At 39.4% G+C, this 57,671-nt stretch carries 41 protein-coding genes, 1 tRNA gene and 3 pseudogenes; 25 read left to right on the top strand and 20 right to left on the bottom strand.

All coding sequences use genetic code 11. From position 1 onward, the window contains the following. Positions 1–658: 658 nt before the first annotated feature. The 3 genes from hisS to HMPREF0666_RS04515 form a co-directional block, all read right to left on the bottom strand. Positions 659–2,017 (bottom strand): histidine--tRNA ligase, encoded by a 1,359-nt coding sequence (gene hisS, locus HMPREF0666_RS04525; RefSeq protein ID WP_009011155.1) that lies wholly within the window; start codon positions 2,015–2,017, stop codon positions 659–661. A gap of 101 nt (positions 2,018–2,118) precedes the next feature. After that, a complete protein-coding gene (locus tag HMPREF0666_RS04520) occupies positions 2,119–3,393 on the bottom strand; it encodes an adenylosuccinate synthase (RefSeq protein WP_009011154.1) in 1,275 nt (424 codons plus the stop codon). Further along, on the bottom strand, positions 3,390–3,896 hold the full coding sequence (locus HMPREF0666_RS04515) for a Fur family transcriptional regulator (protein ID WP_009011153.1): 507 nt from the start codon (positions 3,894–3,896) through the stop codon (positions 3,390–3,392). Before HMPREF0666_RS04515 ends, HMPREF0666_RS04520 begins: the two co-directional genes overlap by 4 nt. 322 nt (positions 3,897–4,218) lie before the next feature. Here HMPREF0666_RS04515 and nrfH point away from each other — a divergent pair, with 322 nt between their 5' ends. From nrfH to pncB, 5 genes are all read left to right on the top strand, one after another. Next, positions 4,219–4,851, top strand: a complete 633-nt coding sequence (nrfH, locus tag HMPREF0666_RS04510) for a cytochrome c nitrite reductase small subunit (protein ID WP_042856007.1) — start codon at positions 4,219–4,221, stop codon at positions 4,849–4,851. Between the two features lie 19 nt (positions 4,852–4,870). Then, a complete protein-coding gene (nrfA, locus tag HMPREF0666_RS04505; RefSeq protein WP_009011151.1) occupies positions 4,871–6,367 on the top strand; it encodes an ammonia-forming cytochrome c nitrite reductase in 1,497 nt (498 codons plus the stop codon). Between the two features lie 195 nt (positions 6,368–6,562). Next, positions 6,563–7,900 (top strand): cytochrome c biogenesis protein ResB, encoded by a 1,338-nt coding sequence (locus tag HMPREF0666_RS04500; protein ID WP_009011149.1) that lies wholly within the window; start codon positions 6,563–6,565, stop codon positions 7,898–7,900. Then, positions 7,897–8,685 carry a cytochrome c biogenesis protein CcsA gene (gene ccsA / locus HMPREF0666_RS04495; protein WP_009011148.1) on the top strand — a complete coding sequence of 263 codons (789 nt, stop codon included), beginning with the start codon at positions 7,897–7,899 and terminating at the stop codon, positions 8,683–8,685. Before HMPREF0666_RS04500 ends, ccsA begins: the two co-directional genes overlap by 4 nt. A gap of 677 nt (positions 8,686–9,362) precedes the next feature. Then, the gene (pncB, locus tag HMPREF0666_RS04490; protein ID WP_009011145.1) at positions 9,363–10,568 is read left to right on the top strand and encodes a nicotinate phosphoribosyltransferase; all 1,206 of its coding nucleotides are present in this window, start codon (positions 9,363–9,365) and stop codon (positions 10,566–10,568) included. A 526-nt stretch (positions 10,569–11,094) separates the two neighbouring features. Here the strand turns inward: pncB and HMPREF0666_RS04485 are convergent. From HMPREF0666_RS04485 to HMPREF0666_RS04475, 3 genes and pseudogenes are all read right to left on the bottom strand, one after another. Then, entirely contained in the window at positions 11,095–12,450 is a 1,356-nt protein-coding gene (locus tag HMPREF0666_RS04485) for an MATE family efflux transporter (RefSeq protein WP_009011144.1), read from the bottom strand. Between the two features lie 410 nt (positions 12,451–12,860). Further along, positions 12,861–13,435, bottom strand: a pseudogene (locus HMPREF0666_RS04480) (porin family protein). 299 nt (positions 13,436–13,734) lie between these two features. Next, positions 13,735–14,730, bottom strand: coding sequence for a 2-hydroxyacid dehydrogenase (locus HMPREF0666_RS04475; protein ID WP_009011141.1), 996 nt, complete (start codon positions 14,728–14,730; stop codon positions 13,735–13,737). Between the two features lie 633 nt (positions 14,731–15,363). On the opposite strand from HMPREF0666_RS04475, the gene HMPREF0666_RS04470 reads away from it, so the two are divergent. From HMPREF0666_RS04470 to HMPREF0666_RS04455, 4 genes are all read left to right on the top strand, one after another. Beyond that, positions 15,364–16,020 carry a hypothetical protein gene (locus HMPREF0666_RS04470; protein ID WP_009011140.1) on the top strand — a complete coding sequence of 219 codons (657 nt, stop codon included), beginning with the start codon at positions 15,364–15,366 and terminating at the stop codon, positions 16,018–16,020. Positions 16,021–16,338: 318 nt separating this feature from the next. After that, complete coding sequence (locus HMPREF0666_RS04465; protein WP_009011139.1) at positions 16,339–17,262, top strand: DMT family transporter; 924 nt, start codon at positions 16,339–16,341, stop codon at positions 17,260–17,262. Next, positions 17,243–18,124, top strand: a complete 882-nt coding sequence (locus tag HMPREF0666_RS04460) for a DMT family transporter (protein WP_042856006.1) — start codon at positions 17,243–17,245, stop codon at positions 18,122–18,124. The genes HMPREF0666_RS04465 and HMPREF0666_RS04460 overlap by 20 nt, the downstream gene beginning before the upstream one ends. Positions 18,125–18,239: 115 nt before the next feature. Further along, a complete protein-coding gene (locus tag HMPREF0666_RS04455; protein WP_009011137.1) occupies positions 18,240–19,004 on the top strand; it encodes an SDR family oxidoreductase in 765 nt (254 codons plus the stop codon). A 746-nt stretch (positions 19,005–19,750) separates the two neighbouring features. On the opposite strand, the gene HMPREF0666_RS04450 is transcribed toward HMPREF0666_RS04455, so the two are convergent. The 4 genes from HMPREF0666_RS04450 to HMPREF0666_RS04435 form a co-directional block, all read right to left on the bottom strand. After that, entirely contained in the window at positions 19,751–21,049 is a 1,299-nt protein-coding gene (locus tag HMPREF0666_RS04450) for an ABC transporter permease (RefSeq protein ID WP_009011136.1), read from the bottom strand. 155 nt (positions 21,050–21,204) lie between these two features. Continuing rightward, positions 21,205–22,386 (bottom strand): ABC transporter permease, encoded by a 1,182-nt coding sequence (locus HMPREF0666_RS04445; RefSeq protein WP_009011135.1) that lies wholly within the window; start codon positions 22,384–22,386, stop codon positions 21,205–21,207. Positions 22,387–22,730: 344 nt separating this feature from the next. After that, positions 22,731–23,717, bottom strand: coding sequence for an HlyD family secretion protein (locus tag HMPREF0666_RS04440; RefSeq protein WP_009011134.1), 987 nt, complete (start codon positions 23,715–23,717; stop codon positions 22,731–22,733). Between the two features lie 118 nt (positions 23,718–23,835). After that, complete coding sequence (locus HMPREF0666_RS04435) at positions 23,836–25,341, bottom strand: TolC family protein (RefSeq protein ID WP_042856005.1); 1,506 nt, start codon at positions 25,339–25,341, stop codon at positions 23,836–23,838. A gap of 193 nt (positions 25,342–25,534) precedes the next feature. On the opposite strand from HMPREF0666_RS04435, the gene HMPREF0666_RS04430 reads away from it, so the two are divergent. The 4 genes from HMPREF0666_RS04430 (at position 25,535) to HMPREF0666_RS04410 (ending at position 29,742) form a co-directional block, all read left to right on the top strand. After that, entirely contained in the window at positions 25,535–25,750 is a 216-nt protein-coding gene (locus tag HMPREF0666_RS04430; protein WP_009011132.1) for a DUF4492 domain-containing protein, read from the top strand. Positions 25,751–25,826: 76 nt separating this feature from the next. Continuing rightward, a complete protein-coding gene (locus HMPREF0666_RS04425) occupies positions 25,827–27,362 on the top strand; it encodes a cytochrome ubiquinol oxidase subunit I (protein WP_009011131.1) in 1,536 nt (511 codons plus the stop codon). After that, positions 27,359–28,501, top strand: a complete 1,143-nt coding sequence (locus HMPREF0666_RS04420) for a cytochrome d ubiquinol oxidase subunit II (RefSeq protein ID WP_009011130.1) — start codon at positions 27,359–27,361, stop codon at positions 28,499–28,501. The genes HMPREF0666_RS04425 and HMPREF0666_RS04420 overlap by 4 nt, the downstream gene beginning before the upstream one ends. Positions 28,502–29,286: 785 nt before the next feature. Continuing rightward, positions 29,287–29,742, top strand: coding sequence for a hypothetical protein (locus tag HMPREF0666_RS04410; RefSeq protein WP_157600240.1), 456 nt, complete (start codon positions 29,287–29,289; stop codon positions 29,740–29,742). Between the two features lie 457 nt (positions 29,743–30,199). On the opposite strand, the gene HMPREF0666_RS04405 is transcribed toward HMPREF0666_RS04410, so the two are convergent. Beyond that, positions 30,200–32,068 carry a DNA topoisomerase 3 gene (locus HMPREF0666_RS04405; RefSeq protein ID WP_009011127.1) on the bottom strand — a complete coding sequence of 623 codons (1,869 nt, stop codon included), beginning with the start codon at positions 32,066–32,068 and terminating at the stop codon, positions 30,200–30,202. A gap of 189 nt (positions 32,069–32,257) precedes the next feature. Between HMPREF0666_RS04405 and HMPREF0666_RS04400 the strand changes: the two genes are divergently transcribed. The 4 genes from HMPREF0666_RS04400 to eno all read left to right on the top strand — a co-directional run bounded on the left by HMPREF0666_RS04400 (position 32,258) and on the right by eno (position 36,408). Further along, positions 32,258–32,989, top strand: coding sequence for a (Fe-S)-binding protein (locus HMPREF0666_RS04400; RefSeq protein WP_009011126.1), 732 nt, complete (start codon positions 32,258–32,260; stop codon positions 32,987–32,989). A 35-nt stretch (positions 32,990–33,024) separates the two neighbouring features. Further along, a complete protein-coding gene (locus tag HMPREF0666_RS04395) occupies positions 33,025–34,407 on the top strand; it encodes a lactate utilization protein B (RefSeq protein ID WP_009011125.1) in 1,383 nt (460 codons plus the stop codon). Next, positions 34,400–34,972, top strand: a complete 573-nt coding sequence (locus HMPREF0666_RS04390) for an LUD domain-containing protein (RefSeq protein WP_042856002.1) — start codon at positions 34,400–34,402, stop codon at positions 34,970–34,972. Before HMPREF0666_RS04395 ends, HMPREF0666_RS04390 begins: the two co-directional genes overlap by 8 nt. A gap of 128 nt (positions 34,973–35,100) precedes the next feature. After that, positions 35,101–36,408: a phosphopyruvate hydratase gene (gene eno / locus HMPREF0666_RS04385; RefSeq protein WP_009011123.1), complete on the top strand. Its 1,308-nt coding sequence runs from the start codon at positions 35,101–35,103 to the stop codon at positions 36,406–36,408. Between the two features lie 1,179 nt (positions 36,409–37,587). Here the strand turns inward: eno and HMPREF0666_RS04375 are convergent. Next, complete coding sequence (locus HMPREF0666_RS04375) at positions 37,588–39,006, bottom strand: threonine/serine exporter ThrE family protein (protein WP_009011122.1); 1,419 nt, start codon at positions 39,004–39,006, stop codon at positions 37,588–37,590. A gap of 300 nt (positions 39,007–39,306) precedes the next feature. Further along, the gene (locus HMPREF0666_RS04370; RefSeq protein WP_009011120.1) at positions 39,307–40,218 is read right to left on the bottom strand and encodes a glycerate kinase; all 912 of its coding nucleotides are present in this window, start codon (positions 40,216–40,218) and stop codon (positions 39,307–39,309) included. Between the two features lie 95 nt (positions 40,219–40,313). On the opposite strand from HMPREF0666_RS04370, the gene sppA reads away from it, so the two are divergent. The 5 genes from sppA to HMPREF0666_RS04345 all read left to right on the top strand — a co-directional run bounded on the left by sppA (position 40,314) and on the right by HMPREF0666_RS04345 (position 45,385). Continuing rightward, positions 40,314–42,092: a signal peptide peptidase SppA gene (gene sppA / locus HMPREF0666_RS04365; RefSeq protein ID WP_009011119.1), complete on the top strand. Its 1,779-nt coding sequence runs from the start codon at positions 40,314–40,316 to the stop codon at positions 42,090–42,092. 6 nt (positions 42,093–42,098) lie between these two features. Next, complete coding sequence (gene lpxK / locus HMPREF0666_RS04360; RefSeq protein ID WP_009011118.1) at positions 42,099–43,277, top strand: tetraacyldisaccharide 4'-kinase; 1,179 nt, start codon at positions 42,099–42,101, stop codon at positions 43,275–43,277. Further along, positions 43,207–43,971, top strand: coding sequence for a purine-nucleoside phosphorylase (locus HMPREF0666_RS04355; protein ID WP_042856000.1), 765 nt, complete (start codon positions 43,207–43,209; stop codon positions 43,969–43,971). Before lpxK ends, HMPREF0666_RS04355 begins: the two co-directional genes overlap by 71 nt. Positions 43,972–44,070: 99 nt before the next feature. After that, positions 44,071–45,180 (top strand): thiamine-monophosphate kinase, encoded by a 1,110-nt coding sequence (locus HMPREF0666_RS04350; RefSeq protein ID WP_009011116.1) that lies wholly within the window; start codon positions 44,071–44,073, stop codon positions 45,178–45,180. Between the two features lie 132 nt (positions 45,181–45,312). Continuing rightward, positions 45,313–45,385, top strand: a tRNA-Phe gene (locus HMPREF0666_RS04345). A gap of 1,500 nt (positions 45,386–46,885) precedes the next feature. On the opposite strand, the gene HMPREF0666_RS04340 is transcribed toward HMPREF0666_RS04345, so the two are convergent. Together HMPREF0666_RS04340 and HMPREF0666_RS04335 are read right to left on the bottom strand one after the other, a co-directional pair. Beyond that, entirely contained in the window at positions 46,886–47,086 is a 201-nt protein-coding gene (locus HMPREF0666_RS04340; protein ID WP_009011115.1) for a hypothetical protein, read from the bottom strand. Positions 47,087–47,206: 120 nt separating this feature from the next. Further along, positions 47,207–47,899 carry an HAD family hydrolase gene (locus HMPREF0666_RS04335; protein WP_009011114.1) on the bottom strand — a complete coding sequence of 231 codons (693 nt, stop codon included), beginning with the start codon at positions 47,897–47,899 and terminating at the stop codon, positions 47,207–47,209. A gap of 501 nt (positions 47,900–48,400) precedes the next feature. Here HMPREF0666_RS04335 and nrdD point away from each other — a divergent pair. Further along, positions 48,401–50,560, top strand: a complete 2,160-nt coding sequence (nrdD, locus tag HMPREF0666_RS04330; RefSeq protein WP_009011113.1) for an anaerobic ribonucleoside-triphosphate reductase — start codon at positions 48,401–48,403, stop codon at positions 50,558–50,560. Positions 50,561–50,824: 264 nt separating this feature from the next. On the opposite strand, the gene HMPREF0666_RS04325 is transcribed toward nrdD, so the two are convergent. The 5 genes from HMPREF0666_RS04325 to HMPREF0666_RS04305 form a co-directional block, all read right to left on the bottom strand. Continuing rightward, a complete protein-coding gene (locus HMPREF0666_RS04325) occupies positions 50,825–51,247 on the bottom strand; it encodes a hypothetical protein (RefSeq protein ID WP_042855999.1) in 423 nt (140 codons plus the stop codon). A gap of 164 nt (positions 51,248–51,411) precedes the next feature. Further along, positions 51,412–51,669, bottom strand: a complete 258-nt coding sequence (locus HMPREF0666_RS18630; RefSeq protein WP_009011111.1) for a cysteine peptidase family C39 domain-containing protein — start codon at positions 51,667–51,669, stop codon at positions 51,412–51,414. Further along, positions 51,669–54,233 carry a hypothetical protein gene (locus tag HMPREF0666_RS04315; RefSeq protein WP_232214059.1) on the bottom strand — a complete coding sequence of 855 codons (2,565 nt, stop codon included), beginning with the start codon at positions 54,231–54,233 and terminating at the stop codon, positions 51,669–51,671. The genes HMPREF0666_RS18630 and HMPREF0666_RS04315 overlap by 1 nt, the downstream gene beginning before the upstream one ends. A gap of 85 nt (positions 54,234–54,318) precedes the next feature. After that, positions 54,319–55,113: a GLPGLI family protein gene (locus HMPREF0666_RS04310; protein ID WP_009011109.1), complete on the bottom strand. Its 795-nt coding sequence runs from the start codon at positions 55,111–55,113 to the stop codon at positions 54,319–54,321. 72 nt (positions 55,114–55,185) lie between these two features. Further along, positions 55,186–55,401, bottom strand: a complete 216-nt coding sequence (locus tag HMPREF0666_RS04305) for a hypothetical protein (RefSeq protein ID WP_009011108.1) — start codon at positions 55,399–55,401, stop codon at positions 55,186–55,188. A 204-nt stretch (positions 55,402–55,605) separates the two neighbouring features. Between HMPREF0666_RS04305 and HMPREF0666_RS16410 the strand changes: the two are divergent. Continuing rightward, a pseudogene (locus HMPREF0666_RS16410) lies at positions 55,606–56,198 on the top strand (hypothetical protein). Between the two features lie 1,176 nt (positions 56,199–57,374). Next, positions 57,375–57,671, top strand: a pseudogene (locus tag HMPREF0666_RS04290) (IS1380 family transposase); the annotation flags it as partial.

The raw sequence follows: 57,671 nt of genomic DNA, 5'->3' as shown, positions 1-57,671 counted from the left end.
TCTCAGCCCTTCTCCAAATGAGGAGAGAATGATTAATGAAATATCCCAACAATTTCATCTTGCGCATTTATCGTTCCGTCTTCGTTTTACAGCTCTTTTACAAGGTTAAACCCACTAACCACGATTCTCTCTGCGAGGAAGGGAAGGGGAGAGGTACCACCTGTGGAAGTAGATAGTAATTACTGATTTATAAAAGTGTATAACCACTTAGCCTGTAAATCTCAAAGCATGTAAAAAAAGAGTAAAAGTAAAGTAGGTCACTTGATTGGGAATGTTGTGCACCCTATCGATGCTATAAGCTTTTTTACAATACCATTTTTACGTTGTTTACCCCCTGTATTTTCGTATGTCAAAGACAATGAGGTTTATTCAAAAATAAATTTGCTGTCATTTCTGTCAGCCGTCATTACCACCTAACTATTTAATTAACAGTAGGGTTACACGAAATGTTAAAAATGACAGCAAACTGATTTTAAACTTTTATCGTAGTTATGTGTATTAATCTACCTTGCGTTTAGTGGTTTTGATAATGTTTTGTTTTGAGAGATACAAAAAGTGTTTGTCTCAACCTATATATTATTCAGCGAACAAAACATGGTGCATTATAAAGCAAAGCCAAATCCCCCTCACCTTGAATGATAAGGGGAGAGGGATATGCTTAAAATCTATTAATCAATTCTTCCGGCGTTACAAGTTCTTGTTCACCAGAGGTCATGTTCTTTAGTGTTATCTTACCTTCTTGAATCTCAGACTCACCTGCAAGGGCAACAAAACCGATGTTCTTAGCATTTGCATAGCTCATCTGCTTTTTCATCTTGGCCTTGTCAGGGAACATCTCGGTACGTATGCCCGCCTTGCGTGCAGCTGCAACAATAGGCAGACAGTAGGCTGTCTCTTTCTCTCCAAAGTTGATAAAGAGAAGCTGCGTACCCTGTACACTTTCCTTAGGATAGAGGTCGAGCGTGTTAAGGACATCATAGATGCGGTCGGCACCGAAGCTTATACCAACTCCAGAGAGTCCTGGCATACCAAAGATACCTGTCAGGTTATCATAACGACCACCACCAGTAATAGAGCCAATCTGTACGTCAAGCGCCTTTACCTCAAATATAGCACCTGTGTAATAGTTCAGTCCACGAGCCAAGGTGAGGTCGAGTTGTATCTCATTATTAAGTCCTGAACTCTTTAATGTGTCAAGTATAAAACGAGACTCCTCAACACCTTTCATTCCAGTCTCACTCTCTTTCAGAACTTCTGCGATAACATTAAGTTTCTCTTCATTAGTCCCTTCTAACTTAATGATAGGCTGTAACTTCTCTATTGCTTCCTCTGATATACCATTACTGCGCAACTCTTCGTTTACATTGTCAAGTCCTATCTTGTCAAGCTTATCAATAGCAACAGTGATGTCAACAATCTTATCCTTCTCACCTATTACTTCTGCAATACCTGTGAGAATCTTTCTATTGTTAATCTTTATCTGTACACGGATGCCAAACTCTGTAAATACAGTGTCAATAATCTGCATTAACTCCACCTCATTCAGCAATGAATCAGAACCAACAACATCAGCATCACACTGATAGAACTCGCGATAACGTCCCTTTTGTGGGCGGTCTGCACGCCAAACAGGCTGAATTTGATAACGTTTAAAAGGTAACTGCAATTCGTCACGATGCATTACCACATAACGTGCGAAAGGGACGGTAAGATCATAACGTAACCCTTTCTCACAGAGTTTTGTCTGCATCTTAAGTGTGTTGCGTTCCTTGAGTTCGTCGTCACTAACTGCTTTCAAATAATCACCAGAGTTGAGAATCTTAAAGAGAAGTTTGTCGCCTTCTTCACCATACTTACCCATCAGGGTGTGTAAAGTCTCCATAGAAGGAGTCTCAATCTGCTGAAAGCCATAGAGCGCATAGACACGTTTGATAGTATCGAATATGTAATTTCTTTTAGCCATCTCATCAGGACCAAAGTCACGAGTACCCTTTGGGATGGAAGGTTTGTTTGCCATTTGCTTTAATGATTATATTTTGAAATAAAATATTAGGCTGTAAGTTACGAATATAAGTATCTTTGATTACCTATAAACGCAAGTTACAGCCTAAGAAAGGATTATAATACTATTGTTTGTTCACGATCAGGACCAACAGAGATAATGCCGATACGTGTCTCAAGATAGTCCTCAAGGAATGCCACATAATCTCGGAAAGCTTGTGGGAATTCGTCTTGTGACTTACACTTCGTCATGTCTTTCCCCCATCCAGGGAATTCCTTATAGATAGGTTTGACATTATCTATCTCGTATGGGAAATCCTTTGTCTCAGAACCATCAGGTAACTCGTAAGCAACACATGCCTTAATAGTATCAAAACTATCAAGAACATCGCTCTTCATCATAATAAGTTCGGTTACGCCATTTACCATTACGGAATAACGTAGTTGGACAAGATCAATCCAGCCACAACGACGCTCACGCCCTGTCACAGCTCCGTATTCATGTCCAAGGTCGCGAATTGTCTTTCCTGTCTCGTCAAAGAGCTCTGTTGGGAATGGTCCAGAGCCCACACGGGTACAGTAGGCTTTCATAATACCATAGACATTGCCCACCTTGTTCGGACCTATTCCAAGACCCGTACAAGCACCAGCGCAGATGGTATTTGAAGAGGTTACGAAAGGATAAGAGCCAAAGTCAACATCAAGCATTGTTCCTTGTGCGCCTTCGCAAAGGATGTGCTTATTCTCACGAAGGAGATGGTTGACCTCTATCTCAGAGTCAACAAACTTGAACTCCTTCATGTAGTCTATTCCTTCCATCCACAACTTCTCTGTCTCTTCGAAGCCTTCAAAGTCGGTCCAACCCAATGCTGCAAGCATCTTCATGTGACGTTCCTTATGTGCAGCATACTTGTTTTCAAAGTCGCAGAGGATGTCACCAACACGTAAACCATTACGACTAACCTTGTCAGTATAGGTAGGACCAATGCCTTTACCTGTTGTTCCTACTTTATCCTTACCTTTCGCTGCCTCGTAAGCACGGTCAAGAATACGATGCGTAGGCATAATAAGATGAGCTTTCTTTGAGATATGGAGACGCTCCTTCAAAGGATGTCCACTCTTCTCAAGGTCTTTAGCTTCTCCCATAAAGAGGTCTGGAGCCAAAACAACCCCATTACCAATGATATTAACTTTCCCACCTTGGAATATTCCTGATGGAATAGAACGCAGAACATATTTCTGCCCTTCGAACTCAAGAGTGTGCCCTGCATTTGGACCTCCTTGGAAACGAGCCACTACATCGTAACGTGGTGTGAGCACGTCTACGACCTTACCTTTTCCTTCATCACCCCATTGGAGACCCAACAGGACGTCTACTTTACCTGTGTTCATTTACTTTTATGTGAGTTTTTAACTTGTTTCTGTGTTAGAAACTTGCTTCTCTGACGCGATAAGGTTGCTTGACAGCGTGAACATATACCATATATATATAATGAGAAGCCATCTCTGCGGAAACGATGAAACTTCGTATTCTTTATTGCATCTACTATCTCTGGAGAATCAACTTCGGTCACTGTACCGCATAGAGTACAAATTTGATGAATATGATCTTCATTGTTGTAGCAACCTTCATACTTGGTTTGTCCTATGAAACGATGTCTGACAACAAGGCGCAACTCTATGAAAAGACGCATTGCATTATAAAGTGTGGCACGCGAAACTCGAAAGTTCTTCTCTTCAAGTGCTACACCTAACTCGTCTAAGGAGAAATGCCCCTTCATATCATACACCGCATCGAGAATGGCATAACGTTCCGATGTCTTGCGATGATTGTTAGCTTCGAGATATTCATCCAGAATATCGCGAACTCTTTTTTTGACTATATCTCGAGTCACAACTTACTGATTAAATTCGCACAAAGTTACCATTTTTAAATGATATACCTATTATATTACAATGAAAAAAAGTTAAAATAAGGGCGTTCTAAGAATGAGTGAAATACCTTCTTGTAGGTTTTATCTGAAGCTTATCAGGTCATTTTATTTACCTTTAAACTATGACTTTGTATTATCATCTTCATGAAGAAAACGGGTCTCGACACGATTAAAATATATTAGATTTCGTCTAAATCATAATTAATAATGATTTTTTCTTATTTCTTTACATGTTGATTAAAAAATATACCTATATTTGTGGACGAAACAAGATATAACTCTTATGACACTAAAAACCATATCTACCAAATTGAAACGTGTGATAAATAACTTTTTATCACGCATATCATATCGGCAAAAGATTACTTTATCCATTTTGTGCGGTGTGATAGTAGGCTTTACGGGGTTATTCTTTTATCTTCTACGTATGCATACCTATATAATAGGTGATGACCCAGCGGCATGTATTAATTGCCATATCATGTCACCTTATTATGCTACGTGGTCACACTCTGCACATGCTCGTAACACCACATGTAACGATTGTCACGTTCCTAATGATAACGTTGCTGCACACTATGCTTTTAAAGGTATGGATGGAATGAAGCATGTAGCTTATTTTGTTACATTTAATGAATCGCAAACTATTCAGGCAGAATCAGCATCCGCAGAAGTGATAATGGATAACTGCATCCGCTGTCATAAACAATTAAATCAAGAGTTTGTTAATACAGGTAGAATAGATTACATGGAGGCTCAGCGTGGTGAGGGTAAAGCCTGCTGGGATTGTCATCGTGACGTAGCACACATGAAGATGAATTCTCTCTCAAGTACTCCTAGTGCAGAATATGTGGAACCAATGCCACCTTCTCCTGTTCCAGATTGGTTGCAAAAAATGTTAGGAAAGAAAAAATAAGAACTAAAAATCGATAATTATGGCAAAGACATTAAAGAAATGGCAAGGCTGGCTACTCTTTGGAGGAGCAATGGTTCTCGTGTTCATTCTTGGACTGCTCTGTTCTTCAATGCTTGAAAGAAGAGCTGAGGTTGTAAGTGTGTTCAACAACAGACGTACACCGATGACTGACTCCATTGTATCTCAGAATGAGAAATTTGCAGCTGATTTCCCACGTGAATATCAGACGTGGGCAATGACAGAAGACACAAGTTTCGTGAGTAAGTACAATTCTTCCCAGGAAGTAGATGTACTGGCTGAGAGACCCGAAATGGTTATCCTATGGGCTGGCTATTCTTTCTCAAGAGGGTATAATACACCACGTGGACACCGTCATTGTATTGATGACTTACGTAAGATTATGCGTACAGGAAGTCCAGGTGTTGATGGACAAGATGACATACAGCCAGGAACCTGTTGGACCTGCAAGGGTCCTGATGTTCCACGTCTAATGCGTGAGAAAGGAACTGATAAATTCTATGCTGCCAAGTGGAGCGACTGGGGACCAGAGGTCATGAACACCGTCGGTTGCTCTGACTGCCATGATGCAAGGACGATGGAACTTCGTCCCGCTCGTCCTGCTCTCTATGAGGCATGGGCTCGTGTCGGTAAAGACGTGAGAAAAGCCAGCCATCAAGAGATGCGTAGCCTGGTCTGCGCACAGTGCCACACGGAATACTACTTCGAAAAGGAGAATGGCAACTATCTACACTTCCCTCAAGAAAAGGGTATGACGTGTGAGGCAGCAGAAGAATACTACGATAGTATCGGCTTCTATGACTACATTAATCCACTTTCAAAGGCGAAGATTCTAAAAGCACAACACCCTGGTTATGAGTTGTATTTACAGGGAATTCATGGACAACGTGGTGTTTCATGTGCTGATTGTCACATGCCTTACATCTCTGAGGGTGGTGTGAAATTTACAGATCACCATATTACAAGTCCATTAGCAAACATCAGTCGTACTTGCCAGACTTGTCACCGTCAAGATGCTGAAACACTTCGTCAGAATGTATATGAGCGTCAACAGAAGATTTATGACTTCCGTACTCATGTAGAAAGAGAACTTGCTGCAGCACATATTGAAGCTAAATTTGCATGGGAAAAGGGTGCAACTGAGGCTGAGATGGAGCCTGTTTTGAAAGACCTTCGTAAGGGTCAGTGGCGTTGGGACTATGCTGTTGCCAGTCACGGTGCTGCTTTCCATGCTCCACAAGAAGTAATGCGACTCCTTGGAAGTGCTATGGAATATGCAAAGGATGCACGCTTACAGATTGCACGTGTAGTTGCTCGTCACGGCTTTACAGGACAGATTCCTCTTCCTGACGTTTCTACTAAGGCTAAGGCACAGTCTTACATTGGCTTAGATATGACTAAGCTTAATGCACAAAAGAAGCAGTTCCTTGACACTATCGTTCCGAAGTGGATAGAGCAGGCACGCAAGAATAAGCGGTTTATAACTAAACCGATGTAAACAAACTACAAGCAGGATTCCTTCCCATTAGGGGAGGAATCTTGTTCAGTAAAATAGGAATACTCTATTTGAAGAATATTCTTGTATCCTAATATTTTATATATCAAAACGAAATCATTTATCTGCTCGTACTTCACAAACATAAAATAAAGTTTTTCAAGACCTTATTAATAGTGGGGGAGAGCCTCTTTTACTATGTGGAATAAACCTTATACACTTAGAGAAGGTACAGCAATAGTCGTTGGTTTATTGGTTACAGGCGGGTTATTACAGGTAACAATTGGTCCCTTAGAGTGGGGTATCTTTGCTTGGCCAGCCAACGTTATTATATTATTCTTACTCGTACTGACACTTATCATAGTCTATGCACTTCGTAAGCGGTCTTATTTCTGTCGTTTCATGTCAACCATGCAGGCTGCTATCCCAGCTATTGCTGCTGCAGCAATACTCACTCTCCTTATGGGACTTACCAAACAAGTAGCAGAAGGAAAGAGTCCTGTTGACCCGCTTGGACTGACAAAGATGCTCAATTTCTGGCCGTTTATCCTTGTTTACCTATGGATGACAGCCATTGTAGGAGAAGTCACATTAAATCAAATTGCTCATTTCTCTTGGCGTCGACTACCAACCTTAACGAGCCATGTGGGCTTATTTATTATCCTCACTTGTGGTACACTTGGTAGTGCTGATATGCTTCGAGTGAAGATGTTCTGCGAACAAGGACAGGTTGAGTGGCGTGGTCTTGATGCTTTTAGTGCTGTTCATCACCTTCCTGTAGCAATTCAATTAGATAAGTTCACTATTGATGAATATCCTCCGAAACTGATGCTTATCGACAAGATGGGACTTCCGCTTCCAAAGGGAAAGCCAGAGAGTATCCTTTTAGATAAGAATGTAAAGTCAGGTCAACTGTTAGAATGTAAGATTGAGATTCTCAAGCGCATTGATAATGCTATGCCAGTTATGCTTAGTAAGATGGTTGGTAAGATGCCAGGTGGTATGATGAGCAATATCCGTATGGACTCTTTAGGACAGGCACGTAATAAGGATGGCTATATAGCTTCGGATGCTACAGGTACAGCATGTGCGTTATATGTAAAGGTAACAATAGGTGTAAATGCTAATGGAAGCAGTGATTCTGGTTTAATTAAAGGTCAGCAACATACTGTAACTGGTTGGATCACTTGTGGAAGCTATCTTTTCCCTTATCAGTCTTTGAAACTTAGTGATGGTAGAAGATTGGTTATGCCAAATCGTGAGCCACGTCGTTTCGCTTCACTTGTTGACATTTATACACAGGATGGAAAGAATATTCATACCGAGATAGAAGTAAACAAGCCATTTACCATTAATGGATGGAAAATCTATCAACTTAGTTATAATGAGCAGATGGGTAAATGGAGTAATCTAAGTATCTTTGAATTAGTAACAGATCCTTGGATGCCAGTTGTTTATGTCGGTATATTCATGTTATTATTTGGTGCTGTAGGAATGTTTTTAACAGCAAGTCGTAAGAAGGAGGTTAAGCTATGATTTGGAATTATTTTATCATATTTGCAGTCGTATCAGTCATTCTGTGGGCTATAGGAGCATGGGGTGCATGGCGTAACCGAAGAACCTTAGCATTTGTTACAACAGGACTCGGCCTTGTAGTTTTCTTCTCCTATATTCTAATTATGTGGATAACACTGGAGCGTCCACCGCTCCGTACGATGGGAGAAACACGCTTATGGTATAGTTTCTTCCTACCATTAGCAGGTGTAATAGTCTTTAGTCGATGGCAGTATAAGTGGATATTGAGTTTCTCAACACTGCTTGCCACAGTTTTTGTATGTGTCAACCTCTTCAAACCAGAGATTCATTCCAAGACGCTCATGCCTGCTTTACAGAGTCCATGGTTTGCCCCTCATGTCATAGTCTACATGATGGCATACGCTCTCTTGGGTGCAGCAGTTGTCATGTCGGTCTATCTATTATTCTTTAAGAAAGGTTCAGACATAGACAAAGAGATGGAGATAACCGATAACCTCGCCTACGTTGGACTATCATTTATGACACTTGGCATGCTGATGGGAGCTTTGTGGGCCAAGGAGGCATGGGGACATTATTGGTCATGGGACCCCAAAGAGACATGGGCTGCCATCACTTGGCTTGCTTATTTGGTCTATGTACACTACCGCCAATACCATTCTCGCACTGTTCGTCCAGCTTTATGGATACTTATCATAGCTTTCTGTCTACTACAGATGTGCTGGTGGGGAATTAATTATCTTCCTTCTGCGCAAGGTGTCAGTGTCCATACATATAATCTAAGTTAGAGTTAGGTTTATTACCATTCATTTAGACTTAAAAAAATAACGCTGTATCAAGAGTTGCAACATAACTTTTGATACAGTTTTTTTTCGACTTATACGATAGTTGAAGAGATAAGATTTGTTTGAAAATAATGAGAATAACATTAATAAAAAACACAAAAAAAGTTTTTAGTAGAGTTGCTGTCATTTTAACATTTACAATTAACTATCTGAATATAAACAATTTACTCATTCGTAAAGTATGACAGATATGACAGCAAAATTATTTTGTCTTTTCTTCTGCCTATAAGGAATTAATGATACAGCCGTGGTAAACAAACATACTATCAACCCTCAAGCACCACACCTCTCTCTCCGAATAGCATTCTTACAATCAGAACATTCTTTCTATCTACATTGTCAACTCCTTGCTCTATCACATTATTGAAATAAAAAGAAAGTAGGGTTGCAAAAAATGAAAGATGTGCGTAAATGAAAAGAAGAAGATCATGTTATACCATATATTTAACCTCTTTATATCATGTAAAGAGAGTAATGAGTTATGAAACTTTCTCATGTTATAGCAAGTATTTATTCTCTTTATATCCTATCAACACCTATATGAAACTATATTTTTATCAAAAAGCTTTGTTCTTCCATATCTTTTTTATACTTTTGGCAGCTGAAAAAGCTAAAAAAAGATGAGACAAATCATTAATCATTTCACTGATGATGACCTGTACAAGTTAACGATGTGTTGTGCAGTCATTGACAATTACCCACGTGCACACGTATGTTATCAGTTCGTAGATCGTGATGATACGGTATATCCCAAAGGCTTCGCACAGGAAGTGGAGCACCAGATAGAATTACTGGAAACTGTCATTATAACCGATGAAGAGATAAACTTCCTAAGAAAGAAGTGTAATTATCTTCCCGAATGGTTTCTAACCTATCTCCGTGGCTTCCGCTTTTCACGCGATTGGGTCAAGGTTTGGCAAAATGAAGAAGGTCATCTTCATATTGAAATAGAAGGTTTATGGGCTGACACTATTTTGTTAGAGGTGAAGATACTTGCTATCATCTCTGAGTTATTCTACATGTTTAACAAGCAGGCACAGGAGTTTGATTATCAAGAACTTTATGACAACACTTACCATAAGACCGAGCGTTTACTTGAAGCAGGCTGTGTCTTTTCAGATTTCGGTACTCGCCGCCGTGCCAGTTTGGTAGCAGAAGAAACTGCAGTGAGAGCTATGAAGGATTGTTATGATAGTAAAGAGTGGAAGGGACGATTTGTCGGTACAAGTAATATTCACCTTGCAATGAAATACGATCTGACACCAGTCGGAACAATGGCACACGAGTTTATCTGTGCTATCGGTGGTATGTTTGGTCCTCAAATGGCCAATTACATGGCAATGGAGGCCTGGCGTCGGACTTATCGTGGAGCGTTAGGAACCTATTTGTATGACTCCTTTGGCTGGGACATCTTCTCTTACAATTTCTCAGAAGACTTTGCTAATCAATTCAAGGGACTACGTATAGACTCTGGTGACAACTTCGAACAATTAGAGAAAATCATTGCGAAATATAAGTCTTTTGGCATCGATGCACGTGACAAACAAGTGTTATTCTCAAACGCATTGGATACAGACAAAGCAATTGAGATACAACATTATGCAGAGAATCGTGTAAAACCATCGTTTGGTATTGGTACTCATTTCACTAACGATTTCCCACATGTAAAACCAATGAACATCGTTATCAAACTTGTTGCAGTTAAGATAACTGAGCGGTGGCCATTCTATAATGACACTTGCAAGATATCGGAGGATAAAGGAAAGCATACAGGCAAACCAGAGGTTATACAGCGCTTTATGGAGGCCATTCATTATAAAGAATAAGGTGGTTTAAGCTTTACTAAAATAGTTGACAATAACTTTGTCAACTATTTTAGTATAGAATTGTACTATAGAACATACCCAAGTAAGTTAGTTATCAGCTTCTCACTGCATGATACCCACTGACTGTAATAAACCTTTCTCCTAACATTCCTCTTTGGTATTGTGTTTCATCACGCATCATTTTATACGTAGATGACTATGGTGCTAACGTTATGCAATAAGCATATTGATAGCATAGCACCTTACAAGCTCTCGACGTAAACATATCAATTGAACGTTAGAAGAGAACAAAGTAATGCTAATCTATCAGTATTAATATGATGAGAAGACTCATTGTCTTAAATGTAAAACACGCTTCTTATCCCTTTAATCCAACATGATTCATTGGGTTTAGTTGAATTAGCGTACAAATACAAACTCCCCCTACTGCCCATACAAGCAATAGGGGGAGCTATTTTTTAATACTTATAGGAAGTGTAAGCCACAAAGACGTTTAACTCTCAAAGATGTATTATGCCCCTACAACTTATTTAGCAGACTCCTCAATACGTTTCAATCCCTTTTGATAATAGACATAATAGAGTAATCCGGCTGTTGTTAAACCAAATGGGAAAGCATACCAGATACCAATGAGCTGATAGTTCATAACTACTCCAAAGAGATAACCCAATGGTAATGAAACGATAAAGAAAGCAACAAAGGCTATCCATATCAATGGTTTCACAACGGCTATACCACGCATGGCATTCGCATAGTTACACTGCATTCCGTCTCCAAACTGATAGATCATAAATGGTATAATAGTCATAGAAACCATCGATACAACCTCAGAACTGTCAGTAAATAGTCCTCCGATACTATGACGGAAGATAAAGACAGGAATTGAAGTCAGCATGGCCAAGAAGAAGACAAGGTGTATTCCAGCTGTTGCCGTACGTTTCACAGCCGTATAATCTCGCTGTCCCATGAAGTTACTGATACGTACTGCTACAGCTGCAGCAAGACCATAATAAATCATATAACCCAATTGCGAGATTGTAAGCATAACCTGATGCGCTGCTAAGGCAGTTGTACCAAACCAACCAACCATCAGACTTGACAGGCTGAAAGCGGCTGTCTCCATACCCATTTGTAATGCAAGTGGTAAACCAAGTACGGTAACCTGCTTGAAATCCGTGCGATTGATACTCCCTTGGCGCCATCCTTTTCTATATTCCTTATATCGCTTGCTAAAGAAGAAGATGCTAACCATGACGATAGCCATTACGATACGAGAAATCATAGTAGAAAGTCCTGCTCCAACCAAGCCCATCTCTTCCATCCCAAGATGACCATAGATAAGAACCCAATTACCAAATATATTCATGATATTTCCCCCGATTAAAATCCACATAGCTACTCGCGTATCGGTAATACCATCTGTGAATTGTCGGAAGGTATTAAACCAACAGACAAAAGGAAGGGACACAAGCTGAATGACAAAGTAAGAGCGCATAAGGGGCAACAGCTCCTCCGGCTGTCCTAAATTACCAAGATTGATATACAATACCCACATAATAGCTGATAAAAACACAGCCATACAAGTGTTTGCGGCTACTGCACTTTTCATGAGTTCCCCAATACGATGCGTCTTCTCTTGACCATATAACGTACCGACGAGGGCAGTAATAGCGTATGTGAAACCCACAGCAAAGATAATGACCAGCGTAAACATATTATTGACAAATGCCGCTGCAGCCAATTCCTTTGTGCTATGATGTCCAATCATTAGCGTATCAGCAAAATTAAGAATAAGGTTTCCTAATTGTCCGATAATAATTGGAACACCTAAATAAGTAAGGTTTCGATAGTGTGTTTCGTACTTTGAAAATTGATATGACATACTATTTATTGCTATTATATTATCCTAAGTGCGCTGCAAAGGTACGAAAAATAACTGTATTTTCATGCGTTTTTCTTAAATTACTTACTCTTCTAATAATAATAAAACGATATTGTTAATAGAATAGAACGTTATTTCCTGTCTAAGTAAAACGTGTCTGTCCGACCCATGATAACCTCTATATTAATGAGTGAACCACCCTGAATGTTAACTAACACGTAGATCATTCTAATTTATTATCATGAAGAGAAATGATTACTTACGTGAGAAGAAATATTTATCTTCATGAAAATAATTCGTAATAAACTGTTTTTAAGGATTATGTAAACTTTAGAGAGGAAGAAAAAATACAAACAAAAAGAGGGAACCAAACGGCTCCCTCCTAACAATAAAGTATGTGTATCAATGATTTACAAGTCGAACTTGTAGCCTAAAGTAATCTGGAATACGCTGTTCTTAGCGTCACTCCATTTTAGAGCCTTGCTTACACCCCAGTTATAACGAGCGTCAAGCTGGAAATTACTGTATTCGTAAGAAAGTCCAACAGGAATAGAAACGTCTACAGACTGTGCCTTGATAGGGTTGTCAACGGCATTAAGATTATTTTTTTAATCTTATTGCTCACATTAAAACCAGGCTGGACACCCAATTTTACAGCAAGACCTTTAACAACATAAACGTTTGCCATGATAGGAACATTAATGTAATCAAGGCGGTTTGTAGCATCATTAGAATTACCGATATTACCTTTTGCACCCTGCATAGAGTAGAGTACGCCTGCACTTACAGAGATGATGTCACTTGCCTGATACTCTCCTTCAACACCAGCTACAACTCCTACGCGAGGATCAGTGCCCTTGAATTCTGTGAGATTAGCAATACTAACACCAACTTTTGGCTGGAGGTTGAAAGAACCAACTGCGTGCTGTGCGAATGTAGATACTGATGAAAGCATCAGTGCAGCTACAACTAAAATCTTTTTCATAACTCTTTGTTTTTTTGTTAAGTATATTCTTTTCTATAGTTATCCTTTATTTCACCTCTCTCCGTAGGCTTTTTAATTCCTTAAAAGAGACGTTCTATATTGAATACTCTTGTTTATTACGGGCGCAAAGTTAAACGAAACTGATGTAATCACAAAGGTTTTCGCGTTAAATAGTACTTATATCTTTCAACGAGTAATAAATTACATTGAAAAAGGTGGGTTGAGAAGAAATCTCTTCTCAATCCACCTTATTATATAGGTTATTCTGTCCTTTATAATCTCTAAAGATTATCAAAGACTTAATACTTCTTTACCTCGCAGCTTAATGTCTTACCCTCAGAAAGTTCTTTCACACTGCTAAGGGTTGAGACAGCGATATTGTAGAGTGCTTCCTTGGTAAAGAAAGCCTGATGAGAAGTTAGTACTACATTTGGAACCATGAGCAAACGAGCCAAGACATCATCATCAATCATCTTGTCGCTCTTGTCCTCATAGAAGTATTCCTTCTCTTCTTCGTAGACGTCAAGACCTGCTGAACCCACTTGCTTAGTACGCAATCCTTCGATAAGGTCCTCTGTATGGATAAGCTGTCCACGTCCAGTATTGATAATCATCACGCCCTTCTTCATCTTAGAGATGCTCTCCTTATTGATAAGGAACTTAGTGTCAGGTGTCAAAGGACAATGGAGAGAGATAATATCACTGTTGGCATAAAGTTCATCAAGCTGTACAATCTTAACATCATATTGCTTAGCAAACTCCTGATCTGGGTAGAGGTCGTATGCCATAACATTCATTCCAAAGCCGTGCAAAATCTTAATAAGTTCTTTTGCAATACGGCCCATACCAACAACGCCAGCTGTTTTGCCATACATATCGAAGCCCAACAAACCGTGTAAGGTGAAGTTTCCTTCACGTGTACGGTTCACAGCACGATAAATCTTACGGTTAAGACTCAACATCAAGGCTACGGCATACTCCGCAACAGCATGTGGAGAGTAAGCAGGAACGTGTGTTACTTTAATACGACCCTCGGCAGCCTTGAGGTCAACATTATTAAAACCAGCACAGCGAAGAGCAACAAGTTTGACTCCATTGTTCACTAACTCGTCAATAACCTGTGCGTCACACTCTGCATTAACAAAGATACATACAACGTCAGCACCCTTTGCCAAAGGTACTGTACTTATACTAAGACGCTCTTGATAATAGCGAATATCGAAATTATAATCCTTGTTTACCTCGTTGAAAGACTCAATGTCATACGACTTTGCGTCGAAAAATGCTATCCTCATTGCTATTTACCTAATTTGAATTAATTATTATATGTACTATAAATTATCCCTTTCTTTTTGATTGTCAAGGGATTTCTTTATTCGTTTACTACCTCAGGTAATCTCTTATATCTAAGTTTTTCAACTTAAATACTTATTCCAGTGCAAAGGTACACATAATTTGTAATACTTGCAAATATTTACCTTTTATAGATTAAGGAGAATGGTCAACATTATTATAGATGAGGAGTTAATGAGATTCTAACGGTTGGCTTTTCTATTATGGCTTAATAGCTATGGTGGCGTTAGGCATCTTCTATAAAACAATACTTTCATATTAATCCATTAATTTATCATTATTTCTTAACTAATTAAGTGTGAAATGTTTATATGAACAGTCGGGTAAGAATACAAGCACAGGACGGAAGGAATAATTGTTGCTTGTTTAGTAGCTCCATTCCTATCATTCTAAGCCTTATTACGCCTAAAGAGTAAAAATTAAACTGATAAGATTGTTGTTTATAATTGGAAATCTTTATCTTTGCCTTGTGAACTGTTTATCATCAAACTAATCATCTTTCTATATGGTTAAGAAGTAATACGATAGGATTAAACTGCATAGAAATGAAGCCAAACATAAACTGAATAAAAGAAATGAAGACCCTTAAATATTATCTAAAAGGAATACTCTGCATAGTCTTTTCACTACAAGCAACTATATTGAATGCGCAATTAACGGCAGAAATAATGCATATTCAAGACGGCATTGTACAAAGTTTTTATGCGTTATCTGACCATCACTCACAACAAAAAAACACTTATTGTCATTTAGGGCGTACGATAACAGTGAACGGCAAGACATACCCTTTCTATGTAAAAGTAGAGGATAATGCCAGCATTCGGAGGTTTATAAATCCCAAGGACACGGCAGACTATAAACAATACATTAATGAAGACTTTGCTTTAGATGCTCAGAAAGGCGTTTATAAGTATGATTTAGGTCTGTCACCATTTGAATATACCTACGATGGGAACATCGTTTCATCATCAGGTTGTTGGTATTATTCGAAGAAAAATTATAAACAGCTCATTGCTTGTTATTACTTTTCTGGGGATGTGATTCTATATCATGTGGATGTTAAAAAACGGGATGTAGAGTCGCACTATTGGGTTAACAGAATGCTTCAACAGAAGACTTTTATAGTTATTAAAGAAGCAACAATGTTGAAGTATATTCCTTTGAAAATTACAGAATCAATGGGTTTGAGGTGCATACCTATCTTTTCTATATTTCGGGTCTTAGATGAGTGAAAGAAAGAAAACAGGGAATACCAACTTTTAAGCAATGCGTTTAACTATTAGTTCAGTGTCCTTAAAGCAGCTTACGCAAAAGTTTAAGATAGTCATCTACTTACGAGTCAGCCATACACTCCCATGCGTTTCCAAGCAAGCAAAGCTATATTAAAATCTTATATTAGAAGTATAAAAATAGAAAAAACACATATAAGCCATTCTATAAGCGACAGACTAATCTCAAGACTTGTTTTTTTATTGATTTTCAACAGCATTATTACAGAAAATTATGTAAATTTGCATTCATATTAAAGATATTCAACACACATAGAAACCGTGAATAATTCATCCACCATAAAGGGTTATGGCTATGCCAGCCTATCTGCAATAACATTCGGTACAATACCGCTTTTCTCCATTCCGGTAATGGAGTCAGGTATGTTACTGCCGTCAGTATTGATCTATCGATTTGCTTTTGGGTGTCTCTTTATGATGGCTGTCCTCCTATGGCGTAGGCAGAATCTACATATACGATGGGGAGATGGGCTCCGTATTACGTTCCTTTCTATCCTTTATGCAGTGTCGGCAGTATGCCTTTTCAGCAGTTACGAATATATGCCAGGTGGTGTAGCAACAACGTTGTTATTCTCTTATCCTGTGTGGACAGAGATACTCCTCATCCTTTTCTTTAATGAGAAGCTCACAATTCGCATATCTTTAGCTATTTTACTTGCCATTGCTGGCGTGGCTTTTCTTGGTGGGATAGGGCATACAGATGGTATTAAATCGATGTGGGGCGTCACTCTTGCAATGTCGTCAGGACTGTTATATGCCATCTATATGGTACTTTTCCCCAACATGCGTATCAGTAAACTACCAGCCTTGAAAGTTAATTTCTATATCTTCTTTATGGCAATGTTGCTACTAATTCTTTATGCGACATTTACGACAGGAGGCGTACAGCGAATCACTACTGCCGACTCTTTCCTGTCATTGATACTATTGGGGTTAATCCCGACCACCATCAGTAATGTTACCTTAGTACGCTCTCTAACCTTGATTGACTCAGCCAGTGTGGCCATCTTAGGTGCTTTTGAACCCTTGACAGCAATGACAATAGGTATTGCACTCATGGGCGAACCACTTACGACATCAGTCGTTATTGGTAGTGTACTCATCATAACCTCCGTAATACTCCTTATCACAAAGGGCAAAACCTTACCTAATCCTCTTAGAAAATTTGCCAATCATGAAGAATAAAAACATCCTTTGGCATCTCCTTGCCATTGCCATCGTTGCCGTATGGGGCACGACCTTTGTTAACACAAAAGTACTTTATAACAGTGGGTTAACACCGTTGGAAATTTTCTTCCTACGCTTCGTCATTGCCTATATCTGTATATGGTTTATCTCGCCGCGCCAGCTCTTCTCTCGTACATGGCGTGATGAATTAATCATGGTTTTATTAGGTATTACGGGCGGCTCAGTATTCTTTCTCGCAGAAAACTATGCCGTAGGACTAACTTATGTCAATAACGTTAGTTTCATTGTATGTACCGCTCCATTGCTCACCGTACTACTCGGTATAACCTTTGTAAAGAGTATCAAAGCAAGTTGGTCGCTGATTCTTGGTTCGTTGATAGCGTTATTAGGAGTTGCAACTGTCATCTTCAATGGTAGTTTCGTACTCCACCTAAATCCATGGGGCGACCTCCTCACCTTATTAGCATCGCTATGTTGGGCAGTTTACTCCTTGTTGATGAAGAAGATTTCACATAGTTATTCTGCAGTATTCATCACCCGTAAGATATTTTTCTATGGGCTTGTGACAGTACTGCCAGCCTTTCTCTTTGATCCATGGACGGCTACTACCGCTATGCTTCTCACACCGAAAGTAATCCTAAACCTATTGTTCCTCGGTCTTGTAGCCTCTTTCCTTTGCTTCGTACTATGGACATTAGTCATTGCGAAGATTGGTGCTATGACCTCATCAAACTATCTTTATCTTAACCCTATCACCACAGTAGCGGCCAGCGCTATCTTTCTTAATGAGCCAATGACGGCCATAGCGTATGTGGGAAGCGCATTGATTCTGATAGGTGTAGCTGTCTCGAATAAATAGGATAGGGGATTTCAGCTCATTAAGAAGATACTATCTCCCTTCAACCCGACCACAGATTAGAAATGTCATGCACTGACATAAGAACAAAGTCTTTGAATAATTACTTAATCATAATATGAAGAAAATAGCATTAATCACTGGTGCAACCAGTGGAATTGGCAAAGCTTGTGCACGTAAGTTTGCACAGGGTGGATACGATGTCATCATTACTGGGCGTAGAGCCCAGCTCCTTGCAGACCTAAAGAAAGAGCTTGAAGCAATCGGAGTAAGGGTGCTTGCACTTGCCTTCGACGTATGCAATCGTAAAGCGGCTACTGCAGCTATCAAGAGTTTACCATTAGAATGGCAGCAGATTGATGTCTTGATTAATAATGCGGGCTTAGCACTTGGCTTAGAACCAGAGTATGAAGGGAGCTTTGAAGACTGGGACATGATGATTGATACGAATATTAAAGGACTCCTAACCATGACCCGTCTTGTCGTACCAAGGATGGTAGCTCGTGACAGTGGACACATTATTAACATCGGCTCAGTGGCTGGTGATGCTGCTTATGCTGGTGGTAATGTCTATTGTGGTACGAAAGCTGCGGTAAAAGCTATTACCGACGGACTTCGTATCGACCTTGCACACACCGCTGTACGAGTAACGAATGTGAAACCAGGATTGGTTGAGACCAACTTCTCTAACGTGCGTTTCCATGGTGATGATGCCCGAGCAGACAAGGTGTACGAAGGAGTTAAACCTCTTACAGGGGCTGACATTGCTGACGTAGTATTCTATGCTGCTTCCGCACCAGCTCATGTTCAGATAGCTGAAGTGCTTGTCCTTGCAACCCATCAGGCAAGTGGAAGTGTGCTACATAGAGAGACTAAGAAATAACCACGTTCTTCTTTAGCTCCTTGTTAGCTTACTTATAGTATCTACACAGAGATGTTGTATCTGCTCGAAGATGAGATAAAAAGATACAATCATTATGAGGATGCAAGTTTATACGCCTATTGCAAATGTATAAAAGTAGACGTATAAACCTGTATTCTCATTGTTTTTATTAAGGACAGAAGAAACTTAAACTCTTGTCTAAAACATTCCTAATAACTCTCTATAGCATCAAAAAGTGTATAAAAATTTGTTTCTTAAAGTGAGAAATATAATCTTCTACTAAATCTCATACCGTCTCAATAGAGACATACCAAGAATGTTTCCACTTATGAGATTCATTAGCAAAACTGCAAAATATCTTTACATCATATCAAGCTAAACATCCTTATCTCAGAGATATACTATCCCTTAAGCCTGAATTTATAACTTTCATTAAATCAAAAGATTACAGACTGCAACAAAGAAGACGCCTTTCTTGCTTCAAGAAGGGCGTCTTCTATAGGCAAGAAGGGCATGTTCTCAAATGCAATTAGGCCTCTTCTTGCTTCTATAATGGCCTCTCTTCAAATAGAGAGGATAATGATTATTGAAAAATCTTAACGTTTTGTATTGTCATGTTTAGTATTCTATCTGCTTTTATGAGTTACTTTATAAGGGCAACCTCACTAATCACGTCCACTATCGGAAGGACCTTAACGACTCGTCTACAAAGTGTATTACATCCGAAAGTCTTTACTCCAACATGATTATTTACCCGTAGGTCTCTTCTCACGTGCAGTCTTTATTCTGTCTTGAATCATCTGATAGTGTGAGATAGCATGCTTACGTGCATTGATAATCTGGAACCTGTAGACAAAGCAAGTGGTTACAAAGTAAACAGCTGCTTGTATCCATAACGCACGAACTTCTGGTAATACGTCATCAATCGTTGCCCCCATTGATGCAATACGCAGATATCCTCGCACACCAAAGGTAGAGGGAATCAGCCAACTGACACCTTGCCAGGCGCCAGGAATACTACTCTGTGGCCATGATGCACCCGTAAGAAAGAGGAAGGGAATTGATGTAAAGACCACCAAGAGCATTACATTCTCACGATAACGAACAAGGCAAGAGATGGTCATACCGAAGAAGATTACTGCTAACAGGTATGGCAAAAGAAGCCAAAACAAGTCAGCAGGACGCGCAAGCATTGTAAAGTTGAAGAAATGGGGTACCGCCATTGTTACGTATGCAGCCATAACACAATAGATCATGAAGTAGCAAGAGGACTTACCCAGTACTATCTTCATAATCCCGTTATAGTGTTTACCAATAGGGACAAGGTCTTGGAAACGATTATTTTCACGTGCTGTACCAGCTGAAAGGCCAATACCAAGAAGCAAGGTCTGCTGTAGAATGAGGATTAACACACCTGGGAGGATTGCATTACCATATCCCCCTGTTGTATTAAAGATGGGTTCGGCGTCTACAACCATAGGTTCTGTACTTACCTCTTCATCTCTTTCTGTAAAAGACATGGACTGCTCCTTCTTCATGTCAGTACCCATCTCCATTGATACTGCCAGTGCTGTCTGATAGATAGCTTTATAGGTAAGCATTAAACTCATATCACAGTAGACTCCTACGTGAGCCTTTTCGCCACGATGTAAAGTGAGATCAAAATCACTTGGGAAATAAAGTATACCATGTACGACCTGCTTCCCTACTAATGATTCTGCCTCTTGTAGGTTATTGCAATAGAAGGCAGCGCGTACATCAGGAGACGCATCAAAGTCTTGAATGAACTCACGAGAAGAGGCAGAATGAGACAAGTCAACAATAGCCACAGGTACTTCACGCACCACTTCATTGTTATATATCCATGAGTAAAGCAGAGGGTAGGCCAAAGGAACAAGTAGGAAGAAGATTAAAACTCCTTCGTCTTTAATCGTACTCTTCATCTCCAACCACCATATATAACAAAGAGAAGAGAGGAAGCCCAGCGGCCCTGAGCTTGCTTTCCGTTTATTATTTGGCTTTGTAGTATTCTTTGTTTCTGACATAATTGACAATTTATTGAGTCTGCGTCTACAAAAGGTTATTTACGTAGTGATGAATAATTAATAGTGAAATGAACCATAATCACACTTTGTCTGTTGCCATATTTGGCATATATATCTGCCTCTGTTGACTATTGATTAGTAAGACTAATATCGTCTTATGGTATATACACATACTCTATCATCGCTCGTTTAATATTCCTAACGACCAGAATAGGAAGGGATGCAAAGGCTACCAAGGCCACAACATTCACCCACGCATTAATTAAAGGATAACCATTGAAGATACAAATCTGATATATCATATAGTAATGTCGCAGTGGGATAATCTGTGCCAAGGCCTCTATCATACCGTCCATAGCGAACAGTGGGAAGGTAGCACCACAGGCGGAGAACCCGACAACAGCCCAAAGAGAACAGATACTCATTGACATTCGAAGGGAAGGCATTAAGCCGAAGACAAACACACCAAACCCTTGAGAGGATAAGACAGTAAGGATGGCAAGGAAAACAATCATGTTCAGTCCGCCTGGATGAGGGAAATTCAGATATCCATAGACATACCACTCATAACCTAAGAAGATGGTTAAGAAGATAAGTGTCTGTGGTAATAGCTTACCAGCAAGTGCAATAAGAATATTGTTACCAGACATAGACATCCATTCTTTCGCCCGTCCAAACTTTAGTTCAGTACCAATAGAATAGACCGTGATGAGCAACATAAACAGGACTAATATACCTGGTATCATGATACAACTCAAGTAAACATTATAATTCATCCATGGATTACCAATCATGTGTACGTCAAGTCCTATCGGTTGTATGATTGTTTTTATCTCGTTAGGAGTCTTTCCAAGCATCTGTAACTTCGCTGCGCCGACAGCTGCTGAGGTCAGAGTAGTAACTGTTTTTAGGTCTTTAAACAACATACCACCCGCAACGAGTGTCACATTACTATAATAGAAAGATACTTCAGGTTGCCGTTGAGAAACAAGCTTAGCCGTTGTTCCTTCTGGAATATAGAGAAAACCATATATCTCATTACGCTGTATAGCCTTACGCGCTTCAGTTGCATTGTTATAATGTCCTGCTACCTGAGTTCCTTGAAGACCATCCAACTGACGAATCATTGCACGTGTTACTGAAGTGTTGTCTTGGTCGACTACACCACATGGGAGCTTCTCTGGCTGTCCTGTACTCATCAAAGAAGTAAAGAAGAAGATGACAATAAGGGGGAAGACCACCATACAGCAGATGTAGATGGGGTTGTGTATCATCAATTCAACTTCACGAGCCCAGAGATTGATAAGTCTTCTTATATATATACCTAATTTCTTCATTATAATTAGTAAACTCTTGTAACTCCTTTTATAAAGGTATGTTAGAAGCTATGAATGGCTTTAATAGCCTTTGGAAGGATGGTCTTTATAATTATAAAACGTTATAGTCACTTGGCGAAATAAGTGTTTTGAATATGCATGTCAAGCCTCAACGCCATTGCTATTTGTTAACAACTCAATGCGTGATGATTGTAAAAAATAGCATAGAAGAGGGTGGGAGAGGGGTGTTATTGCCATTATCTGATGATTAACCTCTAAGGAAGAAACTCTAAGGAAAGCACGAAATCTTCATTAAACTTATCTCCTTAGGTAGCTTACCTCCCCCGAGAGTGTAGAGAGCGAGCCTACTTCTTTAATATCAAAGACATACCAGGTTTTAACCCTTCAACCTTCTTTGTTGGTTTAGCCTTTACTTGGAATGTCTTTAAATCATATTGGCCATTAGTCTTTGTTGCCTTCCATACGGCGTAAGACCCCTTATCTTTTAAGGAGGTTACACGCAGTTCTATATTCTTATCAAGCGCAGGAACGTAGGCTTTCAGAACTGTTCCAACCTTCATGTCTTTAAGTTGATCCTCACGTACATTAAATGTTCCCCATATATCATCGACCATAGATATACTCATGATAGGACTACCTAAGCCGACAAGTTCGCCTACCTTTGGATAGATTGTCTCAACTTCTCCATCAGCAGTAGCACGCTGTACAGTCTCCTTTAACACTGATCGAACAACATCAACAGCAGAGCGGGCAGCCTGTGCCTGCTTTCTTGCAGCCTCTTTCGTCTCACGTTGAGCACCGTTCTTAGCAAGTTCCCACTGTGATTTAGCAACCTCTACACCAGCCTTCGTCGCTTCGTATGCTGCCATAGCTTCGTCACGTTTCTGCGCACTCATTACTCCTTCATCATATAGTCGTTGCATACGACCGTAAGTCTTTTCGGCTATACCGTTCGCTGCTATAGCTTGCTGATAAATCTGATAAGCACTTTCAACGGTCTCACGACGTGTAGGACCTTCTGCCAAAGCACTCAATGCATCTGTTGCACCAGCCGCTGCTTCAGCCACTTTCTCTTGTGTACTTGCCTCTGGAATAGCCAATGTTGCAAGGACATCGCCTTTATGAACGACGTCACCTTCCTTTACTTTGATGTCTGTGATACGTCCTGGGAACTTACAAGCAACACGGTATTCGCTTACTTCTACCTCTCCTTGGATGGTATCCTCTGTACGATCAATGGTGAAATAACCAATGACAGCTACGATGACTACCACAGATACAAAGCCCAGAACGGCTAAAAGTATGTTCTTATGTTGTGATTTTGCTGACATATTATTGTGGTTTGAATTTATATGTTACGTATTTATTCTACTTAATTTAACTTCTTGTATATGTGTTAATGACCTTTCAACTATCTCTTAAAGACCTGTCTCATGGTTTAAACACACTTTATAAGCCACCAAGAGCCTTTTGTAAACCAGCTTGAGCCAGTTTAACACTGATCTCAGCATCAATGATTGCCATACGTGAAGTCTGCCATGCAGTCTGCGCTGCCATAACTTCTGTTACCGTCATAACACCCTCTTTGAAACCTACATTTGCACATCTAAGGTTCTCTTCAGCGGCAGCCATATTCTTATGAGACGTCGCAAGTTGTTTATTAGCATCCTTAAGACGGAGCCTGTTCTGCTCTATCTCTAAGTCAATCTTCTTACGTACATCATCCATTTCTAACTGTGCTATAGTCGTAGCGGTCTTACTTGCGCGTATCTTATATTTGTTTTCTCCCCAAGTCCATACTGGTACTTGAACAGTAACACCAATGTTCCATAGATCCGTGAAACGCTTCTGAAAGCCATTAAAAAGGTTTGGATTTGATACGGAATAACCGGCTGTGAGAAGTACATGAGGGAGATAAAGCGAACGAAGAAGTTTGGTATTCTGTTTGCTCATATCAACCGCATTCTGCAAGAGGCGGAGCTCTGGACGAGTCTCATTAAGTCTTGTACTGTCTGAAGCAGGGATGATGTAATTATCAAACTGGGTTGAAGGAGTAGGAGGGAGGTCGGCATCCCTTTCATCAGACAATTGTATATCACCATTCAAATCAAGTCCACAAAGTTCGCATAAAGCCATCTTTGCCAATGAAACACCACTTTGTATACGAGCAATTTGCATATCAGCAGTGTTAACAGCTACCTCAACCTTCAATCCATCTGCTCGAGTAGCAACACCCTCACGTATCATCTTCTTGACATCTTCATTCAGCTTTTGTGCTAAGTCACGATAGCGAATAGCTAACGCCTCCTTCTTCTTCAAAGAGATAGCAAGCCAATATGCATTGTCGACTCCATAGAGTACTAACTGTCGTTTAAGGCTGATATTGTTCTGTGCAACCTGCTCACCAATAGCCGCCATATCGTTCGCAGCCTTAATAGCTCCACCCATATAAATAGGTTGGTTGACTACAATGCCACCGGCATATACGTTCTTCGTGTTTGAACGGAACGCATCATTAATACTTTGACCGATGTTATTTCCGGCTTGTGTGAGTGGTGTAGAAACATTGCTTAAGAGCTGACCAAGCTGCTGAGCTACCTGTGGATTAAGAACACCTTGCTGTGCCAAAGAGGAAAGGTTCTGGCCTATCTGACCACCTAACTGCCCAAAGGTATTTGTTCCAAGATTGCTCAGAGTATTCTTCTGATCATCACTAAGGAGTGAAATCTCACGTGAAAAGTGCTGATAACCAGCAAGTGCATCTACACGTGGTAGATATTTAGTCTTAGCCGCCTTACGCGTGTTTTCTGCTACATCTACAGTCATGTTCGAGATTTTCAGTTGTCGATTGTTCTGCAAAGCCAACTCTCTACACTTTTGTAACGAGTACACCTCCTGTGCTTGAACACACAAAGATGACCCCAATAGCACTGCTATAGTAAATAACCTCATCATTATTAAATATCACTGAAAGTACTACCTGCAAAATTAGTGCTTTTAGATTGATATGCAAGAGAATTGCAGTTGTTATTCATTAAAATACAAAAATATGTCTATTTTTAGGGAGTTTTAGAACAACTTTAGAAATAATTGATTATCTTTGCACAATCCTTTTGTATAAAATACAAGTACGAAAACATTTCACGCAGTGAACAAAAACAGTTTCTTTTACCGTGTCTTTGACCTCTATTACGATGGTTTTCGACACATGACATTGGGCAAAACGTTGTGGACAGTTATCATTATCAAACTGGCTATCATGTTTCTTGTTTTAAAGATATTCTTCTTCCCGAACTTTCTTAAGGAGAATGCAAAGGCAGGAAAAGAAGGTGAATTCATCGAGCAACAGCTCATGAAGCGATGAGTTGTCTTACGTTACCACCTTAAAGAATCAAGTATATATATTTAATTTATAACATTATTACAAATAACAAAAAGCAATGGAAAACCTACTTTTAGCCATTGATCCAGGTACTGTGGACTGGTCACGTGCACAGTTTGCGCTGACAGCTATCTATCACTGGCTTTTCGTTCCCTTGACACTGGGCTTAGCTGTCGTAATGGGAATCATGGAGACTTGTTATTATCGCACTCGGAAGGAGTTCTGGCGTACTGCAGCTCGCTTCTGGCAGCGATTGTTTGGTATTAACTTTGCCATGGGTGTTGCCACTGGTATCATCCTTGAGTTCGAGTTCGGAACTAACTGGAGCAACTATTCTTGGTTCGTTGGTGACATCTTTGGAGCACCACTTGCCATCGAGGGAATCCTGGCTTTCTTTATGGAGTCAACCTTTGTTGCTGTGATGTTCTTCGGTTGGAACAAGGTTTCAGCTGGCTTCCACCTCGCTTCAACATGGCTCACTGGATTAGGAGCAACTATCTCAGCATGGTGGATTCTCGTAGCAAACGCATGGATGCAGTATCCTATTGGTTGTACATTCAATCCCGATACGATGCGCAACGAGATGACCTCATTCCTCGACGTTGCATTGAGTCCATTCGCAATTGACAAGTTCACACATACTGTTACATCTTCTTGGGTATTAGGAGCAGCATTCACTGTTGCAGTAAGTTGCTGGTATCTGCTTCGCAAACGTCATATTGAACTTGCAAAAGCAAGTATCAAAGTGGGTGCAGCTGTTGGTCTTGTAGCCTCTCTTTTAGCAGGTTCTACAGGTCACAACTCTGCTTATATGGTAGCACAGTCACAGCCTATGAAGCTTGCAGCAATGGAAGCTCTCTATGAAGGAGGTAACGATCAGAGTTTAACAGCAGTAGCTTGGGTGAACCCATTCGACCAGCCCGACTATATGAAGCAGACCGAGCCACCTATGCGAATAGCGGTTCCTAACATGCTTTCTGTCCTTGCGACAAAAGATATGCATGGTTATGTCCCTGGCGTAAAGGATATTATTAAGGGTTATAAGAAGGCTGACGGCACACAGGAACCATCTCTGAAAGAGAAGCAAGAACGTGGTCGTAATGCCATTCAGGCCCTCAAAGACTATCGTGCAGGAAAGAACAAAGAGGCTAACCTCAAGGTTCTTGAAAAGGACATGAAGTACTTTGGCTATGGATACATCAAAGATGCTACGCAGATTGTACCATTCATTCCTATTAATTTCTGGTCATTCCGCATCATGGTTGGGCTTGGATGCCTTTTCATCGCTGTGTTTGCACTGATGTTGTTCATCGTTTATAGAAAAGACATTACCCGTTTTGGCTGGTTGCAGAAGGTAGGTATTGCACTCATCCCATTGGCTTATATTGCCAGTGAGTGTGGTTGGCTTGTTGCTGAATTTGGCCGTCAGCCTTGGACCATCCAGGACATGCTTCCAACATGGGCAGCAGTGAGCGACCTCTCAAGTGGCGGTATCGCATTCACCTTCTTCCTCTTCCTTGTTCTCTTTACTGCAATGTTAGCAGTCGAAGTAAGTATTATGTGTAAGCAAATTAAGAAAGGACCAGAACTATGACATACGATTTTCTGCAACACTACTGGTGGTTCATCATCTCACTTTTAGGTGGACTACTTGTCTTCCTACTTTTCGTACAGGGTGCAAACTCCATGATTTTTCAGTTAGGTAAGACTGAAGAAGAGCGTCGCATGCTCGTTAACTCAACAGGTCGTAAGTGGGAGTTCACCTTTACAACACTTGTAACATTCGGCGGAGCATTCTTTGCTTCATTCCCATTGTTCTATAGTACGAGTTTTGGTAGTGCTTATTGGGTATGGCTGTTGATACTTTTTACATTCATCATTCAGGCTGTCAGCTATGAGTTCCAGAACAAGGCTGGTAATATCTTTGGCGTTCGTACCTTCCAGATTGGATTGATTATCAATGGTATTCTTGGTCCATTGCTCTTAGGTGGAGCTGTTGCAACCTTCTTTACAGGTTCTAATTTCATAGTAGAGAAAGGTAACATTACTGACTTCATGCAGCCAGTTATCTCTCATTGGGCAAATGGTTCACGTGGACTTGATGTACTGCTCAATCCTTGGGTTGTTATCTTTGGTATTTCAGTAGTATTCCTTGCACGTATCCTCGGCACACTCTATATTAATAATAATGTGGACGATGACATCATCCGTGGACGTGTTCGAAAGCAACTGCTCGTTAACACCGTTCTCTTCTTACTGTTCTTCTTGCCTTTCCTGATTGTTACATTGGTTGGCGAGGGCTATGCAGTAAATGAAGCTGGCGTTATCGTTATGGAGCCAATGAAGTATCTGAGCAACTTATTAGCAATGTGGCCATTGGCTATCATTCTGCTTGTAGGTGTTGTTCTCTTGCTTTTTGGAATCGTTAAAACTGTTCTTAAGCCAGAGTATGTCCGTGGTATTTGGCCTGCAGGTATTGGTGTGGTATTGGTTGTTTTGGTCCTCTTCCTCATTGCAGGATGGAACAACACAGCTTATTATCCATCAACAGCCGACCTCCAAAGCTCATTGACACTTAAGAACAGCTCTTCAAGTGAGTTCACATTGAAGGCGATGTTCTATGTTAGCTTCCTTGTTCCATTCGTTTTAGCATACATAGTTTATGCTTGGCGAGCAATCGACAAGAAGGCTATTGACCGTAAGGAAATTGCTGAGGACGACCATGCTTACTAAGATATAGTACTCCTATTTTTTCCAGATAAATTCTAAAAGGGTGATAGAGGTATCCGATAACGGACTTCTATCGCCCTTTCTTCTTTCAGCGTATTAGCCACCCAAGGTTTAAGTAGATAAAGTGCATACGAATAGTCGTTCTTTAATACTGATAAACAACCATATCTAAATAAGAATACTCTCTGTATTACTCTGTAAAAAATAAACACACACTACTACATTTATCTATATCTCCATAGATGAACCTCAGTAATCATTTCACACCTCGAAAAAGTCTTTAAGACAGTAAAATAATATTACAGAGCATAAAACAAAACAACCTTAACGCAGGAGCATATCTTTTCTAACAACAAAGCTCATAACAGTCAATAAAACAGAATGTTATGAATAGCTTTGAAGAAGACGCTCTTCATGCCCCAAGAAGGGCGTGTTCAACACATAAGAGGGGCATGTTCTTAGACGCAGAAAAGCCTCTTCTTGTCTCCTCACTGAGCTTTTCTCGAATAAAGAAAGAAACTATCACTGAAACATCTTTACAATTCGCACTTACACATATAGTGTTTTTACTCCTTTTATCAATACTCTTGAAAAGGTACAACAATAATCTCACCCTCATCAGAGTATCAAATATTTGCATCTGTATAGAGTCCATATAAAACTGCAGTTTCTCCTCTACCTCTTACTTTCATTAGCTTAATCGATCCATTTCTCGAAACTTTCTAAAAAAAAGAAGTTGATATTTTGATTTAGAAAAGATGTTTTATATATTTGCAGAAAGCAACAGTATGAAATCAAAATTATTGATATTGTTTCTATTTATAGTTCAAATCCTATTCGGTAGTTGTACATCCAAAGTAAGCTATAATAGTCAAATAACAAACTATTATTATCGTAGCTTAGATGGGAGCCTAATCTATAATAGAGATGCTGACATGATACTTTTCGAATCATTCAAGACGAAAGGTAGTGGACTTGTCTTTGTTGACAAGGCTCTAAGAATAGTAAAAAAGTCAAAGAATTATCCCTTACAAGATAAAGATATTATGAAGTTTATCAAGGCTTACAAGAGATTAAACTTATCATATTGTCGTGTAGATAATGGAAAAATAATAAGAGTAATTTCTAAAGGCATTGACTATATAAAAATAAAGAAAGGCTATCACGATGGCTTATATCTTTTTGAAGAACATAAACAAGAGTATAAGTATGTAGGCAATGATTGGTATGTAAAGAAGATGTAAACTATTAAAAATGAGCTAATTTAGTGAATAATATCACAGTATGTCTGCTCATGAGTCCTTTTATCAATACACAAAACAACAGACAATATTATCAATGTTATTACATGTTCATCGAACATATCAAATGATATAGCAACTGGCCCTTTATTGCATCTACTCCCATTTCATTCGAAATTGTTTGAGTTCTCTATGGTAGTTGAAATCCATAACCACTCTTCCTCTGCGTACTGACAAAAAGAGATCAAACTTAAAACCAATTTTGCTGTCATTGCTATCAGTCAAAGTCAACACTTAACACGTTATTTACAGTACTGTTACGTAAAATGTTAAAAGTGACAGCAACTTAAAACAAAACTTTTCTTGTATATTTTGCTATAATATTTCACTTGTTTGAAGACCTAAATCACGTCGCCTATCAGAAGATTTTTATCTCGATGGAAGCATTACAAACAATGCTTTACTTCCCTTTATTATCCTCAATCTCACCTATCTTTCGCGTAGAATTGTCAGCTAATACGTCATTAACAATATTAGTCAACTGCTCTTTCAGTTCGTTGATAAATTGAGAGGCATCATACTTTTTAGCTTCAATATCACGGAGTTTCTTCTCCCAGATACCCGTCAATTCGGCTGATGTAAGAAGTTTCTCGTGAATCGAATCAATAAGTGCAATACCTGTCTCTGTAGCCTCTATATTCTTTCTTTTACGGCGGATATAGTGGCGTTTGAAGAGCGTCTCAATAATTCCTGCACGTGAAGAAGGTCGACCGATACCGTTCTCTTTCATGGCAGCACGCAGTGTTTCGTCCTCAACAAGCTTACCAGCCGTTTCCATTGCACGGAGTAAAGAGGCCTCAGTGTAGTGCTTTGGTGGAGTAGTAAGCTTTTCTGTTAGAGTAGGGGTGTGCGGTCCTGATTCGCCTTTCTTAAAGTTTGGTAGTAATGGTGAGCCAGTAGCTGCTCCTTCCTGTCCCTCATCCAATGGGGTAGAGGAAGTACCTGCTGACGTATCTATGCATACTCTCCAACCTAAATCCAAGATTTCTTTGCCAGAGACCTTAAACTCTATTTTATCCACCTCACCTAATACCGTTGTCGTAGAGAACTTACAATCAGGATAGAAAGCAGCGATAAAGCGGCGAGCAATGAGATCATATACCTTCTGTTCAGCATCTGTCAGCCCTTGTGGTAGTACACCTGTCGGGATGATAGCATGGTGATCCGTCACTTTTGAGGAGTCAAAGACACGCTTTGTCTTAGTTAAAGGCTTGCCACCCAACGCCTTTACGATGTCAGCATAAGGCTTTTTACCAGCAAAGGCAGTCTGAAAGAGTCCGTTCATAATCTGTGGACACTTTGGATAAATATCATCAGAAAGGAATTGTGTGTCAACACGTGGATAAGTAGTAAGCTTGCGTTCGTATAGAGTCTGAATTGTATTAAGTGTCATCTCAGCAGAGAAGCCAAACTTACGGTTACAATCAACCTGTAGAGAAGTGAGGTCATAAAGCTGTTTGGGCAGTTCAGAACCTTTCTTCTTAGTGACACTTGTAATAGTAAAAGGCTTTCCCTCAATCGTAGAGAAAGCTTTTTGGCCCTCTTCCTTAGAGGTGAACTTACCCTTTGTAGCCGTAAACTGTGTGTCACGATAGACTGTAGCCAATACCCAATAAGGTTCTGGCTTAAAGTTATCTATCTCCTTCTGTCGCTCAACGATGAGTGCTAAGGTTGGTGTCTGAACTCGACCAATGGACAACACTTGTCCTCTACCATAGCTATTATTGCCATACTTTAACGTATAAAGGCGTGTTGCATTCATTCCCAAAAGCCAATCACCGATAGCACGAGACAAGCCAGCTAAGTAGAGGGGTTGATATTGCGCTTCGTCTCTGAGGTTGGCAAATCCCTCACGAATAGCATCGTCCGTCATAGACGAAATCCAAAGTCGTCTTACAGGACACTTTACTCCCGCTTTCTGCATAACCCATCGTTGGATTAACTCACCTTCCTGACCAGCATCACCACAATTGATAATCTCGTCAGCAGCCTGAAAAAGACCTTTTATAACATCAAATTGTTTTTTTATTCCTTCGTCTTCAATCAGCTTAATACCAAAGCGTGAAGGAATCATGGGCAGAGACCCAAGGCTCCAATATTTCCAGTTACGGGTATAGTCATGTGGTTCCTTTAGCTCACAAAGGTGGCCAAAGGTCCATGTTACTTGGTATCCATTGCCCTCCATATACCCGTTACGTGTGCTATTCGCACCAAGGATACGAGCAATATCTTTAGCTACACTTGGTTTCTCGGCTATGCAAACTTTCATGCTTTATACTATATCAAATCTCTTCCTATACCTTACACTCCCTCTTTTCACCTTTGCAAAGGTAAGAAAAATATTCGATAGGAGACCTAAACTGTTTTTCATACCTATCTTTTTTTGCGTTTTTCTTTTTCTATCTAAGTTATTTTATCTAAATTTGTAGCAAAGAAACGAACAAGAAAAGATAAAATTATGAGAGTTGGACTCTTTATCCCATGCTACGTCGATGCACTCTACCCACATGTAGGCGTAGCAACCTATAAGCTTTTGAAAAAGCTTAAAGTAGATGTAGTCTATCCCGAACGCCAGACATGTTGTGGTCAGCCTATGGCAAACGGTGGTTTCCAGCGTATGTCTGATCATCTCGCTGAGCGTTTTGAGGATAAGTTTAAGGATTTCGATTATGTAGTTATACCAAGTGTATCTTGTGCTGCTTTTGTGCGTGTTAATTATCCACAGATACTCGACCATGAGTGTCAGACCCCTAAGAAGACAGTGGAGTTAGTAGAGTTCTTACATGATGTTTTGAAGGTAAAGGAACTCCCTGGAAGTTTTCCTCATGTCGTATCAGTTCATAACTCTTGCCATGGTGTACGTGAGTTAACCCTTAGTACGCCTTCAGAGTTGCAAGAGAAACCTGCTAATAAGATAGTTGAGTTATTAAAACTAAAGGAAGGTATTACCGTAAAAGAACCTGATCGTAAGGACGAGTGCTGTGGTTTTGGTGGTATGTTTGCTGTCGAAGAGGCTTATGTTAGCACAGCTATGGGTACCGATAAGGTGAAACGTCACATGGATACAGGTGCTGAGATTATTACAGGTTCGGATAGTTCATGCTTAATGCACATGCAGGGCATAGTAGCAAAGAACCATTATCCAATCAAGTTCATGCACGTAGCTGAAATCTTGGCTGCAGGTTTATGATATATATAAAAGGTTTATAAAAGGACAACAAAGTTATGTCAACATATCATTCAAAAAGAGCAAAAGAGTTTCTGAAGAACCCTAAGAAGGTTGAAAGACACGACCGCACATTCTGGTCATTACGTCAGAAACGAGATGCTGCTGCGGCTCAGCTACCAGAATGGGAGGACTTACGCGAGCATGCAAGTCGTATTAAAGAACACACCGCAACCCATTTAGCAGACTATTTAGAGCAATTCACCAATAGTCTGGAGCGTAATGGTGTTATCGTTCATTTTGCTAAAGATGCACAGGAGTTCAATGAAATGGTGTATGGGATACTTGAGTCTCATAAAGTAAAGAAGCTCGTTAAGTCTAAATCTATGCTTACCGAGGAGTGTGAGATGAATCCTTATCTTATTAAAAGAGGTATCAATGTGGTTGAGTCCGACCTTGGTGAGCGTATTCTCCAACTCATGCATCTGAAACCAGCACATATCGTTATGCCAGCTATCCACCTGACTCGTGATGAGATAGGGGAGATGTTTGAAGAAAAAGGAATATCAAAAGAGAAAGGCAATCACGACCCAGCTTATCTTACACGTTGTGCACGTGAGAACCTTCGAGGTGATTTTATGGATGCAGAAGCAGGATTGACGGGTTGTAACTTCGGCGTTGCTGCAACAGGAGATTGTGTTGTCTGCACTAATGAAGGTAATGCCGACATGTCAACTTCAGTACCTAAATTACATATTGTTGCCATGGGTATTGAGAAAGTTATTCCTGATTATGATTCTTTAGCAGTGTTCCAACGCTTATTGGCACGTAGCGGTACGGGACAGCCATCAACTGCCTTTACCTCTCAATTCCGTAAGGCTCGACCAGGAGGTGAGATGCATGTAATATTAGTAGACAATGGTCGTAGTGACATGATTGCTAATAAAGAACATTGGATGACATTGAAGTGTATTCGATGTGGTGCATGTATGAATACTTGCCCTGTATATCGTCGTTCAGGAGGTTATTCATATAGTTACTTTATTCCAGGTCCTATTGGAGTTAATCTTGGTATGCTAAAGAATCCAAAACAGCACAGTGGTAATGTGTCAGCATGCTCATTATGTTTGAGTTGTGATTGTGTTTGTCCTGCAAAGGTAACTCCTGGTAGTCAGATTTATCGCTGGCGTCAGAGCCTTGAAACGTATGGAACAGAGAACAAAGAGAAGAAGGTGATGGCAGAAGGAATGAAAGTTGTTTACGAAAACTATCATATTTATGATGCGTTACTTCGTAATTCATCAGTAGCCAATCACATACCAGAATCGCTAATGGATATAAAGCTTAATCCATGGAGCATTGGTCATACAATGCCAAAGTTTGCGAAAAAACCTTTCCATGTCATATTTAAGCACGCAATGGAGGAACTGAAACATGAATAAAGAAGAACTATTTAATAAATTGCGTCGCAATACTAAACAACATTTTGATATGCCTGAGAAAATGATGGAAGGTATTAAATATCAAGATGTAGTACAGCAGTTCATTGAGATGAGCCACACTGTTGGTTGTGAAGTTATTGAAGCAAAGGCTGATGATGATATCAATGAGTTGATACAAAAGGCTTATCCAGATGCAAAAGTATTAGCTTCTAACGTAGAAGGGATAAAGGCAGACCTTAATCCTGATACCGTTGCTAAGGCACAAGACCTAAACGGAACGGATGTCGGCATTATCCAAGGCGATATTGCTGTGGCTGAGAATGGATGTGTATGGGTACCACAAACGATGAAAGAAAGGGTCGTTTGTTTTATCTCAGAGAATCTTGTTATTCTCGTACAACGTGATAAAATCGTCAATAACATGCACGAGGCTTACAAGAAAATTCACATGACTGATTATGGTTATGGCTGCTTTATATCAGGTCCGAGCAAGACTGCAGATATCGAACAAGCGCTTGTTATGGGTGCACAGGCAGCCAGAGGTGTTACTGTCATCATAATGTGATAAACGTTAATTTTGTCAAAAAGAGAAATATAACGAGTCGTTAGGGGATGATTACGACTTTTTTTATTAACTTTGCAAGGAGAAAAGAAAGTTAAAAATATAACTGATTTTTAATAAACACATAAGTTATGAAGATTGAAAAAGTACATGCTCGCGAGATTATGGACTCACGTGGCAATCCTACAGTTGAAGTAGAGGTAACTCTTGAAAATGGTGTAATGGGTCGTGCAAGCGTTCCATCTGGTGCATCTACCGGTGAGAATGAGGCTCTTGAGCTTCGTGATGGTGACAAGAACCGTTTCTTGGGTAAGGGTGTCCTCAAGGCAGTTGAGAACGTAAACAACGTTATCGCTCCTGCATTGAAGGGTGACTGCGTGCTGAACCAGCGTGCAATCGACTATAAGATGATTGAACTTGATGGTACTCCTACAAAGAGTAAGCTCGGTGCTAACGCTATCCTTGGCGTTTCTTTGGCAGTAGCTCAGACAGCTGCTAAGGCATTGAATATTCCTTTGTATCGTTACATCGGTGGTGCTAATACTTACGTATTGCCAGTACCAATGATGAACATCATCAACGGTGGTGCTCACTCTGATGCACCTATCGCTTTCCAGGAGTTCATGATTCGTCCTGTTGGTGCTCCTTCTGAGAAGGAAGGTATCCGTATGGGTGCTGAGGTGTTCCACGCTCTTGCTAAGCTTTTGAAGAAACGTGGTCTCTCTACTGCAGTAGGTGATGAGGGTGGTTTTGCTCCTAAGTTCGATGGTATTGAGGATGCACTTGACTCTATCATTCAGGCTATCAAGGATGCTGGTTACGAGCCAGGTAAGGATGTTAAGATTGCAATGGACTGTGCTGCTTCTGAGTTCGCTGTATGCGAGGATGGTAAGTGGTTCTATGACTATCGTCAGTTGAAGAATGGTATGCCAAAGGATCCTAATGGTAAGAAGCTTAGCGCTGATGAGCAGATTGCTTATCTCGAGCACCTTATCACAAAGTATCCTATCGACTCTATCGAGGATGGTCTCGATGAGAACGACTGGGAGAACTGGGTTAAGTTGACATCTACTATCGGTGACCGTTGTCAGCTCGTTGGTGATGACCTGTTCGTAACTAACGTTAAGTTCCTTGAGAAGGGTATCAAAATGGGTGCAGCTAACTCTATCCTTATTAAGGTTAACCAGATTGGTTCATTGACAGAGACTCTTGAGGCTATCGAAATGGCTCATCGTCATGGTTACACAACTGTAACTTCACACCGTTCTGGTGAGACAGAGGATACAACTATCGCTGACATCGCTGTTGCAACAAACTCTGGCCAGATTAAGACTGGTTCAATGTCACGTACAGACCGTATGGCTAAGTACAACCAGCTCATCCGCATTGAGGAAGAACTCGGTCGTTGCGCTAAGTACGGCTATACTAAGTTGAAGTAATTTATTTAGTCAATGAAACTTGATTGAGTAAAATAAATATGAAAAGAGGTATTTGTCTTTCAAAGGCAATTACCTCTTTCTTTTATTATAATAATGTTCCATAGGGCATTTAACTCACGTCAGTCATTAACTTTATCAGCCTTTCAAATCTTCTCTTTCAGTTACTTTCATTGATGTTACATCTCATTATAAACGATTAAAAGAACTGCCTGCACTCTTTATTTATCATAATGACCATTATTTTAAGAAAGGCCTTTTTAAGAAGAAATGAACATTCAACTAAGATTATATAGTGTCTCTGAAATTGTTATTAGTCATGCTCTTAGAACTTAATTATCTACTAAATTAAATAAAAGATAAATATTTAATAGCATATTCTTGGTGATGTAAATTATAACATATAATTTTGCTATCTGGTTATCATTATGCCTTATAAAGCTTCATCGTTAGTATATAACAATCTTAAAAAAGTAACTATATAGCTAAAACACAATATAACCTCTAGCTATAATAACAAAATACTTACAAACGAAAAGACGATAAATGAAAAAAGGAAATCAGTTACAAATATAATACGGAATTTTTTTATGGAGTTCTGTGAGAAAGAAACTTTGTACCATTTCAATTATTGTTTTTATACTAATGTTGCTAGTAGCTAATGTTTATTTAGCCATAAATGCCATGGGAGCATTATCTGAACACGCATCAGCTAAAAGTGTTGTGCATTTAATTTTTTCTGTTCTTCAATTGGGTTGTTGTCTTACAGCCTCAATAGCAATGAGTGTTAAGACAAAAGAATCAAGGAGAATGATCTCGCCTTATCAAGAGTTTAGAATGCGATGGACTCTTTTCATATTACTACCTTTCTTATTTTATATACTTACTGCATATTTCTTTGACGGATTACAAAAACATTACATCTGAAGAGAACGAATAAAGGCTTGCTAAGTAAGTATATTTGGTCTTATATCAATCTTCATACTTATACTTGAAATAACTTACCCTACCATTAATTATCACATACCCTAATAGAGCAAAAAAAAAGAAAATCGGAACTGTAACAGTCCCGATTTCATTGTTCTATATTAGTAGAATCGTCTCTTTTATGAAGCTAAGATGATATATCCATCTTATGCATATAATAAAAGACTAAACTATATTTCTGCAAAGTCAATAATTCTAATCAATATTATAGTTATGTAAATCAACAAACTTACCACGCTGGCGACGTTCTTCAATCATGCGCTCCAGCTTTGCTCTACGGTGTGGAGCAATCCATTTTCTAGCAAAGATATTAGGAATTGCAACACCCAAAGCTATACAAAATAACACCAATGAGCCATTAATAGCAAAGGACATAGCACTTGTAACTTCCCCAACAATACCCTGCAACTCCATGAATCCATAAAGTGCACGATACATTAATACTCCTGGAACGATAGGAATAACAGCTGGAATAGTAATACACTGGTGTGGAGTGTGGAAAATATGAACAGCCTTAATATTAATGAGTGATATCAATGCAGACCCACATAAAGAACCAACAACAAGTCCCAAGCCTAAGCCAACATTTCCTGATTCAGGGGTAAGATATACAAAGTTACGAGTACAGACACATATTACACCACCAACTGCTATCCAAGGCATCAAACGATATGGAATGTTATAAATCGTCGCAAACCCCACTGCAGAGATTGCTGCAGCTATTGCATAAACTGAGAAAGAATGGTGAGGTACTGTTGGAAGGGTCTTTACAAAACCATCAAAACAGCCACATTTTATTGCCAACATAATACCAAATGCCATTGAAACGACAATGAGCAATGTGTTTGTGGCTCGCACTAAACCAGTATTTATATGATTGTCTAACAAGTCATTAACAGCATTTATCAAAGGAACTCCAGGTACAATATATAGTGCACAAGCCAAAAGAGGATGCCAAGGAGTTTCAGAATGAAGATAAGGACGGATAAACTCAGGGAGTGCCATCTGAACTGAAGGAGAAGAAAGAAAAGACGATAACCAGGCTAAAATCGTACTTACAAAAGCAGCAATAGCAAAATTAGCATACAAATTAGAACCAGAATGATTCAAAAACATACGTAAGCGATTACCCAAAATAGCAGCTATAGAAGCATAGAAGAATGCTGTCCAGTCACAACCAAACTGTATACAGAATCCACCACAGGCAAGACCAGCACCAATAGCAATAACCCATTCGGTGTAATAATGTCTACCATGAGCAATCTTCTCAAGTTCTTCCTCATATTTCTCTATTGAGTAATCTTCCTGAATAGCACGCCATGAGAGTTTAGAAACCTCCTGAATAGCAAGCAGATTAATTACATGCTTGTCACAACGTTGCATTTTAGAAAAACTGTGAGCTTCGTCACTTATGTTCACCTGCAACATATAATAATCAACATTAATGTGCAGGTTCTCCTTAGGAAGACCCAAATATGCAGCAGTACGTTCCAAGTTGCGTTTCACACGACTCGTATCTGCAGAACTTTCCATTAATATCTGTCCTGTACGAAGGAGCAAATCAAGTTTCTTACGAAGGATTCTCTTGGAACTATCAGTCTGTTTTCCGTCCATATAAAACAATCTATTTACTTAACTTAAAATCGTTTGCAAAGGTACAATATATTATTTGCATATTAGTATTACATCAAAGAAATCTATATCTTAAAATATCAGTTTTATCAGGAAAAAGTAAAGAAACAGTAATTCAAATTATGAGATACTCTCCCTACATATCAAAGCTTGAACATCGTTTTACGGATATTATCCTTTGCTATAACAGGTTTTATAGCCTCTGAAAAAGGAATATCTGAAGGCGTAACACATTCTACTTGAGAGAAGCCTGCACTGAGTAAAGAAGAAACATCTACTACCCTACCCGCTATGAGTACAACAGGAATATTTTTTGCGAAGCCCATATTCTAAGACTTTTACAGGTAGTTTCCCCATTAGTGTTTGAGCATCAGCACTCCCCTCCCCTGTTATGATTAAATCAGCTTTATCTATGATAGCATCGAAATTGATAGTTTCAAAAAGTACATCAACCCCCGACTGTATTTTTGCATTCATAAATTGAAGGAAGGCATAACCTAATCCACCAGCAGCTCCAGCACCTTTGTCAAAAACATGATCTACCCCTAATTGCACAGAGGCCATACGTGAAAAAGTACGAGCTCGACGATCCAAGTAGCCTATCATCTCGGTTGTTGCGCCCTTTTGTGGACCAAAGACAGCTGCCGCTCCATGCTCTCCATAGAGCGGATTACTGACGTCTGAAGCTAAAGTAACATCTAAATTATGTAAGATCTTATCACGCCAGCTATTTCCTAAAATATTCTTTAAGGCAGTTAACATCCCAAGTCCACAATCACTTGTAGCAGACCCTCCAAGACCAATAATAAACTTCTTATACCCTTTCTGCAGGGCGTCAGCTAAAAGCTCACCAACTCCATAAGTTGTTGCACGTAATGGGTTAAGTTCTTGATTATTAATTAGGTTGATACCACAAGACAATGCTGTTTCAATGATTATAGTATTATCAGAACGAACACCATAGCTGGCATGAATAGGGCGCATGAGTGCATCATGACATTCGACAAAGACCCTTTCACAGTCAGACAACTGTAAAAATACTTCTAACATACCATCTCCACCATCGGTAACAGGAACCTTGACAACCTCTATCCCCTGCCATCGCTCATTGAGGCCATGTTCGGCAGCCTCCTCCGCTTCCAATGAGGATAAGCAGCCCTTAAAACTATCAATTGCTAAAATAATACGCTTCATAATGCCTACAAAGTTATTAAGAATTCATTAATAATTTGGAGTTTACATCTATTATATATATCTTTGCAAGTAAATACTGATTAGATATCTTATATATGAAACAATTTTTCAAGTTCGTCTTTGCTTCTTTTTTCGGAATGATGTTGTTTAGCATCGTTACAGGTTTCTTTGCTCTTTGTGCCATTGTTGGCATGATTACGTCACAAGATGCCACAAAAGAACCAGAAGAAAACTCTGTACTGGTATTGAACCTTTCAGGACAACTATCCGAAAGAAGTGATAATAATTTTCTTAGTCAGCTACAAGGTACTCAAGTAAATAGTCTGGGACTTGACAATCTGATTGAAGGTGTCAAAAAAGCAAAAGACAATGATAATATCAAAGGAATATACATCGAGGCTGGTGCCTTTGCTGCTGATTCATACGCATCAATGCAAGCTCTTCGCAATGCACTGTTAGATTTCAAGAAAAGCAGGAAGTGGATTATCGCATACGCAGACACTTACACACAAGGAACATACTATCTTTCGTCTGTTGCAGATAAGGTTTATCTTAATCCACAAGGTCAGATTGATTGGCATGGACTTGCTTCTGAGCCCGTGTTTATCAAAGATCTCTTGGCAAAGTTTGGTGTTAAGATGCAGGTTGTTAAGGTGGGTGCCTACAAGAGTGCTACTGAAATGTTCACTGGCGACAAGATGAGCGATGCCAACCGTGAGCAAACATCAGCTTATCTAAATAGTATTTGGGGCAATATCACAAAAGAGGTTGGTGCAAGCAGAGGATTATCTGTAGCACAGTTGAACGCCTATGCTGATAGTATGATTACCTTTGCAGATCCACAAGAATATGTTAAACTTAAACTTGTTGATGGCTTATTATATACTGACCAAATAAAGACTGTTGTCAAGAAACAGTTAGGGATTGATGCTGACGACGATATCGAACAGGTTACAATCGCTGACATGGTGAATACGGAAGCGAAGAACCAAGGTGATGAAAACAACAAAGTGGCTGTTTATTACGCTTATGGCGACATTGTAGATGGTGCCGTAGGAGGTCTTTTCTCACAAGGTCACCAGATTGATGCCCAAGTAGTTTGTAAAGACTTAGCGGATTTAGCGAAAGATAAAGACGTAAAAGCAGTTGTCATACGTATCAATTCTGGTGGTGGTTCGGCTTACGCATCAGAACAGATATGGCACCAGATTATGGAAATGAAGAAGTTAAAACCAGTTGTTGTAAGCATGGGAGGAATGGCTGCATCGGGTGGTTATTATATGTCGGCACCAGCAAACTGGATTGTCGCTGAGCCTACAACAATCACTGGCTCAATAGGTATCTTTGGTATGTTCCCCGACGTAAGCAATCTCTTTAGGGAGAAATTGGGACTGAAATTTGATGAGGTAAAGACCAACAAGTATGCTGATTTTGGCACACGTGCACGTCCTTTCACTGAAGAAGAGATGTCATATCTTAGCCAGTATGTGAACAGAGGTTATAAACTCTTCCGTCATCGTGTTGCGGAAGGACGCAAGATGACAGATAATCAAGTGGAGAAAATTGCACAGGGACACGTATTCACAGGACAAGATGCGCAGAAGATTGGACTCGTTGATCAACTTGGTGGATTAGATGTTGCAGTTGCAAAAGCTGCTCAACTTGCTAAACTACCAAATTACAGGACATCAGCATATCCAGAGGCTGACGACGTCTTGGACCAGATACTAAAGCAGGTAAAACCTGACACCTATCTGAGCGATGAACTACGTGCAAACTTAGGCGACTATTATGAGCCATTTACACTTTTGAAGACAATTAATCAACAAAGTGCTATTCAGGCTCGTCTGCCTTTTTATCCTAACATCCATTAATTAGATATGGAAGGAGATCACATCAAAATAAACAAATGGCTCATACCGCTTAGCTGGCTCTATGGATTGGGAGTTGGTCTGCGCAACGAGCTATTTGAGTTGAATATTCTTAAGACACGACGATTTGGCATCCCTGTTATATCTGTCGGGAACATCACTGTTGGGGGTTCTGGAAAGACCCCTCATGTAGAGTATCTTATCCGATTATTGAAAGATAAGATGAAGGTTGCTGTACTTTCCCGTGGATATAAACGTAAAAGTCGTGGCTATGTTTTGGCTGACGAGAACACACCCATGCGCGAGATTGGAGACGAACCTTATCAGATGAAGACAAAGTTTCCTGACATTTGCGTTGCAGTAGACAAGAATCGTTGTGAAGGAATAGACAGGTTAACATCTGATGAAGAGACAAAGGATGTTGATGTTATCCTATTAGACGATGCTTTTCAGCATCGTTATGTACAACCAGGAATTAATATTCTATTAGTTGATTATCATCGATTAATCATCTATGACAAGCTCCTTCCTGCTGGTCGACTTCGTGAACCATTGTCAGGAAAGAATCGCGCAGACATAGTAATTATCACCAAATGTCCTAAAAGTCTTAATCCTATAGACTATCGTGTGTTGAGTAAAGCAATGGAGCTTTACCCTTTTCAACAGCTTTATTTCACTACTTTAGATTATTGTGATTTAGAGCCTATCTTCAGTAAGACACGAAACATACCACTTACAGAGATAAGAGGAAAGAATATTTTGCTGCTTGCAGGTATCATGTCGCCTAAACAGTTAGAGTTAGATTTGAACTCTTTTACAGGTAACAATGCACTGACAACCCTCTCTTTCCCCGACCATCACGCATTTACAACAAAGGATATAAACCGAATAAATGAGACTTTTGCAAAAATGCCTGAGCCTAAGTTGATTGTCACAACAGAGAAAGATAAGGCACGACTAATCGATGTTGAGAAATTATCAGAAGAAGTAAAAGCGAACATATATTCGCTCCCGATTAAAGTAAGCTTTATGCTTGATAAGGGAGAGACATTTAATCAAAAAATCATATCTTATGTACGAAAAAATTCAAGAAACAGCATCTTGGCTAAAAGAGAGGATGACCACAAGTCCAAAGACAGCCATCATTCTGGGCACAGGCCTCGGACAATTAGCTTCAGAGATAACTGATAGTTATGCCTTCTCATATCAAGATATACCTAATTTCCCTGTATCTACTGTAGAAGGTCACGCTGGAAAACTTATATTCGGTAAGCTTGGAGATAAAGATATCATGGCCATGGAGGGGCGTTTCCATTTCTATGAAGGATATAATATGAAGGATGTTACCTTCCCCATCCGTGTCATGCACGAATTAGGTATTGAGACATTATTTGTTTCTAACGCTTCTGGCGGTATGAACCCTTCGTTTAAGATTGGCGATTTAATGATTATTACCGATCATATTAATATGTTTCCAGAGCACCCACTACGTGGACGAAATTTCCCAACAGGTCCTCGTTTCCCTGACATGCACGAGGCTTACGACCATAAACTTATAGAACTTGCAGACACTATTGCCAAAGAAAAGAATATCAGAGTTATGCATGGAGTGTATATGGGAGTACAGGGTCCTACCTTCGAGACACCTGCAGAATATCGTATGTACCATAAGATGGGGGGTGATGCAGTAGGAATGAGCACTGTGCCAGAGGTTATCGTTGCTCGACACAGTGGTATAAAGGTATTTGGTATCAGTGTGATTACCGACCTTGGCGGCTTTGATGTACCAGTAAAGGTCAGCCACGAAGAAGTTCAGGAGGCTGCTAATGCAGCACAACCACGTATGACAGAAATCATGCGTGAAATGATTAAGCGCTCATAACACATATTTAATAAGACTATATCAAGACGTTCTTTAATCTATAAGCAAATAGATAAAGAACGTCTTAGACTTTTTATCACAAAGCAATTAACATAATCAATGGAAATAAAAGAACTTGGTGAGTTTGGACTTATCGACCGCCTTACAAAAAATATTCAACCAATTAATAGCTCAACTATTGTGGGAGTGGGTGACGATGCAGCTGTTCTGAATTATTCAAACAAAGAAACACTCGTCTCCTCACAGATGTTCATGGAAGGAGTACAGTTTGACTTGACTTACATCGACATGGAGCATCTTGCTTATAAGGTGGCTATGATTGCGATGAGTAATATCTTTGCTATGAATGGGCAACCACGTCAAATCATCGTGTCTTTAGGCTTGGGCAAGCGATTTAAGGTGGAAGACATCGAGCAGTTCTATGCAGGACTGAACAAAGCTTGTACCAAATGGAATGTAGACATCGTAGGAGGTGATACCACTTCTTCATACACAGGACTTGCTATCAACATAACTTGTATTGGTGAAGCAGCTAAAGAAGATGTCACTTATCGCAGTGGTGCAAATGAGACCGACCTTATCTGTGTGACAGGCGACCTTGGTTCTGCTTATATGGGACTACAAATTCTCGAACGAGAGAAATCTGTTTACTATCAGCAAGTGCAAGAGTATAATAATAAGGTGAAGGAAGCTCAAAACAATAAAGACGAGAGGCGACTCGAAGCACTGCGCCAAGAACGTGCAGCCATTGAAGATTTTCAACCTGACTTTGCTGGGAAAGAATATCTTATCGACCGCCAGTTGAAGCCAGAAGCACGTGGCGATATTCTCAACCAACTACGAGAAGCAGGAATACATCCAACAGCCATGATTGATATCTCTGACGGATTGGCAAGCGAACTGAAACATATTTGCGAAAAGAGTCACTGTGGTTGTAGAATTTATGAGAAGAATATTCCTATTGATTATCAAACTGCAGCAACCTGCGAAGAATTTAATATGAACCTTACAACTGCTGCATTAAATGGTGGAGAAGACTACGAACTTCTTTTTACAGTACCAATTGGCGACCATGAGAAGATTGATAAGATGGAGAATATCAGACAGATAGGTTATATAACAAAGGAGAACTTGGGTTCATTCCTTATCGCTCGAGATGGAAATGAATTCGAGTTAAAGGCGCAAGGATGGCCTATTACAAAGGAATAACCCACTTGTTAAAGGATGTAAATATCGGCAATTTTCTTTATAAAAGTTTGGAGGAATAAAATAAAAGTACTACCTTTGCATCGCAATTAAGAAATAGCAACACTGCTTCTTAAACCAAAGCAAGATATAGATGGTGCCATAGCTCAGTTGGTAGAGCAAAGGACTGAAAATCCTTGTGTCCCCGGTTCGATTCCTGGTGGTACCACTCCTCCTTTCATCAGGGCGGTTCTCGTAAGAGGCCGCTCTTTTTTTATTGTCCTAAATTGCTTTTTTTCAAACACTTACCATCCGCCATTAACGAACAATTACCCCTAAATCATTATCATCGAAACAATAAAATAACGGAGTATTGACAATTAATAACGCATGTAGTGATAATTAACACACAAATTCTCAAATAGCCGTTAGCCTCTTCTTCAGCCTTCAAACATAAAAGATTTACTCTACAAGAGAATTATAAATACAGTATCAGAAAAAACAATCTTTCGAAGTAATGAGCGATAAAGTTGACTTTCACTATATAAACTAATATTGACTTTCTCTGTAAAAGAATAAAAGCACACTACCAATCCTCTCCTTATAGCCTTCTATCAAAGGACAAGGCTCATCCTCAAACTATCTTTGAATAGAAAAAAACAATAATTATTATCCTTTCCTCCTAAGCAAGATTTATTAGATGTAATGTTATTTTACGAGATGACAAAACCAACTCATACTTTATAGGAAAGCAATCTTTATTTCCAAACAGCTACAACTATAAGGTTTCTACACGTCTTATCATTCTATCATTTATTCTCCTCCATTGCTAATAAAAAGTCACGACATATTTTCATGAACATAGTTACGAACAAGAGTAAAATTCCTCGTTATAATCAAACTGACAACTAACTTGAAATCAATTAGTTAAAAGCTACAAAGGAGAAGGTGCCTAATTAGGCTCAAGAAGGGCGTTAACAATACCCAAGAGGAGCATTTTCTTGAACCTTAAAGGGCATGTTCTTAAACCACAGAGGATAACTACTTAGTTGGAAGAGTACAAAAAAGACTTTACAATAATACCAGGTGTAGTTTTATAACGATGATACTAATCCTACCCTCTCCCCTACCCAACCCTATTGTTTTTACAACTTAACCCATGTTATACGGATAGTCTTTATCTATGAACGTGACGTTCATTGCCATGCCCATTAAAACCAGCCTAACTTTAGAATCATCACCTTGTTATGCCTTTACTTATTTCTCTAATAACATAGCCATTATTCTTTATTGCACTCGCACAAATCTCTCTATAAACCTTTTAATAACTCCACCGCAATCGAATGTAACCAACAAGTCCATCTTCTGTACATCGTTAACAACACAATTCAGCCAAAATTAGATTTGCTGTCACATCTGTCATACGTAATCAACGTATAACTTACTAATACACAGTAGGTTTACATGAAATGTTAAATGTGACAGCAAAATGAATTTAAACTTTTCTTGTAAAATAGAGTATTATTTCGTCATGACCTTAGTAGACATTACCATACCATTGTCATGTTAGTACTCAAAATAATAATAAATAGTAAAGCAAAGTGAAATAAATAAAACCATTTATTTGTATCTTAGCATGATAAGGCTGCTTCTAAGCTACATGAAAAGTAAAATCAACCCAGCTTACTCATTGTTATAAGCTAATACGTCAAGAGCGGAAACACTTCCCCTACTCCCATATTTTTGCTGCAAGCTTTACAAACTCAACCTTACCATCTATGTAATCAGCAAAATATTCAAGGGCAGGAACACCGTCAGGCAGATTACACGACCCACAACCGCCACATGAGGGTGCCTTACAGTGGAAACGTTCTTGGATGAATTCAATCCTTTCTTCGCGATCAGAAAAATCTATTTGTGGTGCTAACATTGTTATTCTTATTAATTGATGAGAGTTAATCCATATTTATTTACAAACAGAAAAAGCTATACAAAGAATCTTATCAATAATAACCTTGTTTGTTAAATACTATAATTAGATAAGCAAACATTACAATAACACGTCCTTCAACTGCGTAAAGAACTCTAATTTCAACAAATGAGGATGTTCGTACTCCTCTATCACCTCATGTTGCCAAGTTGTATGAAAAGGTATATGAGCAGCCCACCCCCCAAGTTTTAGTACAGGCTCTATATCCGAACGGAAAGAATTTCCAACCATCAGTAGCTGCCCTACTCCAATCGAAAAACGTTCGCACAACTGATGATAAGACTTCTCCGTCTTATCTGAAACAACTACAATATCCTCAAAATATGGGGCCAAACCCGAACGATGAAATTTATTCTCTTGATCAAGTAATTCACCTTTAGTAAATACTACTAAATGATATTTATCTAATTCACGCAACACCTTCAAAGTTTCAACGACTCCTTTCATAGGCTTACCAGGCAGTTGAAGGAGTTCTTTTCCCAATGCTAAGATTCGTTTAACTTCCTCTGCTTTTAGTTTCCCATCACTTATTTCTATTGCATTCTCCAGCAATGACAATATAAAAGCCTTACTGCCATACCCTAAAAGAGGCATGTTAGCCGTCTCAACAGCAAAGAGAGCTTTTGAGATCTCATCTGCAGAAGAATAGGAGTTTAGTATCTCGCAATATTCTCTCTCCACTGTCTCAAAGTAAGTTTGACACTCCCATAGTGTGTCATCAGCATCAAAGGCTATCAATGATATATCTTTCATAACTTTCTTGTTTCGAACTGCAAAATTACATTATTTATATATACTACAACCATAAAAACCATATAAATACACTATAAAGACAAGAGACTGAATAAAAATAAGCGTAAATCATGCTGATTTCCTATATAATGATACGACAATAGAGGTCGACTTATGAAAAACGAATAACCATCCTAATAAAATTAAAAGAGCTCACTCATAAAAAAATATTTCATCAGATGAAATCATCGCCAACCCTTTTATACGTCTACAATGCAGACGAAAAAGCATCAAAAGTTAGTAATTTATCCAATATTTTTTAGTCGAATAATCTTTTGTCGATTGAATACTTTTACTTAAATTTGCAGCACAAAGTTTATCAAAACGGGAAACTTTTGAAAGTTGAATACGAAAAAAGTTTTCCAAAACTGACAACTCCTAAAGAGAAAATTGGTATCTAACTTATACTTTTTTGAGGATAAATACATATAAAATAATAAACGTCTAAAAACTAAAATAGCAATGGAAATAAAGAACTTCACAATCACTAAACGTGATGGTTCAAAGGAAAGATTCTCCCTCGACAAAATCATGAACGCCATACTCAAGGCTTTTGAAAGTGTTAACGAACCAACTGATTTAGGTGTATTATCTAAGATTATCTCTAATCTTGATATTCAAAATGACATCAAGGTAGAAGATATCCAAAACCAAGTTGAGTTGGCATTGATGAAAGAAGGATATTACAATGTAGCAAAGAGCTTCATTGTTTATCGTCAGCAACATACAGAAGACCGCGAAACACTTGAGAAGATGAAGTTCCTCTCAGACTATTGCATTGCCACCAACGCTGCCACTGGTTCAAAGTTTGACGCCAATGCTAATGTCGAACACAAAAACATTGCAACACTTATTGGCGAACTTCCAAAGCAAGGTTTCATTCGTCTCAATCGAAGACTACTCGTTGATCGTATCAAGAAGATGTATGGTAAGGACTTGGCTGATGAATATATCAATCTCCTAACCCACCACTTTATATATAAGAACGATGAGACAAACCTTGCCAACTATTGTGCTTCTATCACAATGTATCCATGGCTTATTGGTGGTACAACCTCTATCGGAGGAAATTCCACAGCACCTACAAATCTAAAAAGCTTCTGCGGTGGATTTATAAACATGGTTTTCATGGTTTCATCAATGCTTGCAGGTGCCTGTGCAACACCAGAGTTCTTGATGTATATGAACTACTTTATTCAGAAAGAATATGGTAAAGACTATTGGGAACATGCCGATGAGGTAGTTGACTTGAGCGTCAGAAAACGTACGATAGACAAGGTTATTACAGACTACTTTGAACAGATAGTCTATTCCTTGAACCAACCTACGGGAGCACGTAACTATCAAGCAGTTTTCTGGAATATCTCTTATTATGATCGTCCTTACTTTGAATCACTCTTCGGGAACTTCTATTTCCCTGATGGTTCACAACCTGACTGGGAGAGTTTATCATGGTTACAAAAGCGATTCATGACTTGGTTCAATCAAGAACGCCTGAAGACAGTACTCACGTTCCCTGTTGAGACAATGGCTTTATTGGCTGAGAATGGTGATTGTAAGGATAAGGAATGGGGTGACTTTGCCGCTAAGATGTATTCTGAGGGACATAGCTTCTTCACATACATGAGCGATAATGCTGACTCACTCAGTTCATGTTGTCGTCTACGTAATGAAATTCAAGACAATGGATTCTCCTATACACTTGGTGCTGGTGGCGTATCAACAGGCTCTAAGAGTGTCTTAACCATTAACCTCAACCGCTGTATACAATATGCTGTCAACAACAACCTTGATTACAAGGAGTATCTTAATCATATCATCGTATTATGCCATAAGGTTCAATTAGCATATAATGAGAATCTGAAAGAGTTATTGCGCAATCACATGCTGCCACTCTTTGATGCGGGATACATCAACATTGACCGCCAATATCTCACTATTGGTATCAATGGACTCGTAGAAGCTGCAGAATTCATGGGACTTGACATCACACCGAATGAGGACTATAAGAAGTTTGTACAGACTGTACTTGGATTGATAGAAACACAGAACAAGGCTTTCCGAACTAAAGAAGCAATGTTCAACTGTGAGATGATTCCTGCAGAGAATGTTGGTGTAAAGCATGCAAAATGGGATGCCGAAGATGGCTATTTCGTTCCACGTAACTGCTATAACAGCTATTTCTATCGTGTAGAAGACAACTCACTGACGATTCTTGACAAGTTTAAGCTACATGGAGCACCATATATTGAACATCTAACTGGTGGTTCTGCCCTTCACATGAATCTCGAGGAGCACCTCTCTGAGCCACAGTATCGCCAGTTGTTGCGTGTCGCTGCACAAGAAGGATGTAACTACTTCACTTTCAATATTCCTAACACTATCTGCAACGACTGCGGTCATATCGACAAGCGTTATATGCACGAATGTCCACATTGTCATTCTAAGAATGTTGATTATCTCACTCGCATCATTGGGTACATGAAACGTGTTAGCAACTTCTCTGTACCTCGCCAGGAGGAAGCACACCGCCGTTTCTATGCAGGAGAGGATAAATATACAGTTAATACAACAAATGAGAAGTTATGTAAAGAAACGGTTACTGAAACCAAGAACGCATAACAGACATTATTGTAAAAATGCTTTAACTTACTAATAGGGCTGACAGACTTCACGTCTAATACCCCTAAAATCATTTACGGACACACGCTTATGTGTGTCCGTATTTGTTTATATTCCTCTTCATAGATTTCATGCTGCAACATTCAAAAATAAATCCAGCTATCCACAAAAGCAACATGTTTGACACACGACACTATTAAAGAACTCGCCCTACTACCAATAAAGTAACTAATCTTTTATTTTGGTGTCCTCGGATTTGGAGCATTACACTTGAGACCTAAAAAGAGCTATTCCACATTTATAATCATCAATTTTACAGAGATCCATCCAATCTGCTTCAGATTCATGCAACGAATGGAATGTAAGTACACATGACTCTCTGTCTATGGTTAATATAATCTCATATTCACATTTCATTTCTTTTAGTATATTCCCCAATCTATCTGCGAAAATAAAAGCATTTGATAAGATATCCTTACGACAAAAATCTTCAATGTGGACATTATTGAGAAAACATTCATACGCCGTCATATCATCAAACAAATCTAATGTTATATGTGGATTATTGACATAAAAACGTTTAAAGAAAATACATTGTCCATTAACGGTGATTCCTTCTTTTAAAAGATTCGCAAGTCCTTTGGACAGCTTATTTGAAATAGGCTGTCTTTTCAGAAGGAACATCATTTTTTATTAAATACTATCATTCTCAAAGATATTTTTGTCCTTTTTTATGGCACGTTTGACATCTTTGTTCTCGAGTCATTAGTGTCCCGTTAAAATCGGGACATTAATGATATATTATATTTTCCATTATCGTTTGTAATTCCGTAACACACAACGAAGTGATTCTAAGTCCAATATAAAATACTAGAAAACATATCTTCCTCTGCTAATTTTTCAAAGGAGAGAGAAAATCCCATAGTTTCAAAACCGAGATATTGAGCACACTCATCTATACCTCGCATAGTTACCCCATATCGAGATATATGACAATGCTTTCTCAACATCTCTGCAGAATAAGCAATACCATAAAATCGAGCAATCATACGCAATGAAACTGGACCGCAGTTCGAAGGCTGTTTAAAATAAGAAAAACGAGGAGGCATTATAAATATATATGTGCTGTTAGGCTAATGGATAATGGGCGAAGATAATACTCTGAATAGTAGTTCTCCATATCTCCAATGGAGCGAGATCTATAACTGCGGATATTCGTGAGATTATCACCGTTGAGGTTGAATTCCACCTTCTTTGACAGCTTAAATTGCAGACTACTACCCATGAAAAGATAGTCTTTACGTTCTGAGGTCAAGCTGCTATTATGTGTATGACTGGCGTGGAGACTCAAGAATAGACGTGAAGAGTACAAGCGGAGGCTCAATTCAGCACGCTGACTTAGTTCGTCAAAGGTGAATGTATGTTGAGGACTCGTCGAACGTTGTCGCTGCCATGTGGCTCTATAATCCAAGCGATATCCACTCGCAATATCGAAAGCCAGTGTACCTTGAAGGGCATAGCCTGTGGTGCGATAAGTGGTGAGTACCGATTGGCGCAACATTTCACTCTTCCCCCATGAGCGCGTAGCCGAGAGTTCTATTTGTAGTGTATGCCAATCAATGTCCTTGCGTCCATAAGCCGTCAGCATGTAACGATTACTATGATTGGGCATATATACTGCCTCGACAATCGTATGCGCCTGCGCATCAATGGTAGTTCCGTAGGCGATGTCACTCCACGAACGCTGCCAATTGCCCTCCAAATGGGCAAACACACTTGTAAAGATGTCTTTGAATGCCACTTTGAAATAAGCGCCTGCATCGTAACTGTTGTCGAGTGTAGCACGATAGCGCGAAAGGCTGCGATAGTTTTGCATCACGTTGGCTGTGAGAAGTTTTCTCCAAGGAGTCTCGCTGGATGAATAGTGAGCATTGGCGTTGAGCGTAAAGTTATCAGTGGCTTTCCAATGTAAAGAAAACGAAGGTTGCAAATATAAATGCAGGCGGTGAGCATCCGTTTCCTCGCCCTCAATAGCAGCGTTGTGGAGGGCGGTGTAGGTCAAAGCTACGGGTACACTGAGCTTGGATTGGAAAGCACCACTCGTGTATTGTGCCACGGGTCCCAAATCTACACTGGCATGCATGTGATTCATATCTCCATTAGGAGCCACAGGTATATTGGGATGAGTGAGTGCAGAAGTGAGTATAGTATAGCTGGTATTCAAATTTCCCGAGGAGGAAAGTGTCCATTTGCTAGAACGAAGGTCGCGCAACAATCTAAAACTATTGATTGTGGAGAAAGCAGTGATTTCTATGTCTTGATGAGCAGCCCTCTCGCCAGCAATGATAAGGGTTTGTGGTGTCTTTGAAACTCGATTGGTAGAGGTCCACTCAAAACCTCCTCCCTTTGCCGTGCGGTACACCCAATGGGTACAATTGGTCACTCCCAACGAACGATAGTGCAAGGTTTGTGAAATGGAGGAATCTCCGATAGTTTCGTTCAACATCGAGGGTTGGTACTGATGGGCGGAAAGAATATCTCCTCGCCCCTCATTCCACCGTCCCCAGAGCGAGAACGTATTCTTGAGATAGCGCTGCTGAAAGTTCATTTCGTAGATGAGTTGAACATTCGCCGAATGAGTGTGCGTGCGATCGGCTATATCTTCCATCAGCAACTGCTTCACACCATTCGGCAAGAAGTAAGTAGTTTGTGAGAAAGAGTGCCCTCTCGAGAAGTTATGACTGTAATTGAAGTTGTAGTTTATCGTAATGCTGTCGGAGAGCTTTGCCAAATTGTTGAGATTGATGCTATGGCGATAGCCAAACAAACTATTGCCTATTGGCGATGAGGAGTGTTCCACAAGTGAAACCATACGTGAGTTTCCCTCTGAGGAGAAACCATAATGGTCAGTGCCAATCTCTATGGAACGTCCCAGATTGTCACCACTATAACGCAACATATGCTGCTTGCCCTTACCGAAGTACATAGTCTGGAGCATAGCCTCCCACAATATTTGATCGTGATTGTGTCCAGCACCTAAATTGGCAGATTTGCTCCATATCCCCTTGGCTTTATCTTTAAGTTTTAGATTGATTGCTGCACGCTCGGAGGGAGTTTGATCCTTTCGCGAACGAATATGTTCGTGATTTTCTAATACCTGTACTGTGGCGACATCTTCGGCTTTGATACCCTGTGTGGCAAGATTATAACGTCCCTGCAACATGTCAAGGTTTTCAATGTAGAAATGGTTGATAGGGTTGCCTTGATATTTAATCACTCCATTGTCCTCAATGGTGATGCCAGGCAGTTTCTGCAGCACATCACCTATGGAACGGTCTTTTCCACGCGTGTAGGCAGAAACGAGATAGTTGAGCGTATCGCGATTCCCCCACAGTTTTTGCGACTTAACCACGATTTCACGCAGTATTCTGTTTTCTTCCTTGACATGGAAGTCAAATGTTTGCGAATGCGCTTTTATACGAGTCGTTTTCCGTTTGATATTAAAGCCTGAGATACTAAGGAGCACTTCGCTGAGTTGAGTCGTAGCCTTTAGGGTGTAGAAACCTTGTTTGTCAGTTGTCGTATAGGCAACAATACTGGAGTCCGTTGGCTGAAGCAGAGTCACAAGAGCTCCTACAACCTTTTCAGTACCGCAACGAACCTGTCCATTCACACTTATTGTCTGTGTCTGAGCATTCACAGCACTGAGGGGGGCAACTAAGAGAAGTAAAAAGTACCAAAAACGAGTCATATAATGATCAGAAATCTAAGGGTTGAAATTTAGCAGGTTTCATCTCAATCGGTGTCCCTCCTAATACAACCAATCCCTCTATCACTGCCATACTTTCTATTTCTGTAGGCTTAATGTAATACGATGGATTAGAAACGTAGTTTGGATTCCCAAAGATACGATTGCGTAACTTAACAAATTTGGCACGTGCAGACTTTATACTACTTTCTGGTACAGTGTAAGTAATGGCTTCTTTCACGTTTTCTACCTTACTACATTCAAAACGATGAATACTGTCGGCTGACATCGCACGGACAATCAGACCAGGCAGACCTCCTAATCGCCATGGACCAAAACGAGTGGGCAGTTTTTCGGTAAACCATGCTATCCACTCCCTTCCTCCATACGTTCCAGTTACTTTCTGACAAGGTAGTCCGCAAATGGTATCGCGTTCGGTTAGTAACGTCCATTTTATCTCGACCATCTTTTCCGTGGTCAAATAGTGATAAGGTGGAATGGTCTCGGCAGATGTTATATTTCCCTCAGGATAGTTCTGCCAAGTCGTGGGCACATAGAGTAGTTGCTCACTCCTGTCATTTTCTCCATCGTGGCGCTTCTGTCCCATAGTGCACGCCATATCTTGAGCTACTTGCAGGGTAAGCCCATAGTTCACTATATGATTTTCTCCCTTATTGTCAGAAGTCCGGCAAGTATAATCATAATGGGCAACTAAAAAAGTAGAAGCGATGCTATCTTTGACTTGTCCATAGAGCATCACAGAAAAACTCCAAGACATCAAACATAATGTAATTTTACGTAACATTGTTAGGATTGTTGTTAAAGTTGAACTTATTGTTGCACCATACTCATACGAGCATGGTGCAACAAACTAAAATTAGGCGATGTAGCAATATCCCCCTGTGAATGATCCAATAGATCCATAGGCACAGGAGCCTTGATACCCTTCGTAATCACATGATCCAGAGCATGAACTTTGTGAAGAGTTGAATGAGCAGGTCTTGTCGTTAGCACCACCTACAATTTCAATCATCATCTCATTGTTGAGTGGCTTACAAGATGAAGGCAAGGTGAAATTTTTTAACTTCCTCATTTTTATTTCAGATTAAAGGTTTACTAATAACACAAAAGTTTCCCACCCTAATAAATAGATAGAGAAATAACAGTTTGCCGAATTTTCTTTGTAAATTAGTAATTGCTAAACAACTGATTTTAAAGACAAGACAACACAACTATTATGGAAGCAAAAATAAAGAAAATAAGCGAGTTATCCAAACTTTTGAGTGTTAAAACTTGAATGAATGATGATTTATTTTATCTTTTTGGCATCGGTCACCTGTTATCTCGTCTTTCATTACAGATGACACCATGCTTAGAAAGAGTGGTGTGAGAAAGGAAGATATCAGTCGTGTTTTCGACAATGTAAAAGACAGGTTCGTATTGGGCTACAAACTGTTACTTTCTGCATTCTTTGACAGCAAGACAACCATCCCCTGTGATTTTTAACTGCATCAGAAAAAGGGGAAAAAGGAAACTAAGCAGTATCTCGGATTAGGTGGTTATCAAGGTTGCGACTTCAATGGTCAGATAGCCGATGCTACGCTGTGTTACCTTACATATACCGTCATGGCCTTGGAAAAGAGATTCACAGAATATCAAACCATGGACGAACTCTTTTCGGACATGGAGGGCGATCTCATGGCACTCACGTTATGGAAGCGAGTTCTTGCCTGTATCGAACGCATTCTTCGCATTTTAGGAGAAGTGCTTGGGATGACGCCCCAACACCTTATACCTACAATCAGCGATAATAACAAAGCGATGAGCAAAATCTTTGTAATGGCTGAAGCGTTGGAAAAATGGGATGAAGTATATGGACAGTCTGCATAACTTCTGTTAGGCATGAGTTAACAGTCAATGGATATGGGGGACGACAGACAAAGGAAAATGAGAAAAGTTAGTGTTTTAAGGGGTAGGAAACTTTAGTTATATTAAATTAGCAAGACCCTACGTATCTCTTTTCCATTCATAAATATATTCATCTTTTCTATCATCATAGGATGATAATGATTCTATTACTATCTTAATTGAATTATGTTTATAATTAAAAAAGATATTGAGAATATTCCCTTCCAAAATATAACTTATTTTCGAGAGCCTTCCGAATTTAGTATATAGCTTTATGTCTTTTATTGTATTGTAGGACAAATAAGATTGTAATATTACAGGACTAAATAAAACATTAAAACGACAATTCAGATTACGAAATGTTACATGGGTGCTATTTTTATTTATAGAAATCGATATATGATTTGAAACTTCATCACCATTCGGAAGAATGGATTCATAAATGTTTTGCAAATCAGAAATATACTCCTCTAATAGGAATGCATGTTTAACATAAGGAGACAAAAAAGTCTCCTTATGCAGTTTAAATTTAGAATAGAAATTTATGACACGAAAATTAGAGTTCTTGTACACTTTTGTTTTTGCAAAAGAATAAACATAAATATACTTTTTATAAATTACAGAATCGACCTTATTCCCATAGTCATCGCTTTGCACAAGATGTCTCAACTGTCCTTTAGATGTATAACTCCTAATCTGGACTTCTTTTGTATTGTAATAAAGTTTCCAGACATTTTGAGCTTTATTATCTAGCAGACAAGAACAAAGTAAAATGCAAAAAAACGCTCTTCGAAGCCATAAATTTGAAAATAAAATCATTTTAGAGTCCTCCAAAAAATAGTTAATCCATATTGTGCAGTGGAAGTAATCCTAATTCTTCCCTTATTCTTCATACCTCCATAATTGTATCCTGCAGTTTTTTCTGAGGAACATTAAATAATCCATTACCATTTTTTTATTTACAGCATTTTTCCACGATGCATACTCCTTATCATGCATACTCCACCCCATGACGTTCATTTTATACCTTAATTCCGCAGCATAAATTCTTGTAAGAACTCCAAGTGTCTGAGAAACAAAGTTCTCAAAACACTTGGATATGTCAGAAATTTCACCTATCTTAGTGCTGCAAACATAACAAGTAAGCAAAAATCTGACATGACAAAGGTAGCAATTAAAAACGAGAATATCACTTCTTTCGGTGGAATTTATCATATTATGGACGTTTTCTCAAAGTTGGGCTTTGAAAAACTTACCGAATCTGTATTGGGCAAACGTGGAAGTAGTGGCAAAGCATTCAGCCATGGAAGTATTTTCGGCTATCTCTTCTTCAGTTACCTTTGTGGTGGAGAATGCCTTGAGGACATCAATGTGCTTATAGGGCAGTTCAAGCAGAGACCTAATACGCTATTACCCGGTGCCGACACTGTTGGGCGCGGACTAAAGGAGCTTGCT

The organism is Prevotella sp. C561 (assembly GCF_000224595.1).
Classification (GTDB): domain Bacteria; phylum Bacteroidota; class Bacteroidia; order Bacteroidales; family Bacteroidaceae; genus Prevotella; species Prevotella jejuni.
Note: the sequence above shows the minus strand (reverse complement) of the source record. Positions and strands in the feature narration are given on the sequence as shown.

What these genes read in the sequence shown, in the direction of transcription:
- hisS (WP_009011155.1), bottom strand. Translation starts at nt 2,017, where the DNA reads ATGGCAAACAAACCTTCCATCCCAAAGGGTACTCGTGACTTTGGTCCT.
- HMPREF0666_RS04520 (WP_009011154.1), bottom strand. Translation starts at nt 3,393, where the DNA reads ATGAACACAGGTAAAGTAGACGTCCTGTTGGGTCTCCAATGGGGTGAT.
- nrfH (WP_042856007.1), top strand. Translation starts at nt 4,219, where the DNA reads ATGACACTAAAAACCATATCTACCAAATTGAAACGTGTGATAAATAAC.
- nrfA (WP_009011151.1), top strand. Translation starts at nt 4,871, where the DNA reads ATGGCAAAGACATTAAAGAAATGGCAAGGCTGGCTACTCTTTGGAGGA.
- HMPREF0666_RS04500 (WP_009011149.1), top strand. Translation starts at nt 6,563, where the DNA reads ATGTGGAATAAACCTTATACACTTAGAGAAGGTACAGCAATAGTCGTT.
- ccsA (WP_009011148.1), top strand. Translation starts at nt 7,897, where the DNA reads ATGATTTGGAATTATTTTATCATATTTGCAGTCGTATCAGTCATTCTG.
- pncB (WP_009011145.1), top strand. Translation starts at nt 9,363, where the DNA reads ATGAGACAAATCATTAATCATTTCACTGATGATGACCTGTACAAGTTA.
- HMPREF0666_RS04485 (WP_009011144.1), bottom strand. Translation starts at nt 12,450, where the DNA reads ATGTCATATCAATTTTCAAAGTACGAAACACACTATCGAAACCTTACT.
- HMPREF0666_RS04475 (WP_009011141.1), bottom strand. Translation starts at nt 14,730, where the DNA reads ATGAGGATAGCATTTTTCGACGCAAAGTCGTATGACATTGAGTCTTTC.
- HMPREF0666_RS04470 (WP_009011140.1), top strand. Translation starts at nt 15,364, where the DNA reads ATGAAGACCCTTAAATATTATCTAAAAGGAATACTCTGCATAGTCTTT.
- HMPREF0666_RS04455 (WP_009011137.1), top strand. Translation starts at nt 18,240, where the DNA reads ATGAAGAAAATAGCATTAATCACTGGTGCAACCAGTGGAATTGGCAAA.
- HMPREF0666_RS04450 (WP_009011136.1), bottom strand. Translation starts at nt 21,049, where the DNA reads ATGTCAGAAACAAAGAATACTACAAAGCCAAATAATAAACGGAAAGCA.
- HMPREF0666_RS04445 (WP_009011135.1), bottom strand. Translation starts at nt 22,386, where the DNA reads ATGAAGAAATTAGGTATATATATAAGAAGACTTATCAATCTCTGGGCT.
- HMPREF0666_RS04440 (WP_009011134.1), bottom strand. Translation starts at nt 23,717, where the DNA reads ATGTCAGCAAAATCACAACATAAGAACATACTTTTAGCCGTTCTGGGC.
- HMPREF0666_RS04435 (WP_042856005.1), bottom strand. Translation starts at nt 25,341, where the DNA reads ATGATGAGGTTATTTACTATAGCAGTGCTATTGGGGTCATCTTTGTGT.
- HMPREF0666_RS04425 (WP_009011131.1), top strand. Translation starts at nt 25,827, where the DNA reads ATGGAAAACCTACTTTTAGCCATTGATCCAGGTACTGTGGACTGGTCA.
- HMPREF0666_RS04420 (WP_009011130.1), top strand. Translation starts at nt 27,359, where the DNA reads ATGACATACGATTTTCTGCAACACTACTGGTGGTTCATCATCTCACTT.
- HMPREF0666_RS04410 (WP_157600240.1), top strand. Translation starts at nt 29,287, where the DNA reads ATGAAATCAAAATTATTGATATTGTTTCTATTTATAGTTCAAATCCTA.
- HMPREF0666_RS04405 (WP_009011127.1), bottom strand. Translation starts at nt 32,068, where the DNA reads ATGAAAGTTTGCATAGCCGAGAAACCAAGTGTAGCTAAAGATATTGCT.
- HMPREF0666_RS04400 (WP_009011126.1), top strand. Translation starts at nt 32,258, where the DNA reads ATGAGAGTTGGACTCTTTATCCCATGCTACGTCGATGCACTCTACCCA.
- HMPREF0666_RS04395 (WP_009011125.1), top strand. Translation starts at nt 33,025, where the DNA reads ATGTCAACATATCATTCAAAAAGAGCAAAAGAGTTTCTGAAGAACCCT.
- HMPREF0666_RS04390 (WP_042856002.1), top strand. Translation starts at nt 34,400, where the DNA reads ATGAATAAAGAAGAACTATTTAATAAATTGCGTCGCAATACTAAACAA.
- eno (WP_009011123.1), top strand. Translation starts at nt 35,101, where the DNA reads ATGAAGATTGAAAAAGTACATGCTCGCGAGATTATGGACTCACGTGGC.
- HMPREF0666_RS04375 (WP_009011122.1), bottom strand. Translation starts at nt 39,006, where the DNA reads ATGGACGGAAAACAGACTGATAGTTCCAAGAGAATCCTTCGTAAGAAA.
- HMPREF0666_RS04370 (WP_009011120.1), bottom strand. Translation starts at nt 40,218, where the DNA reads ATGAAGCGTATTATTTTAGCAATTGATAGTTTTAAGGGCTGCTTATCC.
- sppA (WP_009011119.1), top strand. Translation starts at nt 40,314, where the DNA reads ATGAAACAATTTTTCAAGTTCGTCTTTGCTTCTTTTTTCGGAATGATG.
- lpxK (WP_009011118.1), top strand. Translation starts at nt 42,099, where the DNA reads ATGGAAGGAGATCACATCAAAATAAACAAATGGCTCATACCGCTTAGC.
- HMPREF0666_RS04355 (WP_042856000.1), top strand. Translation starts at nt 43,207, where the DNA reads ATGACCACAAGTCCAAAGACAGCCATCATTCTGGGCACAGGCCTCGGA.
- HMPREF0666_RS04350 (WP_009011116.1), top strand. Translation starts at nt 44,071, where the DNA reads ATGGAAATAAAAGAACTTGGTGAGTTTGGACTTATCGACCGCCTTACA.
- HMPREF0666_RS04340 (WP_009011115.1), bottom strand. Translation starts at nt 47,086, where the DNA reads ATGTTAGCACCACAAATAGATTTTTCTGATCGCGAAGAAAGGATTGAA.
- HMPREF0666_RS04335 (WP_009011114.1), bottom strand. Translation starts at nt 47,899, where the DNA reads ATGAAAGATATATCATTGATAGCCTTTGATGCTGATGACACACTATGG.
- nrdD (WP_009011113.1), top strand. Translation starts at nt 48,401, where the DNA reads ATGGAAATAAAGAACTTCACAATCACTAAACGTGATGGTTCAAAGGAA.
- HMPREF0666_RS04325 (WP_042855999.1), bottom strand. Translation starts at nt 51,247, where the DNA reads ATGATGTTCCTTCTGAAAAGACAGCCTATTTCAAATAAGCTGTCCAAA.
- HMPREF0666_RS18630 (WP_009011111.1), bottom strand. Translation starts at nt 51,669, where the DNA reads ATGCCTCCTCGTTTTTCTTATTTTAAACAGCCTTCGAACTGCGGTCCA.
- HMPREF0666_RS04310 (WP_009011109.1), bottom strand. Translation starts at nt 55,113, where the DNA reads ATGTTACGTAAAATTACATTATGTTTGATGTCTTGGAGTTTTTCTGTG.
- HMPREF0666_RS04305 (WP_009011108.1), bottom strand. Translation starts at nt 55,401, where the DNA reads ATGAGGAAGTTAAAAAATTTCACCTTGCCTTCATCTTGTAAGCCACTC.